Raw genomic sequence first — 54,934 nt, forward strand, 5'->3', positions numbered from 1 at the left:
GACGGGGCCGCGGTTGCTGTCGTTCGCGGAGGTGGCGGTGGAGTTGTCGCGGGCGACGGGTCGTGAGGTGCGGTTCGAGGCGGTGTCGGAGGCGGCGTACCGGGGGGTGTTGGAGGAGGCGGGTCTGCCGGGGGACTTCGCGGAGCTGTTCTCGGTGATCCTGGACGGTCGTAACGCTTCGTTGGGGGACGGGGTGCGGCGGGCGTTGGGGCGTGAGCCGCGGGACTTCGCCGACTTCGCCCGCGAGGCCGCCGCGTCCGGGGTCTGGGACGTGTGAGCCGCCCACCAAGCCGCACAACTCGCAGGCCAGTCAGTTTCGTTGATCGTCGGTGCCGGGCCTCGCCGACTTCCTGACCGTCCATCCGGTTCGAACCCGGGAGCGGTACGGAAGCCGGTGCCCGGGCACCGTGGTGGCCCCCGCGCTGGGCGGGGGCCGGGGAGAAATCGAAGGATTACCGATGCGCTCGAACCAGACCGCGACTCCAGCTTCCTACTCCGCTCCATCCTCCTTCGGCGGCCTCGCGCCGGGCGCCTCGGCGGCCCCCGCCGCACGGAGCAAGGCCGCCGGGCCCGTCCTGGCGGGCGCCACCATCGCGATGGGCCTGATGGCGGGCCTGTTCTTCGCCTTCGACGTGTCCGTGATGCCGGGCCTCGCGGCGGGCGACGACCGGACGTACGTGACGGCGATGCAGCACATCAACAAGTCGATCGAGAACGGCATGTTCGGCCTGGTCTTCGTCGGCGCCTTCGTGGCGACGGGCGTGGCGGCCTGGCTCCAGCACAAGGCCGGCCGGCGCCAGGCGGCGCTGTGGGCCGCCGGGGCGACGGTGCTCTACGTGGTGGCCCTGATGGTCACCATGGGCGTCAACATCCCGCTCAACAACCAGCTGGCGCAGGCCGGCGACCCGTCCCAGATCACCGACTTCGCGGGCGTGCGCGCCAAGTTCGAGGGTACCTGGGTGGCCACCAACATGCTCCGCACGCTGCTCTGCACTGGCGGCCTGGCGGCCCTGACCCGGGCGCTGGTCCTGCACGGCCGCGCCTCGCGCTGAACGGCCGGGCCCCGCAACGTGGTTGACGCCCCTGGTGGATCCCCACCGGGGGCGGTCGCCGTGCCCGGCCCCGGTGGCTGGCCCGGTGCCTGGCCCTGATCCCGGCCCTGTTCCCGCGGCTGGTCAACCCGCCGGGCAGCTGGCCGAATTCACCCCCGGCCGGTCGCGGCGGCGGCGCCCTTCGGCGCAGACTGGTCGGCACAGGGCGGTTCCGGCACCAGGGGCAGGGGGCAGGCATGGCCGTACATTCCGGCAGGCGCAGGGCGGTTGGGCGGATTCGGACCGCGATCGGCGCACTCGCCGTCGCCCTGGTGGCGGGAGCGGCGGTCGCGGTGCCGGCCGCACCCGCCGAGGCGGCGGGCGCCAAGGCCGACAAGGGAGGGAAGGTCGTCTACCTCACCTTCGACGACGGCCCCAGCCCCACGTACACGCCGAAGATCCTCGGGATCCTCGCCCGCTACGGCGTGCGTGCGACGTTCTTCGAGATCGGGCAGAACGTCGCCGCCCATCCGGCGCTCACCGGGCAGGTCGCCCGGGCGGGCCACAGCGTGCAGAACCACTCCTGGTCGCACCCGGACCTGCGCCGGCTCTCGGCCTCCGCCGTCAACGCCCAGGTGGCGAACACGGACAAGGCGATCCGCGCCCAGACCGGCCGCACCCCGAGCTGCCTGCGCCCGCCCTACGGTGCGGTCGACGGCGCCGTGCGCTCGCGCGCGGCGGCGCTCGGCAAGCAGGTCGTGCTGTGGTCGGTGGACCCGACCGACTGGTCCCGGCCGGGAACGGCGGCCATCCAGTCCCGGGTGCTGAAGAACGTCCGCGCGGGCTCGGTGATCCTGTTGCACGACGGCGGCGGAGACCGCAGCCAGACCGCCGCCGCGCTTCCGACGATCCTCTCCACCCTCAAGGCGCGCGGGTACACCTTCGGGACCCTCTGCGGCTAGGGCGGGACCGGCCCCGGATACGCCTTCGAACTCCCACGACGCGCGCGGGAGTTCGAAGGCGTATCCGGGGGTCCGACCGGGCGCGGGGTCAGGCCTGGCCGTGCAGGATCAGCGCCCAGGCGAGGCAGGCGACGGCGGCGGTGCAGAGCAGGGCGCGCAGCACGTTGAAACGGACCCAGCGGGCTTCGAAGCGCCCCCGGACGGCGGCCGGGTCGGTGATGCGCCGGGGCTCGCCGCCGGCGGCGAGTTCGTCGTTGAGCGGGATGTTGACGGAGCGGGTGACGCCGATCGCGGCGATGTAGAGCACCAGGGCGGCCACGGTGGCGGGTAGCGCGTGGTGGCCGTCGGAGGGCAGGTGGAGGGCGACGGCGGCGCCGGTGGTGAGGAGGGCGCCGACGAAGCCGAGGACGAACCAGCCGTTCAGGATGGCCACGTTGATGCGCTGCATGACCTCGATGAAGGTGCGGTCCTCGACCCGCGCGAGCGCGGGCATGACCGAGCACGCGAACGCGTAGAACAACCCGGCGGTCAGTCCACAGGTGACGGTGGCCGCCACCAGTGCGAGTGTGCGTGCCAGTTCCATCTTCGTAGCCCCTCACTGTCTCTGCGTATCTGCGTATCTGCGTATCGGTTCGTCCCCCGTGCGCCGATCATCCGGCATCCGGGCCGCTCGGGCCACCTCGATCACTCAAGACCCTCTCAAATGACAAACCGTCAAATGATGTCTTGCCGTCTACACTTGGGCCCATGGACACTCTGACGGGACTCCTCGACGGCCCCAAGGCCCGCGGCGCGTTCCTGCTGCGCTCGATCCTCACCCCGCCGTGGTCGCTGCGGATCGAGGACCGGGCCCCGCTGTCGGTGGTGACGATGGTTCGCGGTGAGGCCTGGATCCTGCCCGAGCGCGGCACGCCGCTGCTGCTGCACCCCGGCGACGTGGCGATCGTCCGCGGCCCGGAGCCGTACACGGTGGCGGACGACCCCGACACCCCCGTGGACGTGATCGTCGGCCCCGGGCAGGTCTGCACGCGCGGCGGGGTGGACGTCTCCGAGGTGATGTCGCTCGGCGTCCGGACCTGGGGGCAGGGCCGGGAGGGCGACCAGGCGTCCTCGGTGGTCCTGTCCGGCACCTACCAGGCCGAGCACGAGATCGGCCAGCGCCTGCTCGCCTGCCTGCCCGCCCTGCTGGTCCGCCCGGCCGGCACCGGCGCCGACGACACCCTGGTGCACCTGCTGGCCGCCGAGATAGGGCGCAACGAGCCCGGTCAGGAGCTGGTCCTGGACCGCATCCTGGACCTGCTGGTCGTCTCCGTGCTGCGCTCCTGGCTCGCCGCCCCCGACTCCGGCGCCCCGGCCTGGTACCGCGCCCAGCACGACGCCGTCGTCGGACCGGTGCTGCGGCTGATGCACGACGACCCGGCCACCGCCTGGACGGTCGCCGACCTCGCCCAGCGGGTCGGGGTGTCGCGGGCGGGCCTGGCCCGCCGCTTCACCGGCCTGGTCGGCGAACCGCCGATGGCCTACCTGGCGGGCTGGCGGCTGGCCGTCGCCGCCGACCTGCTGCGCGAACCCGAGTGCACCGTCGCCTTCGCGGCCCGCAAGGTCGGCTACAGCAACGCCTTCGCCCTCTCGGCGGCCTTCAAACGCGTCCGCGGCGTCAGTCCGCAGGAGCACCGCCGCCTCGCCGCGACCGGCGCCCCGGTCCAGCAGGCCGGCTTCTCCGGCCCGGCGGAGACGGTCATCCTGGCGGGCTGACGCCGTGGCCGTGGCCGTGGCCGCCGCCGACAGCCAGGGCCTGGGGATCCAGGACCGGGAATCCAAGGCTGTAATCCCATTTGCCTAAACTCATTAGGTAATCCCATACTGACTATAGCCGGATGGCAGAAAGCACATGGCACGGGCAGGGCCCGCACAGAACGCGATGGAACAGCGATGAACACCTCTTTCACCACCCCCGTCACCGAGGCCCTGCTGCACGGCCACCTCGACGTCGAGCACACCGGACGCGGCCTGCTGCCGCACCGCCTGCCCGCCCGGGCCCGCCGGCAGATCCCCGACGAACAGCTCGCGATCGCCGAGTCCCAGCCCTCCGGCGTCCGGCTGGCCTTCCGCACCCGCGCCACCGCGATCGACCTGCACACCGTCCCGACCAAGCGGGCCTACGTGGGCGTGCCCACCCCGCCCGACGGGGTGTACGACCTCCTCGTCGACGGGCGGCTGACGGCGCAGACCACGGTGTCCGGCGGCAACCTGCGCACCGTCGACCTGGTCACCGGCCGCGTCGAACTGACCCAGGGCCCGCCCGGCACCGCCCGGTTCACCGGTCTGCCCGCACGGGACAAGACCGTCGAGATCTGGCTCCCGCACACCGAGACCACCGAACTCCTCGCCCTCGACACCGACGCCCCCGTCACCCCGGTCCCGGACGGCACCCGCCGTCGCTGGCTGCACCACGGCAGCTCGATCAGCCACGGCTCCAACGCCACCCACCCGACCGGCACCTGGCCCGCCCTGGCGGCGGCCACGGGCGGCGTCGACCTGGTCAACCTCGGCTTCGGCGGCAGCGCGCTGCTCGACCCGTTCACCGCCCGCGCGATCCGCGACACCCCCGCCGACCTGATCAGCCTGAAGATCGGCATCAACCTCGTCAACGCCGACGTGATGCGCCTGCGCGCCTTCGTCTCGGCGGTGCACGGCTTCCTCGACACCGTCCGCGAAGGACACCCGGCCACGCCGCTGCTCGTCGTCTCCCCGATCCTCTGCCCGATCCAGGAGGACACCCCGGGGCCCCTCGCCGTCGACTTCAGCACCGGGGCACTGCGCTTCCGGGCCACCGGCGACCCGGCCGAGACCGCGGCGGGCCGCCTCACCCTCACCGTCATCCGGACCGAACTCGCCCGCATCGTCGCCGCCCGCGCCGCCGACGGCGACCTCAACCTGCACTACCTGGACGGCCGTTCGCTCTACGGCCGGACCGACCATGACGACCACCCGCTCCCCGACGACCTGCACCCGGACCAGGCCGGCCACCACCGCATCGCCGAGCACTTCACCCGCCTCGCCTTCGGAGACACCGGCCCGTTCGCGGACTGACCCGCCGGCCGTCGCCCTCGTACGCGACAATCATCCGGTGATCGGGGGGCAACGGGCCGAGGGTCAACGACCGAGGGGGAGAAGGCAGATGAGGCACACCTGGAGCAGGACAGCCACCGGCCTGGCGGCGGCCGTGACGGCGCTGGCGCTCGCCGGCTGCGGATCGACGAGCGCACCGAGCAACGCATCACACACTGAATCCCGAGAGCCCGGCCAGGCCGGAGCCGAGGCCCTGGCCCGCCACGACCGGCTCTTCCCCCAGGTCGCGGCGAAATGCGCGGGCGTCGCCGCCACACCGCCGTCCGCCCCGGCCGCCGCCCCCACGGGCGACGGCGGTACCTGGGCCGACAAGTACGCGGAGAACCACGCCTACAAACAGACCGTCAGGCTCCTCGCCGACGCCCAGTGCCGCGGCGAGGCCCACGCGGCACGGATCGCGGACGCCCTGCGGCCCGCCGGCACGCCGGCCGTCCTCGACGAAGCCGGCCTCCGCGCGGCCCTCCAACGCCTCGGCTACCCCGCCGAGCTGGTCAACGTCCGCACCTCCACCGGCGCCCCCGGATTCGACCTCCAGATCCCCGAAGCCGTCTTGTGCGTCAGCGGCCTGCTGACCTCCCCGCCCGACGTCCACCCGCACGGCATGTACCTGGACGGCGGCTGCACCGAACCCAAGGGCGGCCACTGACCCGGCCGCGGAGGCCCCGGGGAGCAGCGGCTCGCGGGGGACGTTCCCCGGGCGTTCACCGTGCGGAGGCCGGCCGTCCGGTCGGCGGTCCGCGTCGTGCCCCTAACGTCGCGATCACCGTGCACGGCCCGAGGAGCTGCCCCGATGAACCACCATCAGAACGACCTTCCCCACGACGACCACGGGTCGAGCTGCCCGCGGACCGTCGGGTTCGACTCCGACGCGCCGGCGGCGGCCGGCCGACGCGCCTTCCTGCGCGCGACGGGGCTGGTCGGCGCCGGGCTGGCGGTCTTCGGGGCGGGCTCCACGGCGACGGCGGCGGCGGACGAGCCCGCCGACGCGACGGCCGACGCCTTCGGCGCGCCCGCCGCCGCGGACGACGGCCGGGGCGCCTGGGATCCGGACCCGGACGGCCCCCGGTTCTCCCTGGCGGTGATGCCCGACACCCAGTACCTCTTCGACGACGACCGGATCCACCCCGCCCCGCTGGAGGCCTCACTGCGCCACGTGCTGGACGGCAGCGACGAGAACTTCGTCTTCCTCGCGCACCTGGGCGACGTCACCCAGAACGGCAAGGCCGAGGAGTTCGCCGCCGCGGGCAAGGCGTTCACCCTCCTCGACCGCCACGGCGCGGCCTACAGCGTCCTGGCCGGCAACCACGACGTCGGCTCGGGCAGCGACGACCAGCGGGGCCGGACGGCGTACCTGGACACCTTCAACCCGGCCCGGTTCGCCCGCTCGGCGACCTTCAAGGGCGCGAGCCCGGACGGCTACAACACCTACCACCTGTTCCGGGGAGCCGGTCGGGACTGGATGGTGCTCTCGCTGGACTGGCGGCTGTCCGACCGCGGCTTCGCCTGGGCGAACTCGGTGATCGCCCAGCACCCGACCGTGCCGGTCATCCTCACCACCCACGACCTCGCCTACGCCGACGACGGCGGCGCCGCCCAGCTGTCCGACCACGGGCACGCGCTCTGGGACAGGCTGATCAGCGGCAACGACCAGATCTTCCTCACCCTGAACGGCCACTACTGGCCGCCCGGCAGCACCACGCTGACCAACAAGGCCGGCCACGACGTCCACGTCCACATCACCAACTACCAGAACCGGTACTACGGCGGCGCGGCGATGATCCGCGCCTACCGCTTCGACCTGGACCGCAACACCATCGACGTGCGGACGTACTCGCCCTGGATCCAGCAGCTGGCCGCCGAGAAGGTCAACCGCCTCGCCAGCCAGGAGATCGAGCTGACCGGCCCGGTGGACAGCTTCTCGGTGCAGGTGGACTTCGCGCGGCGGTTCGCCGGCTTCGCCCCGGTCCCGGCCCGCCCGGCCCGCCCCGCGCGTCAGGTGACGATCCCGGGCACGGTCGCCTACTGGCGCTTCGACGGCGGCCGGCCGGCCGGCAGCGCCGTCGCAGACTCCCAGGTCGTCAAGGACCTGAGCGGTCACGGCAACGACCTCGTCAAGCAGACCGCCCCGGGCAGCCCGGCCGGGACGCTCACCTGGTCCACCGAGTCGCACCCCGACCAGCCCGGCCGCGGCAGCCTCTACTTCGAGGGCCGGGGCAAGCCGGTCCAGGGCGCGTACCTGCAGACCGTCGCCAAGGCCCCGATGAACGCCGACACCTTCCAGCAGGGCTACACCTTCGAGGCGTTCTTCAAGCTGCCGGCCGACTGGGACGCCGGCCGCAACGCCTGGACGGCGCTGCTCAGCCGCTGGGGCACGAGCGGGGAGGCGGGGAAGACCGGCCCCGACACCGACCCGCAGGAGCCGGTCGCCACGCTCAGTCTGTCCGGCGGGCGGGAACTGCAGTGGTGCGTCTACCCGACCAACCTGAGCGGCCCCGTCACCAACTGGGGCCACGAACTCCCGCTCGGCGCGTGGTGGCACGTCGCGGTCGTCAACAACAAGCGGCTCACCCGGATGTACGTGAACGGCTGCGAGGTCGTCCGCAACCCCTCGACACCGTCCGAGGGCCTCAGCACCCTCGGCCACCCCTGGCTGCTCGGCGGCTACGAGTACGGCGGCGCGCTCAGCCAGGTCTTCCACGGTTGGATCGGCGACGTCCGCGTGGTCAACCGTCCCCTGCCGGTCCGGGACTTCATGATCTCCTGACACCCCCGCGCCCCGGGGCGCCCGCCCCGCGGGCGCCCCGCCCGTCAGCCTCCCAGGGCCCGCAGCGACACCCACAGCGCCAGGACGGACAGCACCAGCGCCGACGGGACGGTGAGCAGGCCGAGGCGGGTGAACTCGCCCAGCCGGACGGTGCTCCCGTGCTGCTGGACGATCTTGCGCCACAGCAGGGTGGCCAGGGAGCCGGCGTAGGTGAGGTTGGGGCCGATGTTCACGCCGAGCAGCATCGCCAGCACCGCACCCGGGCCGGAGGCCGCCGTCAGCGGCAGGAGGACCAGGACGGCGGGCAGGTTGTTGATCACGTTCGCGAGGACGGCGGCCAGCACGGCGACCGCGAGCAGGGACGGCAGTCCGGTGCCGGCGGGGACCACGTGGCCGAGCGCGGCGGCGAGGCCGTTGTCGACGACGGCGCGGACGACGATCGCGAGGGCGACGACGAAGGCGAGGAACGGAACGTTCGCGGCCCGGACGACCGCCGTCGGCGTGATGCGGCGCCGGGCGAGCGCCCGGCCGGCCAGCACGAGGGCCCCCGCCGCGGCCGCCCACGCCGGATTGACGCCCAGTGCGGAGGTGAGGACGAACCCGCCGAGCGTGCAGGCCACCACGACGAGCGCGAACAGCGGCAGCTCGGGGGCCGCCTCGTCCGGTGGCGGCGGGGCCCCGCTGTCCAGGTCGGCGGCGAAGAACCGGCGGAAGACCGCGTACTCGGCGCCGATCGCCACCAGCCACGGCAGGGCCATCAGCGCGGCGAACCGGGTGAAGCTCAGGCCGCTGGCCGCGAACGCCAGCAGGTTGGTCAGGTTGGACACCGGAAGCAGCAGCGACGCGGTGTTCGACAGGTGTGCGCAGGCGTAGACGTGCGGCTTCGGTCGGGCGCCGAGCCGGGTGGCGGTCGCGAACACCACCGGGGTCAGCAGCACCACCGTCGCGTCCAGGCTCAGCACCGCGGTGATCACCGAGGACAGGGCGAACACCTGCACCAGCAGCCGTCCGGGCCGTGCGGCGGTCCGGGCCATCCACGCCCCGCAGGCGTGGAACAGCCCCTCCTCGTCGCACAGCTGCGCCAGTACCAGCACCGCCGCCAGGAACCCGACCACGGGCCCCAGCCGTTCGGCCTCCTCCAGCGCGTGCGCGGGCGATATCGCGCCGGTGGCGACCAGCAGGGCGGCGGCGGGCACCGCGACGGCGGCCTCGGGCCAGCCCCACGGCCGGACGACGGCGCAGGCCAGCACGGCCAGCAGCAGTACCAGGGCCAGGCCCTCCGCGAGCGGGGTGTTCAGTGCGGGCTCCCTTCGGGACCAGCCGAGTCCGGCTGACGGCCACCCGGACGGGTGCGCCGGCTTGCGTCCCTTCGAGCGACCTGCCCGGTTCTCTGGACCGGCGGCCGGGCTGAACTGCTGCTATGAATTTTTTGAGCTTATCTGTTCGGCTCCCGTTTTTTTGAGGAGGCATCCTCATGGGTGCGGTTGCAACAACTTCAGCCGACGCCGCCGTGGTGCACATTCTCTGGATCAATGCGGGTCTGAGCTGCGACGGGGACTCGGTCTCCCTGACCGCGGCGATGCAGCCCAGCATCGAGGAGATCGTCACCGGCGCACTCCCCGGCCTGCCGAAGGTCGCCGTCCACTGGCCGCTGATCGACTTCGAGTGCGGTCCGGTCCAGGGCGCGGACAACTTCGTGGAGTGGTTCTTCAAGGCGGACCGCGGCGAGCTCGACCCCTTCGTCCTGGTCGTCGAGGGTTCCATCCCGAACGAGACGATCAAGGAGGAGGGCTACTGGTGCGGTTTCGGCGACAACCCGGACACCGGCCAGCCGATCACCACCAGTGAGTGGCTGGACCGCCTCACCCCCAAGGCCACCGCGGTGGTCGCCATCGGGACCTGCGCCACCTACGGCGGCATCCACGCGATGGCCGGCAACCCGACCGGTGCCATGGGCGTGCCCGACTACCTGGGCTGGGACTGGAAGTCCAAGGCGGGCCTGCCGATCGTCTGCGTGCCGGGCTGCCCGATCCAGCCCGACAACTTCGCCGAGACGCTGACCTACCTGCTGTACCAGCTGGCCGGTTCCGCGCCGATGATCCCGTTGGACGACAAGCTGCGTCCGGCCTGGCTGTTCGGCGCGACCGTGCACGAGGGCTGCGACCGCGGCGGCTACTACGAACAGGGCCAGTTCGCCACCGACTACGGCACGCCCGAGTGCCTGGTGCGCCTCGGCTGCTGGGGCCCGGTCGTCAAGTGCAACGTCGCCAAACGCGGCTGGATCAACGGCATCGGCGGCTGCCCCAACGTCGGCGGCATCTGCATCGCCTGCACCATGCCGGGCTTCCCCGACAAGTTCATGCCGTTCATGGACCCGCCGCCCGGCTCCCGGGTCTCGACGGGCGCCAGCTCGGCGTACGGGGCGGTGATCCGCCGCCTGCGCACGATCACGGGCCGGACGGTCGACCAGGAGCCCAAGTGGCGGCACACCGGGCGCCGCCTGACCACCGGTTACCGCCCGCCGTGGTGACCCCTTTCCCCCTTCGGCCCGCCCGCCCCGCCCGGGGCGGGCGGGCCGTTGCAGAGCCTCCTCCCGCTGACAGAAGGGCATGACAGACGATGGCACCGACGACCAGGACGGCCGGCGACGGCAGCGGTCTGGTGGAGATGTCCTGGGACCCGATCACCCGGATCGTGGGCAGCCTGGGCATCCACACGAAGATCGACTTCAAGCAGAAGAAGGTCGCGGAGTGCTACAGCACCTCCTCGGTCTTCCGCGGCTACAGCGTCTTCATGCGCGGCAAGGACCCGCGCGACGCGCACTTCATCACCAGCCGGATCTGCGGCATCTGCGGCGACAACCACGCCACCTGTTCGGTCTACGCGCAGAACATGGCCTACGGGGTCAAGCCCCCGCACCTCGGCGAGTGGATCATCAACCTCGGCGAGGCCGCCGAGTACATGTTCGACCACAACATCTTCCAGGAGAACCTGGTCGGGGTCGACTACTGCGAGAAGATGGTCCGCGAGACCAACCCCGGCGTCCTGGAACTGGCCGAACGCACCGAGGCGCCGCACGCCGGCGACCACGGGTACCGCACCATCGCCGACATCATGCGCTCGCTGAACCCCATCGAGGGCGAGTTCTACCGCGAGGCGCTCCAGGTCAGCCGCTACACCCGGGAGATGTTCTGCCTGATGGAGGGCCGCCACGTGCACCCCTCCACCCTCTACCCCGGCGGCGTCGGCACGGTGGCCACCGTCCAGCTGTTCACCGACTACCTGACCCGGCTGATGCGCTACGTGGAGTTCATGAAGAAGGTCGTGCCGCTGCACGACGACCTCTTCGACTTCTTCTACGAGGCCCTGCCCGGCTACGAGGAGGTCGGCCGGCGCCGCGTCATGCTCGGCTGCTGGGGCAGCCTCAACGACCCGGACCACTGCGACTTCACCTACCGCAACATGACGGACTGGGGCCGGCGGATGTTCGTCACCCCGGGCATCGTGGTGGACGGCAAGCTCGTCACCAACGACCTCACCGAGATCAACCTCGGCATCCGCATCCTGCTCGGCAGCTCCTACTACCAGGACTGGGAGGGCAAGGAACTCTTCGTCACCCACGACCCGCTGGGCAACCCCGTCGACCCCCGCCACCCCTGGAACCAGCACACCATCCCGGCCCCGCAGAAACGCGACTTCGACGACAAGTACAGCTGGGTGATGTCCCCCCGCTGGTTCGACGGCAAGGACTACCTCGCCCTCGACACCGGCGGCGGTCCGATCGCCCGCCTGTGGTCCACCGCGCTGTCCGGACTGGTCGACATCGGCTACATCAAGGCCACCGGACACAGCGTGCAGATCAACCTGCCGCGCTCCATGACCAAGCCGGAGACCACCTTCGAGTGGAAGATCCCGCAGTGGAGCAACGCCATCGAACGCAACCGCGCCCGCACCTACTTCCAGGCCTACGCGGCCGCCGCGGCCCTGCACTTCGCCGAGAAGGCGCTCGACGAGGTCCGGGCCGGGCACAGCCAGACCTGGGAGCGCTTCGAGGTGCCGGACGAGTCGATCGGCTGCGGCTTCACCGAGGCCGTACGCGGCGTGCTGTCCCACCACATGGTGATCCGGGACGGCAAGATCGCCAACTACCACCCCTACCCGCCGACCCCGTGGAACGCCAGCGTCCGCGACAGCTTCGGCACCCCCGGCCCCTACGAGGACGCCGTCCAGAACACCCCGATCTTCGAGGAGAACCCCCCGGAGACCTTCAAGGGCATCGACATCATGCGCGCCGTGCGCAGCTTCGACCCCTGCCTGCCCTGCGGCGTCCACATGTACCTGGGCGACGGGAAGACGGTGCAGACCATGCACGTGCCCACCGGGCTGAGCGGACTCACCGCATGACCCCGGAACAGGCGGGGGCCCGCATCCAGGAGGCCCTGGACCAACTGGCCGGCGCCGACGCGCAGGAGGCCGGCGAGCACCTCGTCCGCGAACTGATGGCCCTCTACGGCGACGCCCTGGCCCGCCTCGTCCAGGCCCTGCCGCCCGCCGCGCTGGCCCGGCTGCTGGACGAACCGTCGCTGGCCGGGCTGCTCGTCCTGCACGACCTGCACCCCGAGGACGTCACCGCCCGCATCACCCGCGCACTCGCCACCCTGCCCGAACCGGTCGACCTGGCCGCCTTCGACCCCGCCACCGGCACCGCCCGGCTGCGCCGCACCCGCAGCGGCTGCGGGTGCGGCGAACAGGACATCGAGAACGCCCTGGCCTGCCACGCCCCCGAGGTCACCGCGGTCGAGCTCGAACGCCCCGCGGAACTGCTGCAGATCGGCGCTCGGCCCCCGGCGGACCCGCGATGACCTTCCGCCAGCTCGACCGGCCCGGCACCGCGCTGCTGCGTCGGCTGCGGGAGCCCGCACCCCCGCAGCCGCAACGCTGCGAGTTCTGCGGCCGGCACCTGCCCGCCGAGCACCGCCACCTGGCGGACACCGACCAGCAGGCGCTCACCTGCGCCTGCACCGCCTGCGCCCTGCTGTTCCAGCAGCCCGGCGCGGCCGACGGCCGCTACCGCGCCGTCCCCGACCGCTACCTGACCGACCCGGCCCACCCCCTCGGCGAGGACGCCTGGGCCGCCCTCGGCATCCCGGTCGCCACCGCGTTCCTGCTGCGCACCACGCGTCTGCAGCGGTCCGTCCTGCTCTACCCCGGCCCGGGCGGCGCGACCGAGGCCGAAGCCGACGAGGCCGCCTGGCAGGCCGCGCTCGGCGGCAGCCGCCTCCACGCCGCGCTGCGGCCGGACGTCGAGGCGCTACTGCTGCGGCGCGACACCGATGGCATCCAGTGCTACCTGGTGCCGGTCGACGTCTGCTACGAACTCGTCGGCCGACTGCGGCGCTGCTGGAAGGGCTTCGACGGCGGGGCCGAGGCACGCGCCGAACAGACCGCCTTCTTCGACCGCCTGGCCGCCCGGTCCCGCGCCCTCCCCGAAGGCGGCGCCCGGTGACCTCGATCTCCTTCGCCTGCACCGGAGTGCGGGCCGATCCCTACGCCGCCGGGCCCGCCCTGGTCTTCCGGCTGCGCATCACCGCCCCCGCCGACGTGCGGGTGCACGCGCTGGCGCTGCGCTGCCAACTGCGGATCGAACCGGCCCGCCGCCGCTACGGCGACGCCGAGGGCGGGCGGCTGACCGACCTGTTCGGCGAGCGCTCACGCTGGGCCGGCACCCTCCACCCGGTCCAGTTCGCCCAGGTCCCGCTGCTGGTCGGCGCGTTCACCGGCGAAACCGAGACCGACCTGGTGGTGCCCTGCACCTACGACATGGACGTCTCCGCCGCCCGCTACCTCGCCGCACTGGACGACGGGGACGTGCCGCTGCTGCTGCTCTTCTCGGGTACCGCCTTCGCCGGCCCCGGCGGCTTCCAGGTCACCCCGGTGGCCTGGGACCAGGAAGCCGCCGTGCGGATGCCGGTCAAGGTCTGGCGGGAGGCGATCGACGCGCACTTCCCGGGCTGCGGCTGGCTCCGGCTGCCCGCCGACCTGATGGCCGAACTGCTCGCCTACCGCTCCCGGCACGCCCTGCCGTCCTGGGAGGCCACCGTGCGCGAGCTGCTCGGCACGGCCCGGACCACGAAGCCGACCCGGACCACAGCGCCGACCCGGACCACAGCGACGACCCAGGCCGCGAAGCCACCCCAGGCCGTCAAGGCGGCCCAGACCGCGAAGGGGGAGCGGTGACCGCGCCCGCCCACGAGAGCGAGAACAGGTTCGCCCACGCCCGGCAGATCGCCGACGCCGTCCTGTTCGAGGGCTACGTGCTCTACCCCTACCGGGCGTCAGCGGCCAAGAACCGGCTGCGCTGGCAGTTCGGCGTCCTGACCCCGCCGCGCTACGGCGCCGACAGCGGCGAGCACTCCCACCAGCGCACCGAGTGCGTGATGGAAGCGCGCCGGGGCGACCAGCTGGCCGTCGAGCTGCGGTTCCTGCGCCTCCAACGGCGGACGGTCCAAGAGGCCGGCAGGCAGGGCGGATTCCGGACCGTCGATGAGCTGGAGCTCGCCGACCGGGTGCTCGCCCCCTGGGACGAAGGGGTCGAGGAGCGGATCGAACTCCTCATCCCGGTCGAGGAACTGGCGGCCGGTGAAGCCGTCCGCGGCTTCGAACTCGACGCGTCCGAGGACGAGGAGCCGCTCGTCGAGGACGGCGCGCTGGCCGGGCGGCTCCTGCGCCGCCGCGAACGGGTCCAGGGCCGACTGCGGATCACCGCCCAGGACGTACCCGGCCCCTACCGGGCGCAGCGGCTGACCGTCCTGGTGGAGAACACCTCCGACTGGGACCCGGTGCCCGGCACCCGACGCGAGGCCGCACTGGCGCACGCCCTCGTCTCGGCCCACCTGCTGCTCGGCCTCGACCGCGGCTCCTTCCTCTCGGTGACCGACCCGCCGGAGTGGGCGGGCGAGGCGGTGCGCGCCTGCCGCAACGAGCACACCTGGCCCGTGCTGGCAGGCCCGCCCGGCAGCGGCAAGGTGCTGCTCTCCTCGCCGATCATCCTGGAGGACCACCCGCACATCGCCCCCGAGAGCCCCGGCGCGCTCTACGACGCCACCGAGATCGACGAGATCCTCGCGCTGCGCACCGCGGCCCTGACCGAGCGGGAGAAGCGCGAGGCCCGGGGCACCGACGACCGGGCCGGCGCGGTGATCGACCTCGCCGACTCGATGCCCCCCGAGATCCTGGAACGGCTGCACGGCGCCGTCCGGGGGCTGCGCGAACTCACCCACCCCGAAGCCGGGGCGGACCGGCCCTGGTGGGACCCGGGCAACGACCCGCAGACCGACCCCGAACGGGACCAGGTGATGATCGACGGCCGCCCGGTCGCCGCCGGCAGCCGGGTGCGGCTCCGGCCCGGGCGCCGCCGCACCGACGCCCAGGACGTGTTCCTGCACGGGCGCACCGCGCTGGTGGAGGCGGTGCTGCACGACGTCGACGGTTCGGTGCACCTGGCCGTCACCGTGGACGACGACCCGGGTGCCGACCTGTGGCGGGCGCAGGGCCGCTTCCGGTACTTCCAGCCGGACGAGGTCACCCCGGTGGAAGGGCCGTGAGCGCCGACCGGACCGGGCGGGTCCTGGTCGCCGGGGTCGGCAACATCTTCCTCGGCGACGACGGCTTCGGGGTCGAGACCGTCCGGCGCCTCGCCGCCCGGGAGCTGCCCGCCGGCGTCGAGCTCCTCGACGTCGGCGTGCGCGGCGTGCACCTGGCCTACCAACTCCTCGACGGCTACCGGACGCTGGTGCTCGTCGACGCCACCGCGCGCGGCGGCGAGCCGGGGACGGTGTACCTGATCGAAGCGGACGCCGGACCGGTGGAATCGATGGTCCTGGACGGCCACCGGATGGGCCCGGACGCCGTGCTCGCCCTGCTCGCGACCCTGGCCGCCGGAACGGGCGGCACCGCGCCCGGGCGGGTCCTGGTGGTCGGCTGCGAACCCGCCTCACTGGAGGAGGGGATCGGACTGAGCACCCCGGTGGCCGCCGCCGTCGACGAGGCGGTCGCCGTGATCCTGCGCGTCCTCACCACGGACGCACACACCCACAGAGAGGCGGCACCATGCTGAAGAACCTCGCCGTCGCGGCCGCCGCGGCCGTCCTGGCCGCAGCCGCGGCGCTGATCTGGCAGAGCCTTCCCGACCTGAGGCGCTACCTGCGGATCCGGCGGATGTAGGAGCGGATGCGGTAGCGGAGCAGTACGCGCGGGGACCACCACCGGCGTGCTGCGAACAGGTAGTCACGGATACGGCGGCGGCGCGGCTTCGAGCCGTTCCCGCCGCCGCACCCTGTAATGGGGCCTGTTGCTCACGGGGCCTGTTGCTCATGGGGCCTGTTGCTCACGGGGCCCGGACACCGGGCCCGCGCCCCCACGGAGCCGGGCGCCTCCAACCGCGGGAAACGAGACAGATGCACGAGATGTCGATCGCGACGGCCGTCGTCGACCAGGTGGACCGGGCCGCCCGCGCACACGGGGAGAGCGCCGTGGCCAGAGTCCGGCTGCAGATCGGCGAACTGGCCGGAGTCGTCCCGTCGGCACTCGACTTCTGCTTCGAACTGGCTTGCGCCGGAACGCTGTTGGAAGGTGCGGTGCTGGAGACCGAGGCCGTCGCCGCACGGGCGAAGTGCACGCCCTGCGGGGTCGAGTGGAGCGTCGGCATGCCGCCCGACCTGGGCTGCCCGCGCTGCGCCGGCGCCAGGGTCGAACTGCTGGCCGGGCGTGAGCTGCAGATCCTCGGCGTCGAGTGGTCCGAGCCCCCGACGGGCGCCCGGACCGATCAAGGAGGCTGAAACCGATGTGTCGCACCGTCGATCTCCGGCAGGCGGTTCTCGCCCGCAACGACGACGACGCCCGGCGGCTGCGGGCGGAACTGGCCGCTCGGGGCACCGTCGTGGTGAACCTGCTGTCCAGCCCGGGCAGCGGCAAGACGGCGCTCCTGGAGGCCGAACTCGGCCTGGCCCGGGAGCGCGAGGTGCCCGTCGCGGCCCTCACCGCCGACCTCGCGACCGAGAACGACGCGCGCCGGCTGGCCCGTTCGGGCGCGCCGGTGAAGCAGGTCCTCACCGACGGCCTGTGCCACCTGGAGACGGCGATGCTGCGCGGGCATCTGACCGGCTGGCTGCCGCCGGACACCCGGCTGCTGTTCGTCGAGAACGTCGGCAACCTGGTCTGCCCCGCCTCCTACGACCTCGGCGAATCGCTGCGGGTCGTCCTCGCCTCGGTCACCGAGGGAGAGGACAAGCCGCTCAAGTACCCGACCGCCTTCGGACTGGCCAACCTGGTGCTGGTCACCAAGGCGGACCTCGCGGTCGCGGCACAGTTCGACGAAGCGGCCTTCCTCGCGAGCGTCGCGCGGGTCAACCCGGGGGTGGAGGTGGTCTTCACCTCGGCCCGCACCGGGCAGGGCGCCGGTGCGCTGCTGGACCGGGCGCTCGCGGTGCTGGCCGGAGCGCAGGTCCACCGGCCGGTGATGGCCGGCGCGCACGACCACGACCACGACCACGACCACGGCAACCACAACCACCACGGCAACGACCACGACCACGCGGGGGTCCACGACCACCCGCACCCGGCCGTGGACCTGCCGTGACCACGGATCAGCAGCCGCCCCTGCTCCAGCGCCGCCGGGTCGCCGTGCGCGGACTCGTCCAGGGCGTCGGCTTCCGACCGTTCGTCTTCACCCTCGCCACCGAACTCGGGCTGTCCGGCAGCGTCACCAACACCGGCGAGGGCGTGCTCGCCGAGATCGAGGGCACCGGCGAGGCGGTGACCGCGTTCTGCCGGCGCATCGCCAGCGACGCGCCCCCGCTCGCCGACGTCGCCTCGGTGGACCACCAGCCGCTGGCCGTCACCGGCACACCGGGCTTCGTCATCACCCCCTCCCGCGCCGACGGACCGCACCGCACCCAGATCCCCCCGGACACCGCCACCTGCGCCGACTGCCTCGCCGAACTGGCCGACCCCGCCGACCGCCGCCACCGGCACCCGTTCATCAGCTGCACCAACTGCGGGCCCCGCCACACCATCGTCACCGCCCTGCCGTACGACCGGGCCAACACCACGATGGCGGCCTTCGCGATGTGCCCCGACTGCGCCCGCGAGTACGCCGACCCGGCCGACCGGCGTTTCCACGCCCAGCCCGTCGCCTGCCACACCTGCGGCCCGACCCTCACCCTGTCCGTCCCCGGGCTCCCCGTGCTCGACGGCGAGCAGGCGCTCACCGAGGCCCGGCGCCTGATCACCTGCGGAGCCGTCCTGGCCGTCAAGGGCATCGGCGGCTACCACCTGGCCTGCGACGCCACCGACGCGGACACCGTCGCCCTGTTGCGCAGGCGCAAGCGGCGCGGTGACAAACCCTTCGCCCTGATGGCCCGCGACCTCGAACAGCTCAGGGCGCTGGCGGCATCCGGGGCGGTGGAACTGGGGCCCGTCGAGGAAGACCTGCTCACCGGCCCGGTGCGGCCGATCGTACTGCTGCGCCGGGGGCAACACCGGCTCGCGGAACTGGAAGCAGCCGCTCCGCGCAGCCCCGACCTCGGCGTGCTGCTGCCGTACACCCCGCTGCACCACCTCCTGCTCGCCCCTCCCGGCCCCGGACTGCTGGTCATGACCAGCGCCAACCTGTCCGGCGAGCCCATCGTGACGGACGACCGGGAGGCCCTCGCCCGCCTCGCCCCGCTGGTCGACGGCTGGCTCACCCACGACCGCCCCATCCACGTGCCCTGCGAGGACTCCGTGGTGCGGGTGGTGGACGGGCAGCCGCTGCCGGTACGGCGCTCGCGCGGCTACGTGCCGCTCCCGGTGCCCCTGCCGGTGCCGGTGCGGCCCGCGCTGGCCGCGGGCGGCGACCTCAAGAACACCTTCGCGCTGGCCCGGGACGGCTACGCCTGGCTGTCCGGCCACCTCGGCGACATGGACGACCTCGCCACCCTCCGGGCCTTCGACCGCGCGGTGGACCACCTCGGGGCCGTCACCGGCGTGCAGCCCGAAGTGCTCGTCGTCGACCGCCACCCCGGCTACCGCTCCGCCCGGCACGTGCGCAGGTCGGCCCGGGGCCGTGAGGTGCGGGACGTCCAGCACCATCACGCGCACATCGCCTCGGTGATGGCCGAGCACGGCCTCGACGGCAGCCGGCCCGTGATCGGGATCGCCTTCGACGGCACCGGCTACGGAGAGGACGGCGCGGTGTGGGGCGGAGAGGCGCTGCTGGCCGACTACCGGGGCTTTCGGCGTCTCGCCCGGCTCGACTACGTTCCGCTGCCGGGGGGCGACGCGGCCGTGGTGCGCCCGTACCGGATGGCGCTGGCCCATCTGCGGGCGGCAGGACTCCCGTGGGCGGCCGGCCTGCCGCCGGTGCGCTCCTGCCCTGCTGAAGAACTCCGACTGCTGTCACAGCAGTTGGACCGATCGGTGAACTGCGTGCCGACCTCCAGCATGGGTCGGCTGTTCGATGCGGTGTCCTCGCTGGCCGGGGTCTGCCAGCAAGCCGGGTACGAGGCGCAGGCGGCGATCGAGCTGGAGGCGGCCGCCCTCGCGCACGGGCCGGTGGTCGGCCCGGGGGAGGCCTACGCATTCCAACTCGCCGACGAGGGCGGGGTGGTGACCGCCCGGCCGGGGCCGGTGCTGGCCGCGGTGGTGGCGGACCTGGCGGCAGGGGCGCCGCCCGGACTGATCGCCGCCCGGTTCCATGCGGCGGTGGCCGCGCTGGTACGGGCGGTCTGCGCCGAGATCGGGCGGCGGCACGGCACCCAGACGGTCGCGCTGAGCGGCGGCGTCTTCGCCAACGCGCTGCTGTCCTCGGCGTGCGCGCGGGGCCTGGCGGAGGACGGGTTCACCGTGCTGCGGCACCGCCGGGTGCCGCCCAACGACGCGGGGCTCGCGCTCGGCCAGTTGATGGTGGCGGCACGGGCCGACGGCTGAGTGGCCGCCCGCACGGAGTTCGGCAGGTTCGGAGGAACCGGAGAGAGGAGGGAGACCGCGATGTGCCTGGCGGTACCCGGAAGAGTGTTGGAGATCGCGGAACGCGACGGGACCAGGATGGCGGTCGTCGACTTCGGCGGGGTCGTCAAGGACGTGTGCCTGGAGTACCTGCCGGACCTGGAGGTGGGCGAGTACGCCATCGTCCACGTCGGGTTCGCCCTGCAGCGGCTGGATGAGGAATCGGCTCGCCGGACCTTGCAGCTGTTCGAGGAACTCGGCCTGCTTCAGGAGGAGTTCGGCGACCCCTGGGAGGCCGCGGAGACTGCGGAGACTGCCGCGGCCTCGGCGGCCTCGGCGGCCTCGGCGAAGCGGGAGGAGGAACGGTGAGATACCTGGAGGAGTTCCAGAACCCCGAGCTGGCCGGCGGCCTGCTCGCCGACATCAGGGCGACGGTCACCCGGCCGTGGGCGCTGATGGAGGTGTGCGGCGGTCAGACGCACAGCATCATCCGACACGGGATCGACCAACTGCTTCCTCCCGAAGTCGAGTTGATCCACGGCCCGGGCTGCCCGGTGTGCGTCACCCCGCTGGAGGTGATCGACAAGGCGCTGGAGATCGCGGCCCGGCCCGAGGTGATCTTCTGCTCCTTCGGCGACATGCTGCGCGTGCCCGGCACCGGCCGTGACCTCTTCCGGGTACGCGGCGAGGGCGGCGACGTCCGGGTGGTGTACTCCCCGCTGGACGCGCTGCGGATCGCCGAGGAGAACCCGCACCGGGAGGTCGTCTTCTTCGGCATCGGCTTCGAGACCACCGCACCACCCAATGCCATGGCGGTGCACCAGGCCAGGAAGCGGGGCATCGGCAACTTCAGCATGCTGGTCTCGCACGTACGGGTGCCACCCGCCATCGAGGCCATCATGAACTCGCCGCAGTGCCGGGTCCAGGGCCTCCTCGCCGCCGGACACGTGTGCAGCGTGATGGGGACCGACGAATACCCCGCGCTCGCCGATCGCCACCGGGTGCCGATCGTCGTCACCGGCTTCGAACCGCTGGACATCCTGGAAGGAATCCGGCGCACCGTACGGCAGTTGGAGAACGGCGAGCACACCGTCGACAACGCCTACGCGCGGGCCGTACGCCCGGAGGGCAACCCGGCGGCCCGGGCCATGCTGGAGGACGTCTTCGAAGTGACGGACCGGGCCTGGCGCGGCATCGGCGTCATCCCGGACAGCGGGTGGCGGCTCTCCCCGGGCTACCGCGACCACGACGCCGAGCACCGCTTCGACGTCGCGCGGATCACCACCGTCGAACCCGCGCAGTGTCGCAGCGGGGAAGTCCTCCAGGGGCTGCTCAAGCCGCACCAGTGCGAGGCCTTCGGCACCGCCTGCACCCCGCGCACCCCGCTCGGCGCCACCATGGTCTCCAACGAGGGCGCCTGCGCCGCCTACTACCTCTACCGGCGGCTCGACGCGCCGGGCATCGCCCGGGAGGCGAGCCCCGTTGGCTGAGACTCAGACTCAGACCCAGACCCAGACCCAGACCCAGACCGGCGCCGGCGGCGCCCCGGACATCCTCGGATGGAGCTGCCCGCTGCCGCTGCGCGACCACCCCCGGGTGGTGATGGGGCACGGCGGAGGCGGGGTGCTGTCGGCCGAACTGGTGGCGAACCTGTTCGCCCCGGCCTTCGGCGGGCCGGTGCTCGCCGGGCTCGCGGACTCGGCGGTCGTCGAGCTCGGCGGTGCCCGGCTCGCCTTCTCCACCGATTCCTACGTCGTGCGGCCGCTCTTCTTCCCCGGCGGCAGCATCGGCGACCTCGCGGTCAACGGAACCGTCAACGACCTGGCCATGAGCGGGGCTCAGGCGGCCTATCTGTCCTGCGGGTTCATCCTGGAGGAGGGCGTGGAGACGGCCGTGGTCGCGCACGTCGCCCAGGCGCTGGGCGCCGCCGCCCGGGCCGCCGGGGTGGAGGTGGTCACCGGCGACACCAAGGTCGTCGAGGCCGGGCACGGCGACGGCGTGTACCTGAACACCGCCGGCATCGGGCTCGTCCCGGCCGGAGTCGACATCCGGCCGCAGCGCGCCGCCCCCGGTGACGTGGTGATCGTCAGCGGTGAGATCGGCCTGCACGGCGTGGCCATCATGAGCGTGCGCGAGGGCCTGGAATTCGGCGTCGAGATCGAGAGCGACTGCGCAGCCCTCGGCGGACTGGTGGCCGCGATGCTGGCCGTCACACCCGACCTGCACGTGCTGCGCGACCCCACCCGGGGCGGCCTCGCGGCGGCGCTCGGTGAGATCGCCGAGGCCGCCCGGGTGGGCGTCGTGGTGAACGAGCGGGTCGTCCCCGTGCCCGCGCAGGTCGCCAACGCCTGTGCGATCCTCGGTCTCGACCCGTTCTACGTCGCCAACGAGGGCAAGCTGGTCGCCTTCGTTCCGCGCGAGCACGCCGACGCCGTCCTTGCCGCGATGCGGGCGCACCCGCTGGGCGCGGGCTCGGCAGTGATCGGCGAGTGCGTGGTGGACCACCCCGGCATGGTCGTCTGCCGCACCCCCTTCGGCGGCACCCGCGTCATCGACCTGCCGATGGGGGAGCAACTCCCGCGGATCTGCTGAGGGTTCCGCCCGCCTCGTGCGGGTGGGGGGAACGGGATCGGGGCTCGCGCCGGCTTCACCGGTACGAGCCCCGGTCCTCGTCCAGGGCGTGCGATCAATCCGGGGGCACCAGCGCCGCACGGCCCGACGGAGCCGGAATCCTGCCGGTCCCGGGTGTGCCCGGGACCGGCAGGGTGGCGGTCAGCGGCGGGTCCGGCGGAGCGTCAGCAGCAGGCCGGCAGCGCGGCGCGGTTCGGGCCGAACGCCTGCTCCGGCGGGGGAGGTGCGGCGACCGCCGGCGCGGCAGCGTCGCTGCCCACGCCGGTGCAGCCCGCGAGCGGCACGAGGGCCGGCGCGACGGCTGCGGTCAAGACAGGGCGGGTCGTGCGACGACGCATGCGAAGTCCCCCTCAAGGGGGCGAACCGGCCTGTCCGGGCTGAATACGCTCAGATAGCGACACGGGAACGGGATGATCCCCGGGACTGACCTCACCTGACCACCCGTCACCGAATCGGCGCCAGGATCCGGCGGACCGGCCCGCCCGGGCGACGGGCGAGCCGAACGGGCTGTCCTCGCCCGGATCCCCGTCAGGGGGTGAGTCGGAACTCCTCCAACTCCATGCCGTACCAGCGGGTGGTGCGGCCCAGCGCGGTCATGCCGAGCCGGTGGCAGACGGCCAGCGACGGCCGGTTGTCCGGCCGGACCACCGAGTGGATCTCGGCCAGGCCGTCCGCGAATCCCTTGGCCACGGCGCCCTGCGCGGCCTCGGTGGCGTAGCCCTGCCCCCAGCTGTCCGGATGGAGGTGCCAGCCGACCTCGACCTCTCCGTCGCCGTCCGGGATCGGGGCGAGCAGGACGGAGCCGGCGACCACGCCGGTGTCCTTCCGTTCCGCCGCCCAGATGCCGAAGCGCGGGTCGGCCGAGCGGGAGCGGAAGCGTTCGATCGTCGCCTCGGCGTCAGTGAGGTTCTCCAGGGTGCGGGGATCGCGGCCCAGCCACTGCGTCACCTCCCAGCGGGAGTAGATGTCGAGTGCCCGCTCGCGGTCCTCGGGCTGCCACTGGCGTATCGTCAGGCGATTGGTCGTGAACATGGACGTGATTCTGCTCCCACTGACCTGCGGGTGCCAGGCGCAGGCGCTTTCGGCATCGACCGCGCGGCCTCCCCCGCAGGGCTTCCACCTCGCAGCTTCCACCGCTCCGACCTGACGGGCTCCCGTGCGCAGGGCGACTTTGGGCCAAGATTGTCTGTGCATGCGATCAGCACATGTCGTGCACACCTCCTCCCCGTAGGGTGTGGCCGTTCCAGGAACCGGTCAAGGACGGGATCTGGACCTGTTCGGGCTCGCCGATCGTCCCCGGGTACGTCATCACCGACCACATCCGCAACGGCTGCAACGGCGTCGGGTCCTGGCGGCACCGCGCACTCGTCGTGCCGGTGCCTCCCGCACGCTCCCACCAGGGCAACTGGTCGAAGTTGTCGCCGTCGACCCGCACAGCGTCGAGATCCACGCCGCCCATCGTGTCCGCACAACGGATGGTTGTGCCTTCCCGGCAGATCGGTTGTTTGATCCCGCCATTCGCCATCCGCTTTGATGCCGGTGGTCATCGGGTGGTTGTTCGGATCGGCGAAAGGCGTACGGGCATGAACGGGCGGCGGGCACTGGGGCGACGGTTCGGATGGCTGTGGGCGGCGTTCGCGGTCAGCTCCTACGGCTCGGGGCTCGGATTCGGCGCGTTCCCCCTCCTCGCGATCCTCGTGCTGCACTCCGGACCGACCCAGGTGGCGCTGCTGTCCGCCGCGGGGCGGGCGGTGGGGGCCCTGGTCGCCGTGCCGCTCGGTCCGTGGATGGAGTTCCGGCGCAAACGGCCGGTCATGATGGCGATGGACCTGACCCGGTTCGCGGTGCTGCTGAGCGTCCCCGCCGCGTTCGCGCTCGGCCGGCTCAGCTTCGCCCAGCTCCTCGTCGTCTCCGTCGTCACCGCCGCGGCCGACATCGCCTTCAAGGCCGCCAGCGGCGCGTACCTCAAGACGCTCGTGCCAGCCCAGGACCTGCTCGTCGCGAACAGCCGGTTCGAATCGACGACGTGGACCGCCACCACCGTCGGGCCACCGCTCGGCGGGGCCGCCATCGGACTGTTCGGCCCGGTGGTGACCGTGGTCGCCGACGCCCTCAGCTACCTGCTCTCGGCCCTCGGCATCCGCGCCATCGGCGGCACCGAACCGCACCCCGCGCCGACCGGCGCACCGCGGCTGCGCGCCGGGGACCTGCTCGAAGGGTGGCGCCACATCCTCGCCCACCCCACACTGCGCCCGCTGTTCCTCAACACGATCGTGGTCAACGGCCTGATCATGGCCGCCGAACCGCTGATGGCCGTACTCCTCCTCGGCCGCCTCGGCTACGCACCCTGGCAGTACGGCCTCGTGTTCGCCTCCCCCTGCGTCGGCGGCCTGCTCGGCTCACGCCTCGCCCGCCCGCTCGCGACGCGCTTCGGACAGCACCGGACGCTGCTCACCGCCGGAGTGCTGCGCGCGTGCTGGCCCATCGGGCTGGCGTTCGTCCAGCCCGGCGCCCCCGGGATCGTCCTCATCGTCACCGTCCAGCTCGGGCTGGTCACCTGCTGCGGCCTGTTCAATCCGCTGCTGGCCACCCACCGGCTCGAACAGATCGACCCCGACAAGCTCGCCCGCACCCTCGCCGCATGGTCGATCAGCAGCAGTGCCGCCATCGCGGCCCTCACCGCCCTCTGGGGCCTGCTGGCCGCCACCACCAGCCCCCGCACCGCGATCGCCGCCGCCGGAATCCTCCTCCTCGCCACCCCGCTGCTGCTCCCGCGTCGCGAGAGGACGCCCCGGAAAGCAGGGGAACAGGCCGCGAGCCTGACCTGAGACGCGGGAGGACCTGGCACGCGGGAGCTCGGACAGCTGCCGGTCAGATATCTCGGATGTCCTGGATGTCTCGAATATCAGTGCGGCCCACGCCGGTCGTCTAGCTGGACCTCCAACTGCGGCCAGGTCGCGGCCAGGTGTGTCAGGTCGTCCGGCGTCGGGCCGGTGAGTGTCGGGCCGGTGAGCGTTGGGGTGGTGAGCGGGCCCACTGGTGCGCTCGGCTTGAAGTGGACCAGTGTCCCGGTCGTGCCGTCCACCTCGATGGGCTCCAGGCCGGTGACGGGGACGCCGAGTTCGTAGCGCTGGGTCCAGGCTCCGTTGAGGCGGCGGTTGGTGTGGACGAGCCAGTCGCTGAGCGCTGCGACGACGGACATGCCGCGCCGGGGATGACCGTCGGGCAGCACTTCGGCCTGCGGGGAGTCGAAGAACCGAAGGTCCTTCGTCGCCATGACCGGCTTCTTCACGCTCCGGCCCCGCTCGTCCACCCGGGTGTCGGTGCCCCGCCCGTCGTCCCTGACGGACAGCGAGCCGTCGGCGTGGAGAACGAGGACACAGCGCCCGCCGCCACTGCCTGACGCTTCGTCGGCCGCATAGCCGAGGACTTCCAGGACGAGGTGCCACGGTCCGTCCGGAGCGAACTTCGCCGGGTTCTGCCTGATGTGCGCCAGATGGTCCGTATCGACGGCGCTCGACCAGTCATGTGTCGTGTTGACCCACTGGGCCCTCGGTGTATTCATCGGGCCAGGATGCCGCAGGCCGACGACGGCTCCGGGACCGGCCCCGTGACTGAGGACGGTTCGCTGGCCGATGGTGCTACGGCCGTTGGGTGTCAGAGCAGGACCGCTCCCGCGACTGCCGCCGACGCCGTGACGAGAAGGCCCACGGTGCCGCTGGTGACTCCGCTCCTCCAGGACCGCTGTGCGGACGCGAGGTCCGGGGTGAAGTCGGCCGGGTCGGCGGGGGAGTAGTGGATCGTGACGTTCCGGCCGTACGAGTTGGTCGGGTCCGGCAGGCCTGAAAAGCAGTAGGCGGTGACGGCCGCGCCCTCGTGGGTGGTGAAGGCGACCACCGGCGTCTGGCTGGTGGACGTGTAGCCGTCCTCGTCGGTGCGGACGTTCCTGACGACGGCGACCACACGGCCCGGAACGGGAACCATCGCGGCCAGGGTGTCGAACCGGCTCCGCGCCTGGCGGACCTCCTGGGGCAGGGAGCACGCGAGGAACACGCTCCACGGCGCCCCGACACCGATCAGGGCCCACGGCCAGCCCCAGTCGATCGCGGCGACGACCACCAGCCCGACGTAGATCAGGAACACCGCGAAGTTCGGCCAGCCGAGCCCGTAGCGGCCGGCCCAGAGGTCGTTGGTGAACCGGAAGGCGTGCGGTCTCCCGGGCGGATAGCGGATCCCGATCTCCCGGCCCGTCCAGGCCGTGTTGATCCTGTCGCCGCAGTCGCCGTCGTTCGTCACGGTGAACTCCTGCCCGGTGGAGGAGTCTTGGAAGGTGACGACGACCGCTATGCCGTCCCCCTCGGAACCTCCGTGCCGCGGCTCCTGCACCCGCTCGATCCGCCCCATCACCCGGACCGTCCGCTGGGCTCGGGTCACCCCCGCCAGCGACCGCCCGTACCCGAGCAGTGCCAATGTGCCGAACACCCCGCACCAGAGCGTCAGACAGTCGTGCCAGCCCATGCGTCCTCCTCCTGTCCCTCCGGGTACGGTCCGCCGGGGTTTCTTCGCTGCCGTGGCAACCCGTCGCGTGCAAGATCTACCACGTCCGGGCCGACGGGGAGCCGCGGCGTCCGGCCCAAGTCGGCTGCTGGAAAGCAGTCTTGATGTCGAAGCGCGTCGAGCGCGGGTGAAGCGCGGTGATCAGCGTGCCGGGGTGCGTCGCACCACCTGGCCCTCACCGTTCGCCTCCAGCGAGGCACTGCCCTCGGGCCCGGTCACGCCGACCCTGATCGTGAGGGAGCCGGCGAGATGGTCGGCGGTGATCTGCCAGGACGTCGGGGAGCGGACGCCGAGCGTCGTTTCGGCCTCCTTGACCAGGGCCGGGAACCGCTCGTAGGGCAGGGACAGCGGATCGAACTGGGGGGCCTTCGTGCCGCTCGGGGAGAACACGACCGACAGCACGCGTTCCTGCGCGAAGACGGTGATCGCCTGGCGCGGATCCTTCCCCTCGGTAAGGGAGTTGATGGCCTTGCGTAGTTCGCCGTCGTCGAGGAACGACTGGTCCGGCCCGAGGGAGACCGTCCCGGTCCCGGACGACACCACCGTGGTCGACCACGTCGAAGTGACCGTCGGTGCCGGAGAAGCGGAGTCCTGCTGTTCGAACAGGTCCACGCGGAACAGGAAGACCACGGCAGCCGCGGCGAGCAGCAGGCCGAAGAGCCCGACGAAGCCGGTCGAACGGCCCTCGGGAGGCTCGGTCACCATGGTCGACTCGGGAGCCGAATCCAGCTGAGCGCCGGCCGCCCGCTCCTCCCACTCCGGGGTCGGCCGCTTCACGATCCTCACCCGCCACGGCCTGTCCTGTGGATACTTCACCACCAGGACGCCGCGCGGCCGGTAGCCGGGGAGGTCGACCAGGTTGATGTCCTGAGTGATCCCGACGCGGTAGGCCGGCTCGTCGTCCGGTGCGACGGTGAGATCGAACCGCACCGGCACGTCGCTCGTCTCACCCCCAATGGCGCGCAGGCTCTCGATCATCGCGAGCGCCGTCCGGGGCACGACCGCTGCCTCCCGGGCCCGCCGCGGCGCCCCGGCGAGGAGGAGCAACAGGCCGTAGGCGATGGGCAGTCCCAAACCCCCGATGAACAAGGGCACCTTCTCGACGACCACGCCGACGACGAGCGCGGCCAGCGAGCCCCCGATCACGGCCCCCGTCAGGAAGCTGCGGGCGAGGGCGACCGGAGTGCTGCGCGGAGGCGGCGCGCTCGTGGTGATCGTCATACGGGTGATTGTGTCGGGCCGGGGTGACAGCCGGTAGGCCTGGGGCGGGCGTTGTTCGCGCGGGGCCGGCAGGGTGCGGAGCGGGACGGCTGGCAGGAGCGGTCGGAGCGACGGGCGGAGGGCTGCGTGCGCTCCTCGAAGGGCAGGTCTCGGGTCGTGCCCGTCGCGGGGGCGGTTTCGACGGGTGGCCCGGTTCGCCAGCTCCCGCGGTCGACTTCACGGGAGTTGGCGGTGAGCAGCTGCTCTGTGCGCGAGCCGCGAGCCGCGAGCCGCGGGTAGGGCGCGAGGGGCGGCGGGTGGCTATCGGATGTCTGTGTTTGTGTGTTGTGTGAGTTGGTGGTTGAGGTTGGTGAGGGCGTTGTGGGTGGCTTTGGTGTGTTGGTTGGGGATGGTGTGTTTGGGGAGGAGGGTGGGCCATCCGTGGGGGGTGGTGGTGAAGGTGATGGTGAGTTTGGTGTGTTGGTTGTTGTGGGTGGGGGTGAGGGTGTAGGTGGTGGTGCCGGTGAAGTGGCCGGTGTGGGTGGTGGTGAGGGTGTGTGGGGGTGTGATGTGGGTGGTGGTGGCGGTGAAGTGGATTTTGGGTCCGGGTTTGGTGTGGCCGTTGGGGTGGACGGTGATGTGGGTGGTGCCGCCGGGGTGTTCGGGGGTGGGGTTGCCGGGTTGGTGGGTGTTGTGGGGGGTCCACCAGGTGGTGGTGCCGTTGAGTTCGGCGATGAGGTGGTTCCAGACCTGGTGGGTGGGGGCGTGGATGACGGCTTCGTTGACGAGGTCGTAGGTGTGGATGGTGTGGCCTCCTGTTCTTTCCTGGGGTCCCGGTGTTCCGGGTTCTTGTTTTCTGGTTTTCGGTAGATGTTTCTTTTTTGTCGTTTGCGGCCCGCGCCTGTGGTTTGCCTGTCGGTTTATCTGTTGTGCCTTTGTCCGTGTGCCTTTGTTCGTGTGTCTTTGCGTGTGTGTCTTCGTCTGTGTGTTTGTGTGTTTGTGTTGTTAGGGGAAGATGTTTTGGCCGGGGGTGAGGGTGTGGGTGGGGTCGTATTTGTGTTTGGTGTTGGTGAGGTTGTTCCATTGGGGGCCGTAGTGGTTTTTCCAGTCGGTGGGGGTCATGTGGGGGATGGCGCCGACGAGGTAGCGTTTGGCGCCGAGGGTGGTGGCGTGGTCGTAGAGGGTGCGGTTGTGGGTGAGTTGGGTGGTGGGGTTGGTGTTGGGGTGGGGGAAGGTGAGGAGGTCGAAGAGGTAGGTGGTGGGTTCGTTGGGGGTGATGGCGTAGGGGTGGGTGATTTTGTTGGTGGGGAAGGGGTAGAAGAGGAGGAGGCCTTGGCCGAGGGTTTCGGGGGTGAGGAGGGGGGTGGCGTAGGTGATGAAGTTGGCGGCTTGGGTGGCGGGGAGGAAGAGGCTGAGCCAGGGTTTGGGTTGGTTCCAGTAGCCGAGGTTTTTGAGGTTTTGGGTCCAGGTGTCGGCGCGGTAGGTGTATTCGCGGTAGGTCTGGTCGGTGATGGTGGTTTGGCTGGGGTCGGGGTTGAGTCCGGTGAGGAGGGGTGTGGGGTTGGGGGGTGTGGTGCCGTTGTAGTAGGTGGCGGTTTCGATTTTGTAGTGGGGGGTGGTGTTGGGTTGGGGGATGATTTCGCCGATTTGGGTGTGGAAGCGGCCGTCGTTGAGGATGGTTTGTTGGTCGGTGAGGTAGGTGGTGAGGTTGTTGTAGTAGAGGTTGAAGACGAGGGCGCGTTGGGGGGCGGGGATGAGTTTGAGGGTGGCGCGGATGATGATGCCGAATTGTCCGGCGCCGGCGAGGGCGGCGTGGAAGAGGTCGCGGTTTTTGGTGGGGGTGGCGGTGAGGAGGCGGCCGGTGCCGGTGATGATGTCGATGGATTCGACGGTGTCGGCTTGGAGGCCGTGTTTTTGGACGGTGTTGCCGATGCCGCCGATGCTGATGGTGCCGCCGATGGAGAGGTGGAGGTAGTCGGTGAGGCAGGGTGGGGTGAGGCCTTGGTCGAGGGCGGCGTCGGTGAGTTGGGCCCAGGTGACGCCGGCGTCGACGGTGGCGTTGGTGGGGGTGATGGTGTGGATGCGGTTGAGGGTGCGGGCGTCGATGCTGATGCCGCCGGCGGGGGAGGCCTGGCCGTAGTTGGAGTGTGATTCGAGGTCGTTGTCGGTGCCGCTGCGGCCGTTCATGGCGACTTTGAGGCCGTTGCAGCGGGCGTAGTTGATGATTTTGATGATGTCTTGGTCGGAGCCGGGTTTGAGGACGGCGTGGGGGGTGTTGGTGGTGAGGCGGCCGAAGTCGTGGCTGAATTCGGTGAGGGTGGCGGTGTCGGTGGTGAGGGTGCCGTCGAGGGTGGGGATGGGGGAGAGGTGGCCGTGGGTGGTGGGGGTGTTGGTGGTGGCCCAGGTGCGGGTGGTGGTGTTGTAGGCGGTGATGAGGGCGGTGGTGGCGGTGGTGGTGAGGAGGGTTCGCCTGGTGAGGTTGGGGTTGGGCATGGGGGTCCTGTTCGGGTAGGGGTGGGTGTGGTGGGGTGGGTGGCCTGGTGGTGGTTAGTGTGTGAGGGCGGGTGGGTGGGTCCCTGAGGTGGTGGGGGCTGTATGGGTGTTCGGTTGTGGGTTGTGTGTCCGGTTCTGGTTTCCGGTGGGGTGTTCCGGGGGTGTGGGCCGGCCGGGCGGCGGGGTCCGTGGGTGGGCGGGTGCCGCCCGGCCGTGTTGGGTGTGCCTGTGTGGTTGTGCCCGTGTGCCCGTGTGCCTGTGTGCCTGTGTGCCTGTGTGCCTGTGTGCCCGTGTGCCCGTGTGCCCGTGTGTCGGGCAGGGGGGTGGGGGTTAGGGGGTGGTGTGGGTGACGGTGGCGCGTTGGTAGTTGAGGAGGTCGAAGCGGCGGGTCTGGCGGCGGAAGCGGTAGGTGTAGGTGGGCCAGATGGAGGGGTTGTTGCCGTGTTGGTCGGTGTACCAGCTCTGGCAGCCGCCGGTGTTCCAGACGGTGTTCTTCAGGCGGTCGGTGAGGGTCTGGTTGTAGGTGTTCTGGGCTTCGGGGCGGACCTCGACGGAGGTGATGCCGTGGGTGTCGATGGTTTTGAGGGCGTCGATGATGTAGGCGATCTGGGCTTCGATCATGACGGTCTGGGAGGAGTGGCCCAGGGTGGTGTTGGGGCCCAGGAGCATGAAGAGGTTGGGGAAGCCGTGGATGGTGGTGCCGCGGTGGGCTTTCATGCCGTGGGTGTGCCAGGTGTCGCGCAGGGTGGTTCCGTCGCGGCCGTGGATGCGGCGGGCGATGGGGCGGTCGGTGGCGGTGAAGCCGGTGGCGAGGATGATGGTGTCGATGGTGCGGGTGGTGCCGTCGGCGGTGGTGATGTGGGTGGGGCCGATGTCGGTGATGGTGTCGGAGACGATGTCGACGTTGGGTTGCTGGATGGCGGGGTACCAGGTGTTGGAGAAGAGGAGGCGTTTGCAGCCGACGGTGTAGTCGGGGGTGAGGCGTTGGCGCAGGCCGGGGTCGGGGACGGATTTCTTGAGGTGGCCGGCGGCCATGTTCTTCATGCCGGTGGTGCGGCCTGGGCGGGACATGAAGAACGCGACGATCTCGCGGCCGTTCTTGTTGAAGGCGCGGCGGAAGCGCTGGTAGCCGGGTAGGTGGCGCAGCATCCAGGTGTGGCGTGGGGTGTTGGGCTTGTCGGGTTTGTGGGCGACCCAGGGCGGGGTGCGCTGGTAGAGGTCGAGGCGGGCGACCTGGTTCTGGATGGCGGGGACGAACTGGATGGCGGAGGCGCCGGTGCCGATGACGGCGACGTTGCGGCCGGTGAGGTCGTGGTCGTGGCGCCAGCGGGCGGAGTGGAAGAGGGTGCCGGTGAAGGTGGCCAGGCCCGGCAGGTCGGGGACGGCGGGTTCGGAGAGGTAGCCGGTGCCGGTGATGAGGATCTGTGCGGTGTAGCGGCCGTGGGTGGTGTGGATGCGCCAGTGGCGGTGGTCGGTGTCCCAGTGGGCGTCGAGGAGTTCGTGGCCGTAGCGCAGGTGGGGTTCGACGCCGAAGCGGTGGGCGGTGTCTTTGAGGTAGGCGTGGACTTCGGCCTGGGTGGCGAAGGTGGACTTCCATTCCGGGTTGCGGGCGAAGGAGAAGGAGTAGAGGTGGGCCTGGACGTCGCAGGCGCAGCCGGGGTAGGTGTTGTCGCGCCAGGTGCCGCCGAGGTCGGTGGCGCGTTCGAAGACGAGGAAGTCGTCGGTGCCGGTCTGCAGGAGGCGGATCGCGGTGCCCAGGCCGGAGATGCCGGCGCCGATGATGGCGACTTTGAGGTGGCGTACGGCGGTGGTGTCGGGGTGGGTGGTGGCGCCGGCGGGTTCGGGTTGGTCGGCGCCGGAGGGGGCGGGGTGTTCGGCGGTGGTGGTCATGGCCGGGGTGTCCCCTTTCAGGCGCGGCGGGTGAGGGTGACGCGGAAGTTGTTGAAGATGTGGTCTTCGAGGGTGTAGGCGAAGATGTCGAGGTAGCGCTCGAAGCGCTGGACGGTGGTCTCGTCGGCCATGGCGACGGCTTCGTCGCGGCGGGCGGCCAGGAGTTGGAGCCAGGCGCGGCAGGCGCGGGCGAAGGACTCGGGTTCGTTGCGGATCTCGGTGACTTCGAAGAGGCCGTCGAGGCCGGCGGCGAGTTCGGGCAGGCGCGGGATGTGGCAGCCCTCGAACTCCTCGCGCTGGAGGAACTTGAGGTCGTCCAGGAGCTGGCGGCGCAGCGGGGGGTTCTCGACGGTCATGGTGTGCAGGACGAAGCGGGCGCCGGGCTTGAGGAGGGAGTGGACCTGCTTGAAGAAGACGCGGTAGCGCTGGGTGCGCTCCTTGGGGGTGAGGGAGGAGAGTACGAAGTGTTCGAGGGCGTTGATGCAGAACGCGGCGTCGTAGGGCTCGCCTTCGGCCTTGTGGTCCTCCCAGCTCTCGACGCGGGCGTGGATGGCGGGGTTGTCGAGGGCGGCGACGAAGTCGGCCTGGGTGCGGGAGAGGGTGACGCCGACGGCCTGCTGGACGCCGTGGACGGTGGTGAGGCGGTTGAGCATGGTGCCCCAGCCGCAGCCGATGTCCAGGACCTTGGCCTTGCCGGCGGCCTGGGCGAGGTCGGTGAAGACGTCGAGCTTGCGTTCCTGGGCCTCGTCGAGGGTGGCGACGAGGTCCTCGCCGTCCTCCCAGTAGCCGCCGGAGTACATCATGGTGGGGCCGAGGATGAGCCGGTAGAGGTCGTTGCCGACCTCGTAGTGGTGGCGGATCGCGTCGACGTCGGGGTTGATGGAGCGGGTCTCGGCGGTGGTCATGCGGGTGTGCCCCTGTTCTGATGGCGGATCGGGTGGACTGGACTGGGCTCGGCCGTGTTCGGCCGGGCCGGGTGGTGCCGGGTGGTGCCCGGCCGGGCTCGGTCGGGCGGTGGGGCCGGGGGCGCCGTTGTCCGGGTGGACGGCCGTGTCGGTGGCGGTGGTCGGTCCCGTGCGGTGCGGGCGTTCGTGCCGGTGAGGGCGGTTGGCGTGTGTCCGTGTGGTGGCCGGGCCGCCCCGACGCGGTGCGTGCCCGGTGCGTGCGTGCCCGGTGTGGTGCGTGCCTGGTGCGGTGGGTCCCGGCACGGTCGCCGGCGGTGCGGTGTCCACGCCGCGGTGCGTCGCGGTGTGGTGCGTCCCCGGTGGGTGCGTGCCCGGTGTGGTGTGTGCCTGGTGTGGTGCGTCCCGGGCGCGGTAGGGCCATGGTGCGGTGGGTCCCGGCACGGTCGCCGGCGGTGCGGTGCGGTGCGGTGTCCGCGTCGTGGTGCGTCGCGGTGTGGTGCGGTGTCCGCGTCGTGGTGCGTCGCGGTGTGGTGCGGTGTCCGCGTCGTGGTGCGTCGCGGTGCGGTGTGGTGTCCGCGTCGTGGTGCGTCGCGGTGGGGGGTGGTGCGGGTTGTTCCCTCCCGGTGCGGCGCGGTGGGGGGTGGTGGGTGTCGTGCGTGTGGGTGCGGTGTCTCGGGTCAGGTAAGCGCGTGTCTCGCAAGCGGTGCGCAAGCGTGGGTGGGGGGCCGGGGTTGCGGGGCGTTTGCGTGGGGGTGGGTTTCATGCGGTTTCGACAAGACACGCGGCCCCCACGGCCTTCCCGGGTTTCCCCGGAGGGGTTTTCGGGTTCCGTCGCGGTGTGTCCCGTGGCCTGTGGGCGGCGGGGTGCGCGGTGGCGGTGTCCGTTACCCCCCCCGGGGGTGTGTGTTCTCCGGGTCTGTTCTGCCTCATCACGTGTTGGCGCCCGTTCCGGGGCGTCCAGGAAGGAACGATCACTCATGTCCGACATCCCCACCATCGAGGACCTGGCCGCGCAGTTGCAGGCGGTCTCCGGAGCGCAGGAGATCGACGCGGACGCGGCGCTGCAGCACATCGCGGACGTGGACTCGCTGGATCTGATGGAGTGGCTGTACGGGTTCCAGAACCAGTACCCGCACATTCCGGCGGACGAGTCGCTGTTCGCGGACATCGACGACACGACGACGCTGCGGGTGGTGCACGAGCGGATCCTGGCGCTCGTGGGCCAGGCCGGCGTCTGAGCGCGGGGCACTGCTCGATGAGCGGCTTCGACATCACCGGGTGGGGGATCTCGGTCCCCGAGCGCGTGGTGACCAGCGTGGAGCTGGCGGAGCGTTTCGGTGTGGACGAGCACTGGATCGTCTCCAGGTGCGGGATCCGGGAGCGGCGGGCGGTCGGGGCGGGGCAGAGCACCGCGTCGATGGCGGTTCAGGCCGGGCGCCGGGCGCTGGAGCGGGCGGGGCTGTCGGGTGCGGACATCGCGCACCTGATCGTGGCGACGGCGACGCCGGAGCAGCCCTCGCCGGCGACGTCGGCGTTCGTCCACGACGAGCTGGGTATCGCGGGCAGCGCGCACGACGTGAACTCCGAGTGCGCGGGGTTCGTGTACGCGCTGGTGACGGCGGTGGGTCTGTTGCGTATGGATCCGCGGCCGATCCTGGTGATCGGTTCGGACACCCACACGCTGACCGCGAACCCGGCGGACCGGGACCTGTCGATCCTGGTGGGTGACGGGGCCGGTGCGGTGGTCCTGCAGCCCGGCCCGGTGGAGCGGGTCCTGGCGTGGAACCTGGGCGCGGACGGCTCGTGCAAGGACAGTCTGAAGGTCCTGGCGGGGGGTTCGCGGATGCCCACGACCGAGGAGACGGTGCGCCGCGGTCTGCACTACGCGCAGATCAACGGCAACGAGATCTATCTGAACGCGGTGCGCTACACGGTGCGTACGATCCGCGAGACGCTGGAGCAGGCGAAGCTGACGCCGGCGGACGTGGACCATGTGGTGCCGCACCAGGCGAACATCCGGATCATCAACTCGGTGCTCGCCCATACCGGGATTCCCGCGGACCGTCTGGTGGCGAATCTGGACCGGTACGGCAACACCGCTTCGGCGTCGATCCCGATCGCGCTGGCGGAGGCGCTGGACGCCGGGCGTATCCAGGACGGGGACACGGTGCTGCTGGCCGGGTTCGGTGCCGGGATGACGTGGGGTTCGGTCCTGTTGACGTGGGGAGGGGCGCGGTGAGCGGCAAGGGTGCTTTCGGGCAGCGGCCCGTTTCCCCGGTGGCGCTGGTGACCGGTGCGTCGGGGGGGCTGGGCCGGGAGCTGGCGCTGGCGCTGGACGCGGCCGGGTGCCGGGTCGCGGTGCACTACAACAGTGCCCGCCAGGGCGCGGAGGAGGTGGCGGGCAAGCTGGCCGGCGACCATGTCCTGGTCAGTGGGGACGTGGCGGACTACGCGCAGGTCACCGCGATGTACGAGCGGATCACCGAGGCGCTGGGCCCGGTGGACGTGCTCGTCAACAACGGGGCGGTGCGCAGGGACGCGCTGATGGCCATGCAGGATCCGGCGCAGTGGCGGCAGGTGATCGACACGAACCTGGTCGGTTCCTTCCACACCGCGCGGGTGTGCGTGCCGGCGATGTTGCGGGCCCGCTGGGGCAGGGTGGTCAACATCGTCTCGCCGTCCGCGCTGATCGCCACCGCCGGGCAGACCGCCTACGCGGCGTCCAAGGCGGGGCTGATCGGGCTGACCCGCACGCTGGCGGCGGAGTGCGGGCGCCGGGGGGTGACGGTGAACGCGCTGTCGCCCGGGTTCATGATCACGGGGATGACGGACACCCTGCCCGAGCACGTGGTCGCCGGGATGCGGGAGAAGGTGCCGGTGCCGCGGTTCGTGACCCCGCAGGAGGTCGCCCGTTCCATGGGGCTCTTCCTCGACCAGGACTGCATGACCGGACAGGTCATCAGTATCGACTCGGGAGCCTCCATCACCTGACCCGCCCGCCCTCTGTTCCCGGCCCGCCCGGTCCCCTTCCCGGCCCGCCCCCCCTTGGTGAAGACCTGGGGGGCGGGCCGGGCGGCGTGCGCGGGCGGTGTGCGCGGGCCGGCCCGGGGCCGGGGGGCGGGTGTGCCGCGGGGGGTTCTAGGCGCGATGCCGGTGACTTGGCAACGATCGTGAGCCGCTGACCTGCGGCAGTGCTTCGGCCGGAGGGTCGTGGAAGACCGCGAAGTCACCGGCGTTGGTTCTAGGCGAGGACGGCGAGCGCGGCCTCGTAGTTCGGCTCGTCGGCGATCTCCGCGACCAGCTCGGTGTGCAGGACGGTGTCGTTCTCGTCCAGGACGACGACGGCGCGGGCGGTCAGCCCCGCCAGCGGGCCGTCGGCCAGGGCCACGCCGTAGTTCTCGTGGAAGTCGCGTCCGCGCAGGGTGGACAGGGTCCGGACGCTGTCCAGGCCCTCGGCGCCGCAGAAGCGGGCCTGCGCGAACGGCAGGTCGGCGGAGATGCACAGCACCACGGTGTTGGCCAGCGAGCCGGCCTTGGCGTTGAAGGTGCGCACCGAGGTGGCGCAGGTGGGGGTGTCGATGCTGGGGAAGATGTTGAGGACCTTGCGCTTGCCGGCGAAGTCCTGCAGCGAGGTGTCGGCGAGTCCCTCGCCGACCAGCGTGAACGCCGGGGCCTGGCTGCCGGCCTGGGGCAGCGCGCCGCCGACCTGGACCGGGTTCCCCTTCAGCGTGACCTGAGCCATGAAAAGCCTCCTACCAGCGTGGAATGTGGTGACAACGCCGCCGATCCTACTGCGCGCGCCCGGCCCCGGACGCCGGGCGGCCACCCCTCGGACGCGGGAGGGCGTGCGGGTGCCGCCGCCGTGCCTGCCGGTGCGTCTGCCGGCGGGGCTGGCGGTGAGCCTGCCGGTGCCGCTCGCCGGCGGGGCTGCGGGTGTGCCCGCCAACGGGTCTGGCGTTCAGGCGGACCAGAACGGGTCGTCGTGGCGGGGCAGGACGTCCAGGGTGCCGTCGGGCAGGGTCGGTTCGGGCACGTAGGTGCCGAAGGGGTCGCGGTCGCGGATGACGGGGATGGGGCCGACGGTGGCCTGGAAGGTGATGTTCCCGGCGGCGCCGAACAGCACGGCGACGCCGTATCCGGCGGGTGTGGTGGCGAACATGGCGGGCTGGCGGGGGTTGACGGCGGTGATCCGGTAGCCGCGGTCCTGCCAGCCGCGTTCGGTGACGCCCAGCAGCGCCCCGTACTTGGCGGGGGCGACCCGGGTGGTGACGTGCCGTTCGCGGGTGGCGGTGGCGTAGCCCAGGGAGCGGTCCTGGAGGCCGCCGGTGGTCTGCTCGGTGGAGCGCGGCCAGGCGTCCCGGTGGCGCAGCGGGGGGCGGATGGCGGACATCGCCTCGTCGAGGAGCGCGTCGAGGGTGTGGACGGCCTGTTCGGGGGTCATGGCGGGGGCCTTCGGCTGGTGCGGGGTCACGCGGCGGGGGAGGGGCGGGTCCTGGCGAGGGGACGGGGCGGGTCCTGGGGCGGGGCGGGTCCTGGCGAGGGGGCGGCGGGTCCTGGGGCGGGGCGGGTCCTGGTGAGGGGGCGGCGGGTCCGGGGAGGGTGTGGCGGGTGGGGGCGGGTCAGGTGGACCAGTAGGGGTCGTCGTAGGCGGGGAGGATGTCGGGGTTGCCGCCGGGCAGGGTCGGTTCGGGGGTGGGGGTGCCGAAGGGGTCGGCGCCGTGGGGGAGCGGGATGGGTCCCACCGCCGCGCTGATGTCGATGTTGCCGGCGTAGGGGTGGATGGTGATGCCGAGGCTTGCGCCGTCGGGGGTGGTGGCGGCCACGCTGTCGGGTCCGGTGGTGAGGCGGTAGCCCTTGGTCTGCCAGGTGCCGCGTACCGCGTCCAGCAGGGCGCCGTACTTGGCGGGGGCGACCCGGGTGGTGACGTGCCGCTCGCGGGTGGCGGTGGCGTAGCCCAGGGAGTGCTCGTCCAGGCCCTTGGCGTACTGCTCGCGCCAGTCGGGCCAGGCGTCCCGGTAGCGCAGTGCGGGCTGGATGCCGGAGGTCGCCTCCTGGAGCAGGTCGTCGAGCCGGTGCAGGGCCTGTGCGGGCTGCATGAGCGGGCCGGGTGTCGCGCTGGTGTCCCCGCCCTCGTCGCCGGTGGCGGCGCAGCCGCCGGCGGTCAGGGCGAGGGCGAGGGCGGCGCAGGCCGCGGCCAGGGGCGCCGGCCGGGAAGCGGGCCGGGAAGCGGGCCGGGAAGCGGGCCGGGGGATGGGCCGGGGGGTCTGGTGGGGGGTCTGGTTCATCGCTGGCCCTGGGTTTTCACGTTGTCGTACCGGCCGGCCACGATCTGGCCGATGTTGTTGACCGATTCCAGGGTCTTGGAGTCCTTCTCGCCGGGGTCGGTCATGTAGTCGGAGTGGGACTGGAAGGAGTTCTCCGCTCCGTCGGCGACTTTGAACCGGTTGGCGCCGAACTCCTCGCCGGCGGGGTCCTGGCCGAACCAGAGCTGGTTGTCGGGGCCGAACCAGTCGTACACCTTGTCGGCGATGTAGCCGCCGCCGAGCATGCCGAGCGGGCCGGCGGAGGCGCCGCCCAGGACGCCGCCGAGGTCGTTGGAGACGCGGCCCTTGGAGGGCAGGTGGCTGACCGGGTCGTTCTCGGCGTCGCCGACCCACACGTGGTGGGGGTCGATGTGCAGCTGGGAGGCGTTGGCGGCGCCGGTGCCGGGGGAGCCGACCAGGATGATGTCGTCGGCGCCGGTGCCGCCGGGGCGCTGTGCGCCCAGGCCCACGGTGGTGGAGCCGTAGCTGTGGGCGAGGGCGACCAGGTGCGCGGGGGTGCCCTCGTGGGTGGCGCGCAGTCCGGCCATGAACGTGTCGTAGGCGGCGCCGCCCTTGGCGGCGCGGTCGGTGTCCATCACGTCCAGGGGCCGGGTGTCGCCGTCGGCGAGTTTCTCCAGTCCGGGCGGCGGGTCGTAGCCGAGCCAGACCATGGAGGCGGTCGCGCTGGTGGGGTCGGCGTTGTGCGCGGCGGTCCACACGTTCAGGGCCCGGTCGGCGTCCTTGCCGCCGACGGCGGACAGCGTGGTGCCCAGGCCCGGCACGTAGGCGCTGACGTTCTTCGCGGTGTCGGGGTCGCCGAAGGACAGGATGCCGCGGCCCTGGCCCTGTTCGCCGACGCCCAGCAGGAACGCGGGCGGCTGCTTGCCGTTCTGCACGTTCAGCTTGTCCCGGATCGCGCGGAAGCCGTCCAGTTTCTGCTTGTCGTCGTCCGACGGGTTCGGCTTGTGCTCGTAGGTGTCGATCAGGTGTGCCAGGTTGAGGCGGTTGGCCTGGTCGCGGGCGGTGGCGGGGATGCCGTCGCGCATGCCCAGCAGGTCGGGGTGGGTCTGGAGCAGGCGCTGCTGCTCGTCCGGGGTCAGGCCCTTCCACCAGGAGTTGACCTCGGTGGGGGCGGCGCCGGCGGGCGGCCAGCCGGCGGCCGTCAGGCCGGTGCCGAGCTCGTCGACGGCCTTGCGGTCGGCGCCGGCCTGCGTCAGGTCCAGTCCGGTGCCGGTGCGGGCCCGCGCGGTCAGGTCGTCCAGCAGCTTGGCGATCTTCTGGTCGGCGCCGTCGGCCTCGGTGACGGCGTGGGAGATGCGCTCCGCCAGGGCCCTGGCCCGCTGCGGCGTGTCGTAGCCGGGGTCGTGGCGTTCGGCCTGCGAGGGCGCCGGCCAGCTGACCGTGCCGTCCTCGGCGACCGTCAGCCCCGCGCCCTGCGCCTCCTGGAGGGCCTCCTTCAGCTTGGACTGCGCCAGCTGGAAGCTCTCCGAGGCCTCGCGCAGCAGTCCCGAGACGGCGGACATCTCGGTGTGCGCGGCGTCCAGGCGCCCGCTGGTGCGCTGCAGGGAGGCGTTGGCGGCGCCGGCCGCGGTGCCGACCCACTGGCTGTTGAAGACGTGCTTGGTGACCTCGGTGTCCATCGCCTGGACGTGCTTGCCGAACGCGCCGGCCAGGGTGTCGTAGGCGCCGGCGGCGCCGGCCAGGGAGGACAGGTCCGCGTCGCGCAGCTGGGCGAGGGTGACCATCAGTTCACCGCCGGCGCGTAGGGTCCGGCGCCGGGCGGCTTGAGGGCGCCGGCGTTGCCCGTGTCGGTGCCGCGGTAGTTGCCGGCGGTCTGGCCCAGTTTCAGGCTCACGCCGTCCACCTCCGAGGCCAGCTTGTTCAGGCACTCCTCCCACGCCGCCGTGCAGGCGTGCAGCGACGCCCCGGTGCGCCAGCCCGACAGCGCCGCGACCGCCGTGTCGGAGGGCTCGTGGATGTGCTTGAGCTCGCCCGGCATCGCCTCACCGGTGTCCTTGGCGACCTTCGCCGCCGCGTCCAGGTCCGCCGGGTTCACCCCGAACAGGGGCCCGCCCGCCGGCGGCCCGTAGGGCCCGTACGGGCCAGGCCCGTCGGAGCCCGCGTACGCGTTCATGGATCCCGTCCCCCCGCTGGTCGACCTACTGCCGTGCCCGCCTCGGGGCCGGGCTCGCGGCCGGGGTCCCGTGCGGGCATGCGAAACCGCACGCTTGTACGGTTCGCGTCGAAGCATGGCGAAAATAGCAGATCAGCCCACCGGCGCCGACCCGGCCGCGACCCGGTGGCGGTCCGGCGTCTGCCCGGTGACGGCCCGGGGGAGGCTTTCGGTGCCCGTGTCCCGGGGGTGGCGCCCCGTCACCCGGGCGCGCACGGCGGATCCGGGGCAGGGACGGGCGGACGGTGGGGCGGCCGGGCGGCCGGGCGGCCGGTCGGTGGCGCGGGTCTACGGCTGCGGTGGCCGGGCGCGATGAAGACGAGTTCGCGGCCCGGCCGGTCGGGGGCGTCGCGGACCTCGCGCAGGGTGAAGCCGTGGGCGGCCAAGTCCGCTTCCACCTCGGCGCGTTGGCGAAAGCGCAGGGTGGAGGTGGAGGTGAGCCGCGGCCCGTCGGCGGTGAACCCGTAGGTCCAGCGGAAGGTCACCAGTGGGCCGTCGACGGCGACCAGGTCGATCCAGGTCTCGACCGGGCCGGTGCCGGGGACGTCGGTGACGGTGCGGGTGGCGTCGCGGTGCCAGTCTTCCCAGGCCCGCCGGGCCGGGTCGCGGGTCTCGAACACCAGGTGCCCGCCCGGGCGCAGCGCCGCGAAGGCCCGGGCGAGGGTGGCGTGCCACAGGCGCGGGTCGGTGATCTCCTGGGCGGTGTTCGCGGTCATGGTCACCAGGTCGGCCCGCAGCGGGGGCAGGGTCCTGGCGTCGCCGTGGATCCAGCGCACGCGCCCGGCGCCGGGTTTGGCCCGGGCCACCTCCAGGCACGCCCGGGCCGGGTCCACGGCGACGACCTCGGCCCCGCGTGCGGCCGGCAGCAGCGCGAACACCCCGGTCCCGCACCCGAGGTCCAGCACCGTGCGCGCGCCGAGGCCCGCGGCGAGGGCGAGGTAGGCGTCCAGGTCGTCGCGGCCGGCCTGCAGCGCGTCGTAGAGCGCGGCGAGCCGGGGGTGGGTGAAGTTCTCGTCGGCCATGCGGGCGACGGTAGCGGCGAAGGGCGCCGCGAGGCCGCTGTCATCCGCCGTCCCGCCCGGACCCGCCGCCCGGTGGTGTCGGCCGGCCGGGCTGGACCGGCTGGGCCGAACCGGACCGGGCGCAGGGCCGGTTGGGCCCGGGTGCCTCAGGAGGCGGGGCCCGCCGGCCCGGCCGGGGAGTGCCAGGGGTGGTCGGGGTCCTCGGTGATCCGCACCTGCTGCGGGGCGTCGCGGGGGAAGGTCCAGATCCGTCCCAGGGTGCTGGTGGCGGTCACCGTGGTGTCGTCCAGGGCGACGTCGGCGAACGGGTTGGAGGAGCAGGAGATCGCGAGCCACTCCAGGGTGTTCTCCTCGTCGTCGCGGGTCAGCGCGACCCAGCCGATGCTGCCGTGCTCGGACGCCTCGCCCGCGAGGGCGCGGTGGCCGGCGTGGGTGCTGGTGGCGAACACCGTGTCGACGTCCGTCCAGTCGGTGGCGGTCCACACGCCGGCCCGCAGCAGCTCCCCCCAACTCCACTGCTGGGCCCGCGGGTCGTGGAGCCGGTCGGCGGGGGAGAACCGCATGAGGCGCATCACCGACAGCGACCCGTCGCCGAACACGATGAAGTCCCCGTGGGGCGCCTGGCGGGCGCGCCAGCGCTCATGGACCAGGCCGGCCCGGGGCCGTGCGTCGTCGAAAGCCATGCCCGCCATGATCGCACCCGGCGGCGCCCCGGCCGCGGCCGGGCCCGAACTCCCCCGTGCCGCACGGCCGGTGCGGCACGGCTCCGCGGCGGGCGACCCGGGCCACCCCCTCCACATACTCGGATCCGAGTAGTACGATCCGAGTATCACCGGCCCGGGACCCCAACCCCGGGCCCCCGCGTGCGACCACGGAGAGCCATGACCGCCAAACGACCCGCCAACCCCCTGGCCCTCGCCCTGCTCGGCCTGCTCCTCGAACAGCCCCTGCACCCCCACGCCATGGCCACCACCCTGCGCGAACGCCACCTCGACCAGGCCTTCAAACTGACCACCGGTTCGCTCTACGACACGGTGCGCGCCCTGGCCCGCGACGGCTGGATCGAGGCCACCGACACCGAACAGGTCGGCGCGCGCCCCACCCGCACCGTCTACCGCCACACCCCCCAGGGCCGCCAGTACTTCACCCAGTGGCTGGACGAACTCATCCGCGAACCCTCCCGCGAATACCCGAAATTCCTGTCCGCCGTCAGCTACCTCGGCGCCCTGGGACCACACCGCGCCGCCCAGGCACTGCGTGAACGGGCCGCCGCCCTGCAGACCCGCATCACCGAGAGCGAACACGCCCACCACCGCGCCACCCACGAACACCACGCCCCCCGACTGTTCGTCATCGAGGCCGAGTACGGCAACGCCATGCTGCACGCCGAACGCCAATGGGTGCTGCGCACCGCAGAGGAGATCGAACAGGGCACCCTGGCCTGGCCGGAGGCCGCCCCCGATGCCTGACACCCCCGCACCCGCACCCATCCCCGCACCCGCCCCCGCACCCGCCGCCGCCACGTCCATGTCCGCGCCGGCCCGTACCGGACAGCGCTTACCCGCACCCATCCCCGCACCCGCACCCGCACCCGCCGCCGCCACGTCCATGTCCGCGCCGGCCCGTACCGGACAGCGCTTACCCGCCGCCGCGCCCGCAGCCGCCGCGCCCGCAGCCGCCGCGCCCGGGGCCGGCGACGCGGACGTCCTGGTCGTCGGCGCCGGCCCCGCCGGCCTGATGCTGGCCTGCGAACTGGCCCTGGCCCGCGTGCGCACCGTGCTCCTGGAACGCGACCCCGCCCCGCCCGGCTTCTGCCGCGGCTTCAACCTCAACGCCCGCAGCCTGGAACTGCTGGAACGCCGCGCCCTGGCCGAACGCCTCCTCGCCGAAGGCCCCACCGCGGCGACCACCGCGTTCACCGCACAGGCCCGCCTCGACCTCGCCGCCATGCGCACCCGCCACCCCTACGTCCTGGGCATCGCCCAGACCAGGGTGGAGGAGATCCTCACCGAACACGCCCACCACCTGGGCGTACGCATCCTGCGCGGCCACCGCCTGGACGCCCTCGACCTCGACGACGACGGCGTCCACGCCCACACCGACACCCCCGACGGACCCGCGCTGCTGCGTGCCGGCTGGCTGGCCGGCTGCGACGGCGGCCGCAGCACCGTACGCAAACTCGCCGCCATCGCCTTCCCCGGCACCCCCGCCCGCCGCTTCACCCTGCTCGCGGACGTGGTCCTGACCCACCCCCGGCAGATCCCCTTCGGCGTGAGCACCGGCCCGGGCGGCACCGTGTTCGCCATCCCCAGGCCCGGCCACGTCCGCCTGATCACCGCAGACCCCCACCCGCCCCAGGACCGGCACGAACCCCTCACCCTGCCCCGCTTCCAGCAGGCACTGGACCACGCCCTGGGACACCGCGTCCCGATCGCCCGCGCCCACTGGCTGACCCGCTTCGGCGACGCCGCCCGCCTGGCCGAACGGCTGCGCCAGGGCCGGGTCCTGCTGGCGGGAGACGCCGCCCACATCCACCCGCCCGCCGGCGCCATCGGCGTCAACGCCGCCATCGACGACGCGATGAACCTCGGCTGGAAACTCGCCCTCGTCGCCCGCGGACAAGCCCCCGAAACCCTCCTGGACACCTACCACAGCGAACGCCACGCGGCCGGCGCCAGACTGCTGCGCAACACCCGCGCCCAGGCACTGCTCGCCGGCGACGACGAGGAACTCGCGCCCGTGCGCGACCTGCTCGCCGAACTCGCACAGGCCAAGGACACGGCCGGCCCCCTGGCCGAGGAGATCACCGGCATCGCCACCCGCTACCCGGCCCCCCACGGCAGCGGCCACCCCTGGGAGGGCGCGATGGTCCCGGACATCCCCCTGCAACACGACACCCTCCACGACGACACCCTCCAACACGGCGCCCTGATACCACTGCTGGCCCGCACCGGCACCGGCGCCCTGCTCCTGGAGGACACCACCGCGGCCGAGGCGCTGCGCACGGCGGCCGCCCCCTGGGCGGACCGGGTGAGCGCGGCGACGGTGCGGCCCGGCGCCCTGCCCGGCACGCCCGCGGTCCTGGTGCGCCCGGACGGCCACGCCGCCTGGACCGCACCGCCCACCGCACCGCCCCAGGCCGCCGCCGAACAACTGCGCGCGGCCCTGCACCTGTGGTTCGGGCACCCGGCGGCGGCGGTGCCGGGGCCGGGGGCGCCCGACCTCCCGTAACGCGGCGCCGGGTGCCGCGCGGGGGCCGGGCGCTCCGGCCATCCGGCCGTGTGCCGCCGGGTGAACCGGCGGTGGTGCGCGAGGCGTTGGCGGCGCCCGCGGCTCAGGGGTCCGCTGTGCCGCGAGGCCCGTCCCGCCCGCCCGCCGTCCCGCCCGCCGTCCCGCCCGCCGTCCCGCCCGCCGGGCGGGGCAGCTCCCGCGGCCGCCCGGGGCGGCGGGTCGCCCGGGCCCGGGTAGGGCCCGCGCGCGGTGCGGCCCCCGCTGCGGCCGCTACAGGTTGACGCCGCCGGTGACGTCGATCTTGGTGCCGGTGATCCAGCGGGCGTCGTCGGAGGCGAGGAAGGCGACCGCGTCGGCGATGTCCGGGATCTCGCCGATCCGGCCGAGGGCGGTCAGGGCGAGGTTGCGTTCCAGGTTCGCCGGGTCGGCCAGCACGTCGGCGGTCATGTCGGTGCGGGTGAACCCGACGACGACGGAGTTGACGGTGATGTTGCGGGGTCCGAGGTACTTGGCCAGGGTGTGGCCGAACACCTCCAGGGCGCCCTTGGTGAGCGGGTAGCCGATGCCGTGGGCGGAGGCGATACGGGTGGAGACGGAGGAGATGTTGATGATCCGGCCGCCGTCGTGCAGCCGTGGCAGCAGCCGCTGGGTGAGGAAGAACGGCGCCTTGACGTTGACCGCGACCATCTCGTCGAACTCCTCGGGAGTGAGGACCTCGATCGGGCGCCCCATGAGATTGAGCCCGGCGTTGTGGACCAGGATGTCGAGCGCCGCTTCCCCGTGCGCGCGCAGCCCGGCCTCCAGCCCGCCCACGAGGGTGTCCACGTCGCCGGGAACGCCCAGTTCGGCGCCCACGGTGAACGCCCGGCCACCGGCCCCGGCGATCGCCGCGACGCACTCCTTCGCCGCCGCCTCGTTGCTGCCGTAGTGCACGGCGACCAGGGCGCCGTCCCGGGCCAGGCGTTCGGCGATGCCCCGCCCGATGCCCCGGCTGGCGCCGGTGACCAGCGCGACCTTCCCGCTGAGGTTTCCCATGTCCACCCTTTCGACCGCCTTCCGCCGAGATCCCGCCGCCCGACCCCCAAAGGTCAGCCTCAGCCGGGTTTGACGTCCACTCAGGTACTGCGGGGTATGGTGCCCGGCCCCGGCCCCGGCCACGCCACGGCCCCGGCCCCGGCCACGCCACGGCCCCGGCCCCGGCCCCGGCCACGCCACGGCCGCGCACGCCCGGGCCCGGGCCGGTCCCGCCGCCGCCGGCCCCGCCGGGCTCAGGCGGCCAGGCCCGGGAGGACCTCGGCGCCGGGCAGCCGGGCCACCGCCCATCCGGGCAGGATCAGCTTGCCCCGCCGCCGCCCGCTGCCGATGAGCACGTGATCGGCGGCGGCCACCGCCTCGTCGACCAGCAGCGGCCAGCCGCCCGGCAGGCCGACGGCGGTGATGCCGCCGTACTCCATGCCGGTGGCGGCGACGGCGACGTCCACCGGCGCGAAGGAGGCCTTGCGCGCGCCCAGGTGCCTGCGCACGGCGGTGTTGACGTCCAGACGGGTGTCGGCACGCACCAGGCAGGCGGCCAGGGTGACGTCGCCGCCGCGTTTGGCGGCGACCACCACGCAGTTCGCGGAGAGCTCCAGCGGCACGTCGTAGGCCTGGCAGAACACCGCGGTGTCCGCCTTGTCGGGGTCGGTGTCCACGTACAGCACGGATCCGGCCCACCGCTGCGCGTCCGCGTTCTTCAACGCGTCGGCGACGGGGGCGGCGAGGTCGCCGCAGACCTCGATCGCCGCGCGGACGAGGGGGAAGTCCCCGAACGGGGCGCGCACGTTCTCGTTCATGAAGCGGACTGTACCGCGCACCCCGGCAGACCCGGCACGGTCCCGCCGCGGCCCCCGGGGCGGCGAAAACCGGTGCCGGCCCGAGTCGGTGGCACCGGGCGCGGGAAAGGGGCCCGCCATGGAAGATCCTGCGCAGAACACCGACGAGGCGGCCGCCGGACACGACGGCCCGCCGCCGCACCTGCTCCCCGGCCCGCCGGCACACGCGGTACGCCTGGCCGGCGGCGCCGCGAACACCGTCTGGCTGGTCACCCTGGCCGGCGGCGGACGCGTGGTGGTGAAGTCCACCCCGGCACTGGCCCCCGACGCGTACGCGAAGGAGGCCCAGGGCCTGCAAGCCCTGCGCACCCACGGCGCCCTGGCGACCCCGCGGGTGCTGGCCCTTCACCCGGACGGCCTGGTCCTGGAAGCCCTCGAACAACCGCCCGCGCACGACACCGCCTTCTGGGAACGCGCCGCACACGCGCTGGCCGGCCTGCACGCCACCACCGGACAGCGCTTCGGCTGGGCCGAGGACGGCTGGCTCGGCCGCCTGGCACAGCGCAACCCCTGGACCGAGGACGGACACGAGTTCTTCGCCCGCCACCGCCTGCTGCGCTACCTCGACGAACCCCTGGCACGCCAGGCGCTCGGACCCCGGGGCCGCGCCGACCTGGAACGGATCTGCGACCGGCTGCCCCAACTCCTCCCCGCCGCACCACCCGTCCTCACCCACGGCGACCTGTGGCACGGCAACATCCTCGCCCGCCCGGACGCGACACCGGCGTTCATCGACCCGGCGGTGTGCTGGACGTGGGCGGAGACGGACCTGAGCATGATGTTCTGCACCGGCGGCGTCCCCGCCCGCTTCTTCGACGCCTACCGCGAACACCACCCCCTCACCGACGGCTGGCAGGACCGCATGCGGCTGCTCCACCTGCGCGAACAGCTCAGCTGCGCCGCCCACTTCGGCGCGCGCGACGGCCACACCGGCGACCTGCTCGACGTGCTGCGCACCTACCGCTGACGCGGGCCGCTCGGACGGTGGCCTCAGCGGCCGTCCGGCCTGTGGTGGTCCTGCGGTGTGTCGGGGACCAGTTCCTGGTCGTAGCGGGCCAGGAGGGTCTGCATCATCCGGCGGTTCGGGCGGCCGTCGGCGGCGAGGGCGGCGGCCTCGACGAAGAACTCCTCGAAGCCGGCCGGGGTCAGCGTCACCAGGATCGTGGCGGGGGTGTCGCCGATCGCGGTGAAGGAGTGCGGGTGGGTGCGCGGGACGTGCAGGAAGGCGCCGGGGCCCGCCTCGGTGGTGTGCTCGTCGCACCGCAGCCGGAACGCGCCGCTGACGACGTAGAACGTCTCGTCGTGGCCGCGGTGCAGGTGCAGGGGCGCGCCCTGGCCGGGTTCGAAGGTGGACTCCAGGACGGCGATCGATCCGCCGCTCTGGGCGCCCGCGAGTTTGACGACGTACGGGCTGCCCGGCACGTGGCGGCGCCCGCCGTGTCCGGGGGCCAGGGCGACGGGTTCGCGGTGGGTGTCAGCCACGGCCGGGCTCCGCGCCGGGCTCCCCGCCGGGCTCCGCGCCGGGCTCCTCGGTGAACTGTTCGCGGTGGCGTTCGGCCCAGGCCCGGAAGGGCGTCGCCGCGCGGCCGGTGAGCTGCTGGACCGCGGGCGTGACGGTCGCGGCGAACGGTTCCAGGGAGGCGGCGCGCAGCGCCATGACCGCGTCCGCGGTCTCCGGGCGCAGGCCGTGGTCCAGGAGTGCCCGGCGGGCGGCGTGGGGCGGGATCTCGGTGAAGGCCAGCGGGGTGCCCAGGACGTCGGCCAGGATCGTGGTCATCTCGCCGGGGGTGAGGGCCTGGGGGCCGGTCAGCAGGTGGGCCCGGCCGTCGTGTCCGGGCTCGGTCAGGGCGCGGGCCGCGACGGCGGCGATGTCGGCGGGGTCGATGACGGAGACCCGGCCGGCGGCGAACGGGGCCCGCACGGTGCGGGCCGCGCGGATCGTCCCGGCCCAGGCGAGGGTGTTGGACATGAAGCCCATCGGGCGCAGGAACGTCCATGCCAGGCCGCTGTCCTGGACGGCCTGTTCGCCCGCGCGGTGCCAGCGGGCGACGGGGTCGTCCGCGTCCGGGTCGGCGGCCCGGCCGGAGGACAGCTTGACGACGGCCTCGGCGCCGGCGCGGGCGGCCGCGGCGGCGAGGCCGGCGTCGTGGCGCGGGATGTCGGGGCCGTCGGAGAGCAGGAACACCTTGCGCACGCCCCGCAGGGCGGCGGCCAGGCTGTCCGGCTCGCCGAGGTCGGCGCCGACGACGTCCACGCCGCCCGGCAGGCGGGCCCGGTCGGGGCGGCGGGTGGCGGCGCGCACGGGGGCGCCCAGGGCGGCCAGGTGGCCGACGAGGGCGCGGCCGACGGTGCCGGTCGCGCCGGTCACGAGTATCACGGGGTCCTCCGGGTGTTCCTCGGCGGGGTGTTTTTTGTCGGGGTGTTCTTCGGCGGGGTGTTCTTCGTCAGGGTGTCGAGCAGGTCGTCGTGCCAGGCCAGGTCGGCCTTCAGGCGGGCGAGGCAGTGCTCGAAGATCCACGGTTCGAGGCCGGTCAGGTCCGGCCTGGCGGCCTCGAACTGCTCCTCGAACAGGGCCACCTGGTCGGCCACGGCCCGCCGGCGCGCGGCCACGGCCCCGGCCAGGTCCTCGTCCGTGAGGTCCGCGGTGTACTGCAGGGCCAGGTCGACCGGGTCGGGCAGCAGGCGCACCCTGCCCAGCGCCGCGTCGCGCAGGGCGGCGAGCTCCCGGCGGCCCCGGCCGGTGATCGCGTAGACGGTCCGCTCGGGCGGGTTGCCGACCTTCTCGCTGCGCACCACCTCGACCAGGCCGTCGTCGGCCATCCGGTGCAGGACGCTGTAGAGCGATCCGGGCTTGACGTCGGTCCACAGCTCGGTGCGGTCGAGCTGGGCCGCCTGGCGGATCTGGTAGCCGTGCATCGGCCCGCCCCGGGCCAGCGCGCTGAGTGCGAAGAGTCGCGAAGTGCTCACGGCACTAGTCGAACACGACTACAGCCCATAGTCAAACGCGACTACGGGTGCGGGGCCGTGATGGTTCTGCGGGCCCGGACGCGGGGGGCGGGGGGCGGTGCGGGAAGTCGGCCGGTCCGACTTCCCGCGCCGCGCGTCCGCTGCCGGGGGCGGGTGCGACCCGGGGCGAAGCGTTCCCGCGGCCCCGCTGCTCCCCGCAAGGGGCCGCCGTTGCAACAGAGTTGGCCGTCCCTGGCGTCTCCGACACCTGCGCGGGGGAGGTCGTGGCCGCCGTGGTCTCGGCCGACGGGCCGCGTTCCCCGACAGGTGCGTGGTGTCAGCCGACCCGACTCGGATCGGGCTGCTGGTCGCCCAGTGCCGCGGTGGCCGGACGGGAGCGGGCAGTCGCCGGGCCGGCACTGGGTTTCCGGGCTGGCGGATATGACTGCTGCCGGTGGCCGGAGGCCCCATCTCGGCCTCCTTTCCGGGCAGGTGGATCCGCGGGACCATCCCGTCGACGTGCCGGTGGCCCTCGCGCTCCTCGTCCGCGGTCTCCGGGCGGCGCTTGTCGATGTAGTCGCGCACCGTGTTGTCGGACGCGTCGCGGAAGTCGGACCGGCTCGCCAGCCGCCGGAAGACCCGTTCGATGGTGTGCTTCTGCTTACGCGGCGCGGTCAGGTCCAACCCGCGGCGATCCCGACGCCGGCCTCCCGACATGACCGCGACCACGGAGCGGTCTCCGACAGGACCGTGATCGCCGGACTCACCCCGACGTGCCGGGCGGAGGGCGTACCGCATTCACTCGGGCGCGGGCATGTCGACCGGACGCGCGGCCTGGTCCGGGCCCGATCTCGGTTCGCGCCCGTCGGGCGGTCGCGGCCCCGGACCGGCGTCCCGGTCCGCTCAGCGGGCGGTCAGCGGGCGGTCAGCGAGTAGGCCGGCAGCGGCGTGTTGCCGTGGTCCTTCGCCAGGGACCGGAGCACATCCGCCTGGCTCAGCACCAGGTCCAGGACCGTCCGCGGCAGCTCGGCCATCCGGTCGACGTTGTCGAGCAGTGCCGTGCAGGCGTCCACCTCCCAGTCGCCGTCCTGTAGGGCGGTTGTGTCCACGGACTGCCCCGGGGCGGGATCCCAGCCTGTCGCTGCGAGGACCCGGAGCAGGCTTGCGTGGGAGAACGGAGTGCGCACGTTGCCTTCGCCCCGCGACCCGCTCGCCATGACCTGCCCCTGGATCAGGACGGCCAACAGGTGGGGCAGTTGGTCGGCCGAGCGGGGTGCGAGGTCCCACTCGGCGAAGCAAAGGTTCCGTGCCCAGCGGCGGACCCGGGCGAGGGTCTCCCGCAGCTGGTCCAGGGAGGCGAAGTACCAGGAGCAGTGTGCCAGGACGGCGTAGTCGAATCCGCTGTCGGGGAAGGTGACCGCCTCGTCGAGGACGTCCAGGCCGAAGCGGAAGTCGATGCGAGAGCCCAGAGGCGTCGCCTTGAGGCGCTCCGCCGACTGCCCCAGGGTGACCGGGGCGCCGTACGACGGATCCGCGATGTCGACCGCGACCACCCGGCCCTGCGGGCCGACGGCCTCGGCGAGGACGGCCGTCATGTCACCCTGTCCGCAGCCGACCTCCAGGACCGACGCTCCGGCCGGGATGCCCCAGCTGGAGACGAGTGCGGCCCGGTAGCGGGTCTGGGTCAGCTGGATGTCGGGGCTCACGTCGGCGGCGGCCATGGCGGCCGCGATCGAGGGTGCCGTCGCGATCAGGTCGGTCTTGTTCACAGAATCCTTCGTCGTGCTGTTCGGGAGCGGTACGTGCCGAGACCGCTGTTGCGCAGGTTCCGGATCGGCGCCGCTCGTTGATCCCCAAGAACTACCAGACATGGCCGACCATCCAGCCGTGATGACGACCAGATCATCCGGGACGGGACAACTGGAGCCGGGTCAACTTGCTCCTCGGCGGAGCCACTTCGCGCTGCCGCGGTGGTACCAGCGGAACCTGCTGCAGACACTGCGGCTGTACGGACCTGTTCACGGCCTTCCGCCGGACGGCGGCGCGGCCTGTTCCGACGGCTTTCCGGTCCTTCTCGTGCTCGCCGTTCTGTTCGGCCTGGTGATCCTGCCGGTCGAGGCGGTGTGGTGGGTGCGGGGGACGCCCCGCTGCCAGCTGAGCGTCGAGGCCGGCGGGCCGCAGCCGCGCAGTCTCCTGCCCGGTGTCAAGCCCCGGGCGCAGGCGGAGGACTGTCGCCGGAGCCTGACCGCCGCCATCGGCGAGCACGGCGGGGCAGCGGCGCCCCGCACCCCGCACCCGCAGGAGGCCGGAGCGCTGCCGGCTGCGGCCGGCCGCCGCCCCCGAGTCCCCAAGGCCCGCAGGGCGGCGAAGGCGACGAGGGCGGACCGAAGCGCGGGAAGTCGGCCGGTCCGACTTCCCGCGCGGAACCACTGGTTTGTCGGGGCCCCCGTCCTACCGGGTCCTGTTCGGCTCCCGCTCCGAGGCCCGGTGGATCCGCTGCTGCCGGACGGGTCCTTCGCTCTCACGGTTCGTCGCGGCCCCGGCTGCGCGGCCGGGGCCGCGACCGGGGTGGCTGGCGGGTCAGGCGGTGGGGAAGTCGCCGGCCTTGACCCCGGTGACGAAGGCGGACCAGGCGTCGGCCGGGAAGACCAGTGCGGGGCCGTCGGGGTCCTTGGAGTCGCGGACGGCCATGCCGCCGACGACGACGCGCCCCGCCTCCACGCACTCGCTCGCCTGTGCGCTGTAGCTGCTCTTGCGCCACTTTGTCTGGTCGTTCGCGTGCACGGCTGTCTCCCTTGGCCGCAGGGTGTTGTGAACGAGACGCTACGCCAAGGGGGTTGGCATTCGGTACAGCATCGCGATCAGTGGCGGCGCGTCCGGGTGGGGGCGGACCTCGTTGAGTCCTCGTAGCTCCACGCCGTGTCCAGCGCGTGCACTTTGCCGTCCCCGGCGGCGGGGTTGACCATGAGCGTGGCCCGCTCCTCGGGTCGGGCGGAGAGGAGCGCATCGTGGATGCGGCGGGCGGCGCCGGTGCCGCGCCATCGGGTGCGTACGCCCAGCTCCTTGAGGGCGAACACCAGTGCGGCGGTGAGGTGGTGGGGCATCGGGCGGGCCATGCGGGTCCACCAGCGGTCGGCCGCCTCGACGGTGTTGCCGTAGGCGTAGCCGACGGGCACGCTGTCGGCGTAGCCGATGACGGCCTCGAAGCCGGGCTCACCGCCGTGGCGTTGCAGGCGTTCGCCGAAGGCGGGCAGGGCGTAGTTGGGCAGGTGCAGCAGCGGGGCGCGCACCTCGGCGTACAGGGCGGCCAGTTCATGGCGGACCGCGTCGGTGAGTTCGCGGTGGTGGCGCAGTTCGATGCCGGTCGTGCTGTCGTCCTAGGGGAGTCCGTGAAAGGCCCGGGTCCCTGCCGCAGTGGCAGGGACCCGGGCCTGCCAAACCGTCAGATCTGGCCGAACTCGCCGCCGCGTACGGCCGTCACGAAGGACTGCCAGGCATCAGCGGAGAAGGCCAGCCGGGGGCCGTCGGGGTCCTTGGAGTCCCGGACGCGGCCCGGGTGTGCGTCGTCGACCTCGACGCAGACACCGCCGTCATTGTTGCTGTGGCTACTCTTTCGCCATTCTTCCTGCGTCTCTGCTCGCACGGCCGTACTCCTTCGGAATGCGTCTGATCATCGCCCGGGAGTCCCGGGGCGACAGGGCCTGGGCCCTCAGTAGATCGTAGGACTCACGCCGCTCGGCGACCTTGGGCATTTCGTCGACGACCTCACCGTTCTTTGCACCTTCCGCCCAAGCGATCACACCGCCCGCCGGGAGGGTGTACAGCATGAGGGAACCGCCCATCTCAGGGTGTTCGCCGGCGGCGAAGGGCAGGACCTGGATCGTGATGAAGGAGCGCTTTTCGTCTGCCAGGGCGGTGAGTTGCTCGCACATCACATGGAGTCCACCGACTGGTCGCCGGAGCGTCGCCTCGTCCAGGATGAACCAACATCGCGGCGGCGTCGTGGAATCCAGCCGCTTCTGACGTTCGAGTCGTGCGGCGAGCAATGCGTCGATCTCTTGCTCGGTAGCGTGCTGTTGGCCTGCACGTAGCGAGTGTCGGGCGAAAGAAGGAATTTGCAACAGGCCGGGGATGGTCGCAGAGGCGAACTCCTCGATGACGGCGGCCTGACCCTCCAGATGGATCGCCTGCCGGTACTTGCCAGGGAACTTCTCGTTCTTGGCCAACTGGTAGATGCGGTCGAACCGGCCGTCGGTGCCGAACGCCGCGTCCAGCATGCCGGGCAGGTCCGGCGGTGGCATTGATTCGGCGCGTTCGACCCGCCCGGGATGCCCCTTCGAGATATTGACGATCTTGGCGAGTTGGTCGAGCGACATACCCGCTCGCTCACGATGGGCACGCATCTCCCAGCCGAACTGGTCTCGCGCCGACCGCCCAGGATCCAGCTCGTTTGGTTGGAACCCCATGCTCAGCCTCCATGTGCCCAATCGCAGCGTGACACAGGGTCACCCTTCCCAGGTTAGCCGCTCAGAGCGACGCTTAATGCACGCACAGTGAGAATGGTGCGCAGCGATCAAGGCCACAGAGAGCCCATCATGACGAACGATCAACCAGCGGCCCGGCGGCACGGGCCGACGTGGCGAAACTCCCGCATCCGGGACAACTCCGAGGCGAGTGAGGCCATGCCCGAAGTATTGAAGGAACAGCCGGAAACAGTGGGGGAGTACTCCTGCTGGCTGTCGCGCCACCAGAAGTCCGTGCCCACCGCACGCGGGCTGCTGCGCGGCTTCCTCTCCGACCACCAGGGGGGCGAATTGTTCTGCGACCACTCCGGGCTG

57 protein-coding genes and 1 pseudogene (1 of these 58 cut by a window edge) are annotated in these 54,934 nt (G+C 72.5%); 29 read left to right on the forward strand and 29 right to left on the reverse strand.

The window, feature by feature from the left end; translation table 11 throughout:
- The 3 genes and pseudogenes from ACIO9K_RS35795 to ACIO9K_RS35805 form a co-directional block, all read left to right on the forward strand.
- Positions 1-277: pseudogene (locus ACIO9K_RS35795) on the forward strand (NmrA family transcriptional regulator); the annotation flags it as partial.
- A 181-nt stretch (positions 278-458) separates the two neighbouring features.
- Positions 459-1,052 (forward strand): DUF1772 domain-containing protein, encoded by a 594-nt coding sequence (locus ACIO9K_RS35800; RefSeq protein ID WP_063350756.1) that lies wholly within the window; start codon positions 459-461, stop codon positions 1,050-1,052.
- Positions 1,053-1,288: 236 nt separating this feature from the next.
- Entirely contained in the window at positions 1,289-1,993 is a 705-nt protein-coding gene (locus ACIO9K_RS35805) for a polysaccharide deacetylase family protein (RefSeq protein ID WP_363625439.1), read from the forward strand.
- 88 nt (positions 1,994-2,081) lie between these two features.
- Here ACIO9K_RS35805 and ACIO9K_RS35810 read toward each other — a convergent pair whose 3' ends face one another.
- Positions 2,082-2,576: a DUF1772 domain-containing protein gene (locus ACIO9K_RS35810; RefSeq protein WP_063350758.1), complete on the reverse strand. Its 495-nt coding sequence runs from the start codon at positions 2,574-2,576 to the stop codon at positions 2,082-2,084.
- A 164-nt stretch (positions 2,577-2,740) separates the two neighbouring features.
- Here ACIO9K_RS35810 and ACIO9K_RS35815 point away from each other — a divergent pair, with 164 nt between their 5' ends.
- The 4 genes from ACIO9K_RS35815 (at position 2,741) to ACIO9K_RS35830 (ending at position 7,889) form a co-directional block, all read left to right on the forward strand.
- The gene (locus ACIO9K_RS35815; RefSeq protein ID WP_363625437.1) at positions 2,741-3,748 is read left to right on the forward strand and encodes an AraC family transcriptional regulator; all 1,008 of its coding nucleotides are present in this window, start codon (positions 2,741-2,743) and stop codon (positions 3,746-3,748) included.
- 177 nt (positions 3,749-3,925) lie between these two features.
- Positions 3,926-5,086 carry a GDSL-type esterase/lipase family protein gene (locus tag ACIO9K_RS35820; protein WP_400336009.1) on the forward strand — a complete coding sequence of 387 codons (1,161 nt, stop codon included), beginning with the start codon at positions 3,926-3,928 and terminating at the stop codon, positions 5,084-5,086.
- A gap of 88 nt (positions 5,087-5,174) precedes the next feature.
- The gene (locus tag ACIO9K_RS35825) at positions 5,175-5,771 is read left to right on the forward strand and encodes a hypothetical protein (protein ID WP_400336011.1); all 597 of its coding nucleotides are present in this window, start codon (positions 5,175-5,177) and stop codon (positions 5,769-5,771) included.
- A 144-nt stretch (positions 5,772-5,915) separates the two neighbouring features.
- The gene (locus ACIO9K_RS35830; RefSeq protein WP_400336013.1) at positions 5,916-7,889 is read left to right on the forward strand and encodes a LamG-like jellyroll fold domain-containing protein; all 1,974 of its coding nucleotides are present in this window, start codon (positions 5,916-5,918) and stop codon (positions 7,887-7,889) included.
- A 44-nt stretch (positions 7,890-7,933) separates the two neighbouring features.
- Here ACIO9K_RS35830 and ACIO9K_RS35835 read toward each other — a convergent pair whose 3' ends face one another.
- Complete coding sequence (locus ACIO9K_RS35835; RefSeq protein WP_363625443.1) at positions 7,934-9,187, reverse strand: SLC13 family permease; 1,254 nt, start codon at positions 9,185-9,187, stop codon at positions 7,934-7,936.
- Positions 9,188-9,363: 176 nt separating this feature from the next.
- On the opposite strand from ACIO9K_RS35835, the gene ACIO9K_RS35840 reads away from it, so the two are divergent.
- From ACIO9K_RS35840 to hypE, 14 genes are all read left to right on the forward strand, one after another.
- On the forward strand, positions 9,364-10,419 hold the full coding sequence (locus ACIO9K_RS35840) for a hydrogenase expression protein HypE (protein WP_350886892.1): 1,056 nt from the start codon (positions 9,364-9,366) through the stop codon (positions 10,417-10,419).
- A gap of 89 nt (positions 10,420-10,508) precedes the next feature.
- Positions 10,509-12,293 carry a nickel-dependent hydrogenase large subunit gene (locus ACIO9K_RS35845; RefSeq protein WP_400336015.1) on the forward strand — a complete coding sequence of 595 codons (1,785 nt, stop codon included), beginning with the start codon at positions 10,509-10,511 and terminating at the stop codon, positions 12,291-12,293.
- Complete coding sequence (locus tag ACIO9K_RS35850; RefSeq protein ID WP_363588699.1) at positions 12,290-12,751, forward strand: thioredoxin; 462 nt, start codon at positions 12,290-12,292, stop codon at positions 12,749-12,751. The genes ACIO9K_RS35845 and ACIO9K_RS35850 overlap by 4 nt, the downstream gene beginning before the upstream one ends.
- On the forward strand, positions 12,748-13,395 hold the full coding sequence (locus tag ACIO9K_RS35855; protein ID WP_400336017.1) for a DUF5947 family protein: 648 nt from the start codon (positions 12,748-12,750) through the stop codon (positions 13,393-13,395). Before ACIO9K_RS35850 ends, ACIO9K_RS35855 begins: the two co-directional genes overlap by 4 nt.
- The gene (locus ACIO9K_RS35860; protein ID WP_400336019.1) at positions 13,392-14,126 is read left to right on the forward strand and encodes a DUF6084 family protein; all 735 of its coding nucleotides are present in this window, start codon (positions 13,392-13,394) and stop codon (positions 14,124-14,126) included. Before ACIO9K_RS35855 ends, ACIO9K_RS35860 begins: the two co-directional genes overlap by 4 nt.
- Entirely contained in the window at positions 14,123-15,493 is a 1,371-nt protein-coding gene (locus ACIO9K_RS35865; protein WP_363625423.1) for a hypothetical protein, read from the forward strand. The genes ACIO9K_RS35860 and ACIO9K_RS35865 overlap by 4 nt, the downstream gene beginning before the upstream one ends.
- Positions 15,490-16,005 carry a hydrogenase maturation protease gene (locus ACIO9K_RS35870; protein WP_363588691.1) on the forward strand — a complete coding sequence of 172 codons (516 nt, stop codon included), beginning with the start codon at positions 15,490-15,492 and terminating at the stop codon, positions 16,003-16,005. The genes ACIO9K_RS35865 and ACIO9K_RS35870 overlap by 4 nt, the downstream gene beginning before the upstream one ends.
- Positions 15,999-16,112 carry a DUF6893 family small protein gene (locus ACIO9K_RS35875; RefSeq protein WP_380345916.1) on the forward strand — a complete coding sequence of 38 codons (114 nt, stop codon included), beginning with the start codon at positions 15,999-16,001 and terminating at the stop codon, positions 16,110-16,112. Before ACIO9K_RS35870 ends, ACIO9K_RS35875 begins: the two co-directional genes overlap by 7 nt.
- Positions 16,113-16,345: 233 nt before the next feature.
- Positions 16,346-16,726 carry a hydrogenase maturation nickel metallochaperone HypA gene (gene hypA / locus ACIO9K_RS35880; protein ID WP_363588689.1) on the forward strand — a complete coding sequence of 127 codons (381 nt, stop codon included), beginning with the start codon at positions 16,346-16,348 and terminating at the stop codon, positions 16,724-16,726.
- 5 nt (positions 16,727-16,731) lie between these two features.
- Positions 16,732-17,526, forward strand: a complete 795-nt coding sequence (gene hypB / locus ACIO9K_RS35885; protein ID WP_400336022.1) for a hydrogenase nickel incorporation protein HypB — start codon at positions 16,732-16,734, stop codon at positions 17,524-17,526.
- Entirely contained in the window at positions 17,523-19,856 is a 2,334-nt protein-coding gene (gene hypF, locus ACIO9K_RS35890) for a carbamoyltransferase HypF (protein WP_400336024.1), read from the forward strand. The genes hypB and hypF overlap by 4 nt, the downstream gene beginning before the upstream one ends.
- Before the next feature lie 60 nt (positions 19,857-19,916).
- Positions 19,917-20,243 carry a HypC/HybG/HupF family hydrogenase formation chaperone gene (locus ACIO9K_RS35895; RefSeq protein ID WP_400336072.1) on the forward strand — a complete coding sequence of 109 codons (327 nt, stop codon included), beginning with the start codon at positions 19,917-19,919 and terminating at the stop codon, positions 20,241-20,243.
- Positions 20,240-21,364 (forward strand): hydrogenase formation protein HypD, encoded by a 1,125-nt coding sequence (gene hypD, locus ACIO9K_RS35900; RefSeq protein ID WP_400336026.1) that lies wholly within the window; start codon positions 20,240-20,242, stop codon positions 21,362-21,364. Before ACIO9K_RS35895 ends, hypD begins: the two co-directional genes overlap by 4 nt.
- Positions 21,365-21,425: 61 nt before the next feature.
- A complete protein-coding gene (gene hypE, locus ACIO9K_RS35905) occupies positions 21,426-22,466 on the forward strand; it encodes a hydrogenase expression/formation protein HypE (RefSeq protein WP_400336074.1) in 1,041 nt (346 codons plus the stop codon).
- Positions 22,467-22,669: 203 nt separating this feature from the next.
- Here the strand turns inward: hypE and ACIO9K_RS35910 are convergent, their stop codons facing one another.
- From ACIO9K_RS35910 to ACIO9K_RS35920, 3 genes are all read right to left on the reverse strand, one after another.
- Entirely contained in the window at positions 22,670-22,816 is a 147-nt protein-coding gene (locus tag ACIO9K_RS35910) for a hypothetical protein (RefSeq protein ID WP_400336028.1), read from the reverse strand.
- Between the two features lie 217 nt (positions 22,817-23,033).
- Positions 23,034-23,537, reverse strand: a complete 504-nt coding sequence (locus tag ACIO9K_RS35915) for a GNAT family N-acetyltransferase (RefSeq protein WP_363588679.1) — start codon at positions 23,535-23,537, stop codon at positions 23,034-23,036.
- A gap of 166 nt (positions 23,538-23,703) precedes the next feature.
- Positions 23,704-23,955 carry a hypothetical protein gene (locus ACIO9K_RS35920; protein WP_363625407.1) on the reverse strand — a complete coding sequence of 84 codons (252 nt, stop codon included), beginning with the start codon at positions 23,953-23,955 and terminating at the stop codon, positions 23,704-23,706.
- 133 nt (positions 23,956-24,088) lie between these two features.
- On the opposite strand from ACIO9K_RS35920, the gene ACIO9K_RS35925 reads away from it, so the two are divergent.
- Positions 24,089-25,333 (forward strand): MFS transporter, encoded by a 1,245-nt coding sequence (locus tag ACIO9K_RS35925; protein WP_400336030.1) that lies wholly within the window; start codon positions 24,089-24,091, stop codon positions 25,331-25,333.
- Positions 25,334-25,410: 77 nt separating this feature from the next.
- Here the strand turns inward: ACIO9K_RS35925 and ACIO9K_RS35930 are convergent, their stop codons facing one another.
- The 7 genes from ACIO9K_RS35930 to ACIO9K_RS35960 all read right to left on the reverse strand — a co-directional run bounded on the left by ACIO9K_RS35930 (position 25,411) and on the right by ACIO9K_RS35960 (position 33,550).
- Positions 25,411-26,070: an ATP-binding protein gene (locus ACIO9K_RS35930; RefSeq protein ID WP_400336032.1), complete on the reverse strand. Its 660-nt coding sequence runs from the start codon at positions 26,068-26,070 to the stop codon at positions 25,411-25,413.
- A gap of 92 nt (positions 26,071-26,162) precedes the next feature.
- Complete coding sequence (locus tag ACIO9K_RS35935; protein ID WP_400336034.1) at positions 26,163-27,023, reverse strand: DUF3592 domain-containing protein; 861 nt, start codon at positions 27,021-27,023, stop codon at positions 26,163-26,165.
- 180 nt (positions 27,024-27,203) lie between these two features.
- Positions 27,204-28,283, reverse strand: a complete 1,080-nt coding sequence (locus ACIO9K_RS35940; RefSeq protein ID WP_400336036.1) for a hypothetical protein — start codon at positions 28,281-28,283, stop codon at positions 27,204-27,206.
- Positions 28,284-28,583: 300 nt separating this feature from the next.
- Complete coding sequence (locus tag ACIO9K_RS35945; RefSeq protein WP_400336075.1) at positions 28,584-29,186, reverse strand: SRPBCC family protein; 603 nt, start codon at positions 29,184-29,186, stop codon at positions 28,584-28,586.
- An 81-nt stretch (positions 29,187-29,267) separates the two neighbouring features.
- Entirely contained in the window at positions 29,268-30,755 is a 1,488-nt protein-coding gene (locus tag ACIO9K_RS35950; protein ID WP_400336038.1) for an FAD-binding protein, read from the reverse strand.
- A 330-nt stretch (positions 30,756-31,085) separates the two neighbouring features.
- A complete protein-coding gene (locus ACIO9K_RS35955) occupies positions 31,086-32,645 on the reverse strand; it encodes an NAD(P)/FAD-dependent oxidoreductase (RefSeq protein ID WP_363625394.1) in 1,560 nt (519 codons plus the stop codon).
- Between the two features lie 17 nt (positions 32,646-32,662).
- Positions 32,663-33,550 (reverse strand): class I SAM-dependent methyltransferase, encoded by an 888-nt coding sequence (locus ACIO9K_RS35960; RefSeq protein ID WP_363589033.1) that lies wholly within the window; start codon positions 33,548-33,550, stop codon positions 32,663-32,665.
- 977 nt (positions 33,551-34,527) lie between these two features.
- Between ACIO9K_RS35960 and ACIO9K_RS35965 the strand changes: the two genes are divergently transcribed.
- The 3 genes from ACIO9K_RS35965 to ACIO9K_RS35975 are packed head-to-tail and all read left to right on the forward strand — an operon-like array spanning position 34,528 to position 36,541.
- Positions 34,528-34,788: a hypothetical protein gene (locus ACIO9K_RS35965; RefSeq protein WP_063350787.1), complete on the forward strand. Its 261-nt coding sequence runs from the start codon at positions 34,528-34,530 to the stop codon at positions 34,786-34,788.
- 17 nt (positions 34,789-34,805) lie between these two features.
- Positions 34,806-35,789 (forward strand): beta-ketoacyl-ACP synthase 3, encoded by a 984-nt coding sequence (locus ACIO9K_RS35970; protein WP_363589035.1) that lies wholly within the window; start codon positions 34,806-34,808, stop codon positions 35,787-35,789.
- Entirely contained in the window at positions 35,786-36,541 is a 756-nt protein-coding gene (locus ACIO9K_RS35975) for an SDR family NAD(P)-dependent oxidoreductase (RefSeq protein ID WP_363625392.1), read from the forward strand. Before ACIO9K_RS35970 ends, ACIO9K_RS35975 begins: the two co-directional genes overlap by 4 nt.
- Positions 36,542-36,791: 250 nt before the next feature.
- On the opposite strand, the gene tpx is transcribed toward ACIO9K_RS35975, so the two are convergent.
- From tpx to ACIO9K_RS36010, 7 genes are all read right to left on the reverse strand, one after another.
- Positions 36,792-37,292 carry a thiol peroxidase gene (gene tpx / locus ACIO9K_RS35980; protein ID WP_063350790.1) on the reverse strand — a complete coding sequence of 167 codons (501 nt, stop codon included), beginning with the start codon at positions 37,290-37,292 and terminating at the stop codon, positions 36,792-36,794.
- A gap of 216 nt (positions 37,293-37,508) precedes the next feature.
- The gene (locus tag ACIO9K_RS35985) at positions 37,509-37,991 is read right to left on the reverse strand and encodes a hypothetical protein (protein ID WP_400336042.1); all 483 of its coding nucleotides are present in this window, start codon (positions 37,989-37,991) and stop codon (positions 37,509-37,511) included.
- A gap of 178 nt (positions 37,992-38,169) precedes the next feature.
- Complete coding sequence (locus ACIO9K_RS35990) at positions 38,170-38,835, reverse strand: hypothetical protein (RefSeq protein ID WP_400336043.1); 666 nt, start codon at positions 38,833-38,835, stop codon at positions 38,170-38,172.
- On the reverse strand, positions 38,832-40,598 hold the full coding sequence (locus tag ACIO9K_RS35995) for an alpha/beta hydrolase (protein WP_400336045.1): 1,767 nt from the start codon (positions 40,596-40,598) through the stop codon (positions 38,832-38,834). The genes ACIO9K_RS35990 and ACIO9K_RS35995 overlap by 4 nt, the downstream gene beginning before the upstream one ends.
- A complete protein-coding gene (locus ACIO9K_RS36000) occupies positions 40,598-40,987 on the reverse strand; it encodes a type VII secretion target (RefSeq protein ID WP_363625383.1) in 390 nt (129 codons plus the stop codon). Before ACIO9K_RS36000 ends, ACIO9K_RS35995 begins: the two co-directional genes overlap by 1 nt.
- Before the next feature lie 239 nt (positions 40,988-41,226).
- The gene (locus tag ACIO9K_RS36005; protein ID WP_400336047.1) at positions 41,227-42,048 is read right to left on the reverse strand and encodes a class I SAM-dependent methyltransferase; all 822 of its coding nucleotides are present in this window, start codon (positions 42,046-42,048) and stop codon (positions 41,227-41,229) included.
- A 146-nt stretch (positions 42,049-42,194) separates the two neighbouring features.
- The gene (locus ACIO9K_RS36010; RefSeq protein ID WP_400336049.1) at positions 42,195-42,731 is read right to left on the reverse strand and encodes a hypothetical protein; all 537 of its coding nucleotides are present in this window, start codon (positions 42,729-42,731) and stop codon (positions 42,195-42,197) included.
- A gap of 198 nt (positions 42,732-42,929) precedes the next feature.
- Between ACIO9K_RS36010 and ACIO9K_RS36015 the strand changes: the two genes are divergently transcribed.
- Together ACIO9K_RS36015 and ACIO9K_RS36020 are read left to right on the forward strand one after the other, a co-directional pair.
- Positions 42,930-43,517 (forward strand): PadR family transcriptional regulator, encoded by a 588-nt coding sequence (locus ACIO9K_RS36015; protein ID WP_363625379.1) that lies wholly within the window; start codon positions 42,930-42,932, stop codon positions 43,515-43,517.
- Complete coding sequence (locus ACIO9K_RS36020) at positions 43,510-45,279, forward strand: FAD-dependent monooxygenase (RefSeq protein ID WP_400336051.1); 1,770 nt, start codon at positions 43,510-43,512, stop codon at positions 45,277-45,279. Before ACIO9K_RS36015 ends, ACIO9K_RS36020 begins: the two co-directional genes overlap by 8 nt.
- Positions 45,280-45,549: 270 nt before the next feature.
- On the opposite strand, the gene ACIO9K_RS36025 is transcribed toward ACIO9K_RS36020, so the two are convergent.
- Positions 45,550-46,314 (reverse strand): SDR family oxidoreductase, encoded by a 765-nt coding sequence (locus tag ACIO9K_RS36025; protein WP_363589053.1) that lies wholly within the window; start codon positions 46,312-46,314, stop codon positions 45,550-45,552.
- Positions 46,315-46,547: 233 nt separating this feature from the next.
- Positions 46,548-47,111, reverse strand: a complete 564-nt coding sequence (locus ACIO9K_RS36030) for a YbaK/EbsC family protein (protein ID WP_363625375.1) — start codon at positions 47,109-47,111, stop codon at positions 46,548-46,550.
- Between the two features lie 118 nt (positions 47,112-47,229).
- Between ACIO9K_RS36030 and ACIO9K_RS36035 the strand changes: the two genes are divergently transcribed.
- Positions 47,230-48,117 (forward strand): fructosamine kinase family protein, encoded by an 888-nt coding sequence (locus tag ACIO9K_RS36035; protein ID WP_400336054.1) that lies wholly within the window; start codon positions 47,230-47,232, stop codon positions 48,115-48,117.
- Between the two features lie 23 nt (positions 48,118-48,140).
- Here the strand turns inward: ACIO9K_RS36035 and ACIO9K_RS36040 are convergent, their stop codons facing one another.
- The 8 genes from ACIO9K_RS36040 to ACIO9K_RS36075 form a co-directional block, all read right to left on the reverse strand.
- Entirely contained in the window at positions 48,141-48,632 is a 492-nt protein-coding gene (locus ACIO9K_RS36040) for a cupin domain-containing protein (RefSeq protein WP_400336056.1), read from the reverse strand.
- Positions 48,625-49,527 carry an NAD(P)H-binding protein gene (locus ACIO9K_RS36045; RefSeq protein WP_400336058.1) on the reverse strand — a complete coding sequence of 301 codons (903 nt, stop codon included), beginning with the start codon at positions 49,525-49,527 and terminating at the stop codon, positions 48,625-48,627. Before ACIO9K_RS36045 ends, ACIO9K_RS36040 begins: the two co-directional genes overlap by 8 nt.
- Positions 49,524-50,117: a PadR family transcriptional regulator gene (locus ACIO9K_RS36050; RefSeq protein WP_363625366.1), complete on the reverse strand. Its 594-nt coding sequence runs from the start codon at positions 50,115-50,117 to the stop codon at positions 49,524-49,526. Before ACIO9K_RS36050 ends, ACIO9K_RS36045 begins: the two co-directional genes overlap by 4 nt.
- 893 nt (positions 50,118-51,010) lie before the next feature.
- Positions 51,011-51,865, reverse strand: coding sequence for a class I SAM-dependent methyltransferase (locus tag ACIO9K_RS36055; protein WP_400336060.1), 855 nt, complete (start codon positions 51,863-51,865; stop codon positions 51,011-51,013).
- Between the two features lie 811 nt (positions 51,866-52,676).
- Positions 52,677-52,880 (reverse strand): DUF397 domain-containing protein, encoded by a 204-nt coding sequence (locus ACIO9K_RS36060; protein WP_363589764.1) that lies wholly within the window; start codon positions 52,878-52,880, stop codon positions 52,677-52,679.
- 77 nt (positions 52,881-52,957) lie between these two features.
- Entirely contained in the window at positions 52,958-53,455 is a 498-nt protein-coding gene (locus ACIO9K_RS36065) for a GNAT family N-acetyltransferase (RefSeq protein ID WP_400336077.1), read from the reverse strand.
- A gap of 83 nt (positions 53,456-53,538) precedes the next feature.
- A complete protein-coding gene (locus ACIO9K_RS36070; protein ID WP_363588088.1) occupies positions 53,539-53,739 on the reverse strand; it encodes a DUF397 domain-containing protein in 201 nt (66 codons plus the stop codon).
- Positions 53,702-54,472 (reverse strand): DUF5753 domain-containing protein, encoded by a 771-nt coding sequence (locus ACIO9K_RS36075; RefSeq protein ID WP_400336062.1) that lies wholly within the window; start codon positions 54,470-54,472, stop codon positions 53,702-53,704. Before ACIO9K_RS36075 ends, ACIO9K_RS36070 begins: the two co-directional genes overlap by 38 nt.
- A gap of 306 nt (positions 54,473-54,778) precedes the next feature.
- On the opposite strand from ACIO9K_RS36075, the gene ACIO9K_RS36080 reads away from it, so the two are divergent.
- Positions 54,779-54,934, forward strand: partial view of an ATP-binding protein gene (locus tag ACIO9K_RS36080; protein ID WP_400336064.1) — the 5' end (the start) only. 285 nt of this gene lie beyond the right edge of the window; 156 of the gene's 441 nt are visible here — the first part of the coding sequence; it begins with the start codon at positions 54,779-54,781; its stop codon lies beyond the right edge, outside the window.

It is taken from the genome of Kitasatospora sp. NPDC087271 (genome assembly GCF_044744605.1).
Taxonomy (GTDB): Bacteria; Actinomycetota; Actinomycetes; order Streptomycetales; family Streptomycetaceae; genus Kitasatospora.

What these genes read in the sequence shown, in the direction of transcription:
- ACIO9K_RS35800 (WP_063350756.1), top strand. Translation starts at nt 459, where the DNA reads ATGCGCTCGAACCAGACCGCGACTCCAGCTTCCTACTCCGCTCCATCC.
- ACIO9K_RS35805 (WP_363625439.1), top strand. Translation starts at nt 1,289, where the DNA reads ATGGCCGTACATTCCGGCAGGCGCAGGGCGGTTGGGCGGATTCGGACC.
- ACIO9K_RS35810 (WP_063350758.1), bottom strand. Translation starts at nt 2,576, where the DNA reads ATGGAACTGGCACGCACACTCGCACTGGTGGCGGCCACCGTCACCTGT.
- ACIO9K_RS35815 (WP_363625437.1), top strand. Translation starts at nt 2,741, where the DNA reads ATGGACACTCTGACGGGACTCCTCGACGGCCCCAAGGCCCGCGGCGCG.
- ACIO9K_RS35820 (WP_400336009.1), top strand. Translation starts at nt 3,926, where the DNA reads ATGAACACCTCTTTCACCACCCCCGTCACCGAGGCCCTGCTGCACGGC.
- ACIO9K_RS35825 (WP_400336011.1), top strand. Translation starts at nt 5,175, where the DNA reads ATGAGGCACACCTGGAGCAGGACAGCCACCGGCCTGGCGGCGGCCGTG.
- ACIO9K_RS35830 (WP_400336013.1), top strand. Translation starts at nt 5,916, where the DNA reads ATGAACCACCATCAGAACGACCTTCCCCACGACGACCACGGGTCGAGC.
- ACIO9K_RS35840 (WP_350886892.1), top strand. Translation starts at nt 9,364, where the DNA reads ATGGGTGCGGTTGCAACAACTTCAGCCGACGCCGCCGTGGTGCACATT.
- ACIO9K_RS35845 (WP_400336015.1), top strand. Translation starts at nt 10,509, where the DNA reads ATGGCACCGACGACCAGGACGGCCGGCGACGGCAGCGGTCTGGTGGAG.
- ACIO9K_RS35850 (WP_363588699.1), top strand. Translation starts at nt 12,290, where the DNA reads ATGACCCCGGAACAGGCGGGGGCCCGCATCCAGGAGGCCCTGGACCAA.
- ACIO9K_RS35855 (WP_400336017.1), top strand. Translation starts at nt 12,748, where the DNA reads ATGACCTTCCGCCAGCTCGACCGGCCCGGCACCGCGCTGCTGCGTCGG.
- ACIO9K_RS35875 (WP_380345916.1), top strand. Translation starts at nt 15,999, where the DNA reads ATGCTGAAGAACCTCGCCGTCGCGGCCGCCGCGGCCGTCCTGGCCGCA.
- hypA (WP_363588689.1), top strand. Translation starts at nt 16,346, where the DNA reads ATGCACGAGATGTCGATCGCGACGGCCGTCGTCGACCAGGTGGACCGG.
- hypB (WP_400336022.1), top strand. Translation starts at nt 16,732, where the DNA reads ATGTGTCGCACCGTCGATCTCCGGCAGGCGGTTCTCGCCCGCAACGAC.
- ACIO9K_RS35895 (WP_400336072.1), top strand. Translation starts at nt 19,917, where the DNA reads ATGTGCCTGGCGGTACCCGGAAGAGTGTTGGAGATCGCGGAACGCGAC.
- ACIO9K_RS35915 (WP_363588679.1), bottom strand. Translation starts at nt 23,537, where the DNA reads ATGTTCACGACCAATCGCCTGACGATACGCCAGTGGCAGCCCGAGGAC.
- ACIO9K_RS35925 (WP_400336030.1), top strand. Translation starts at nt 24,089, where the DNA reads ATGAACGGGCGGCGGGCACTGGGGCGACGGTTCGGATGGCTGTGGGCG.
- ACIO9K_RS35930 (WP_400336032.1), bottom strand. Translation starts at nt 26,070, where the DNA reads ATGAATACACCGAGGGCCCAGTGGGTCAACACGACACATGACTGGTCG.
- ACIO9K_RS35935 (WP_400336034.1), bottom strand. Translation starts at nt 27,023, where the DNA reads ATGGGCTGGCACGACTGTCTGACGCTCTGGTGCGGGGTGTTCGGCACA.
- ACIO9K_RS35940 (WP_400336036.1), bottom strand. Translation starts at nt 28,283, where the DNA reads ATGACGATCACCACGAGCGCGCCGCCTCCGCGCAGCACTCCGGTCGCC.
- ACIO9K_RS35950 (WP_400336038.1), bottom strand. Translation starts at nt 30,755, where the DNA reads ATGCCCAACCCCAACCTCACCAGGCGAACCCTCCTCACCACCACCGCC.
- ACIO9K_RS35955 (WP_363625394.1), bottom strand. Translation starts at nt 32,645, where the DNA reads ATGACCACCACCGCCGAACACCCCGCCCCCTCCGGCGCCGACCAACCC.
- ACIO9K_RS35960 (WP_363589033.1), bottom strand. Translation starts at nt 33,550, where the DNA reads ATGACCACCGCCGAGACCCGCTCCATCAACCCCGACGTCGACGCGATC.
- ACIO9K_RS35965 (WP_063350787.1), top strand. Translation starts at nt 34,528, where the DNA reads ATGTCCGACATCCCCACCATCGAGGACCTGGCCGCGCAGTTGCAGGCG.
- ACIO9K_RS35970 (WP_363589035.1), top strand. Translation starts at nt 34,806, where the DNA reads ATGAGCGGCTTCGACATCACCGGGTGGGGGATCTCGGTCCCCGAGCGC.
- tpx (WP_063350790.1), bottom strand. Translation starts at nt 37,292, where the DNA reads ATGGCTCAGGTCACGCTGAAGGGGAACCCGGTCCAGGTCGGCGGCGCG.
- ACIO9K_RS35985 (WP_400336042.1), bottom strand. Translation starts at nt 37,991, where the DNA reads ATGACCCCCGAACAGGCCGTCCACACCCTCGACGCGCTCCTCGACGAG.
- ACIO9K_RS35990 (WP_400336043.1), bottom strand. Translation starts at nt 38,835, where the DNA reads ATGAACCAGACCCCCCACCAGACCCCCCGGCCCATCCCCCGGCCCGCT.
- ACIO9K_RS35995 (WP_400336045.1), bottom strand. Translation starts at nt 40,598, where the DNA reads ATGGTCACCCTCGCCCAGCTGCGCGACGCGGACCTGTCCTCCCTGGCC.
- ACIO9K_RS36000 (WP_363625383.1), bottom strand. Translation starts at nt 40,987, where the DNA reads ATGAACGCGTACGCGGGCTCCGACGGGCCTGGCCCGTACGGGCCCTAC.
- ACIO9K_RS36005 (WP_400336047.1), bottom strand. Translation starts at nt 42,048, where the DNA reads ATGGCCGACGAGAACTTCACCCACCCCCGGCTCGCCGCGCTCTACGAC.
- ACIO9K_RS36010 (WP_400336049.1), bottom strand. Translation starts at nt 42,731, where the DNA reads ATGGCTTTCGACGACGCACGGCCCCGGGCCGGCCTGGTCCATGAGCGC.
- ACIO9K_RS36015 (WP_363625379.1), top strand. Translation starts at nt 42,930, where the DNA reads ATGACCGCCAAACGACCCGCCAACCCCCTGGCCCTCGCCCTGCTCGGC.
- ACIO9K_RS36020 (WP_400336051.1), top strand. Translation starts at nt 43,510, where the DNA reads ATGCCTGACACCCCCGCACCCGCACCCATCCCCGCACCCGCCCCCGCA.
- ACIO9K_RS36025 (WP_363589053.1), bottom strand. Translation starts at nt 46,314, where the DNA reads ATGGGAAACCTCAGCGGGAAGGTCGCGCTGGTCACCGGCGCCAGCCGG.
- ACIO9K_RS36030 (WP_363625375.1), bottom strand. Translation starts at nt 47,111, where the DNA reads ATGAACGAGAACGTGCGCGCCCCGTTCGGGGACTTCCCCCTCGTCCGC.
- ACIO9K_RS36035 (WP_400336054.1), top strand. Translation starts at nt 47,230, where the DNA reads ATGGAAGATCCTGCGCAGAACACCGACGAGGCGGCCGCCGGACACGAC.
- ACIO9K_RS36075 (WP_400336062.1), bottom strand. Translation starts at nt 54,472, where the DNA reads ATGTCGCTCGACCAACTCGCCAAGATCGTCAATATCTCGAAGGGGCAT.